Source organism: Actinacidiphila sp. bgisy145, from assembly GCF_057708125.1.
In genome coordinates this window covers 344,547-401,120 of sequence record NZ_JBYIRL010000001.1, presented here as the reverse complement: position 1 = coordinate 401,120, position 56,574 = coordinate 344,547, and the positions used below count along the sequence as shown (strand labels likewise).

Genomic DNA, 56,574 nt, shown 5'->3' with positions numbered 1-56,574 from the left:
CATCTGCACATGGCCGATCCCGCCGTGCGGGTCGTTGAGCGCCCAGCGCAGCTCGCGCCACTCCAGCGCCTGGTGGAGCAGCGAGGCCCGCAGGTCGTGGACGGTCGCGAGCAGCAGCACGTGCTCCAGGCCCTGCCCGGCGCGCAGCCAGTCCGCGGGCTCGTCCTGCCGCGTGGACAGCACGCCGACCACGGGGTGGGGCTCGAAGGGGGCCGGCGGGGGCCGGCGCACCGGCGGCGCCGCGGAGAAGTCCCGTACCGGCATCCGCCCCTGCTCGTCGCGCGGGCCGATCGCCGAGGACGGCACCCCGTCCGCCGCCCCGTCCCGCACCCAGGAGCGGGACTCCTCCCGGCGCCGCGGGTCCGCGGACTCGTACCAGTCGGCGCGGGCGGTCAGTTCCAGCAGCCGGGCGGCCTCCGCCGGGTCGGGCAGGACCAGCCGTACGCCCTCGTCGCCCGCGGTGGTCGCAAGGTCGCGCAGCAGGTCCTCGGGCACCGGCCGGTCGGAGAAGGGGAAGCGGTTGCTGTGGCGGCGCCACAGCGCCTCGTACAGCCGCGCGTTCGCGCGGTCGGCGGCTGTGCGCCCGTCGCCGCGCCGCGGCCCGGCGAGCCGTACGGACGCCAGGTGGCCCGGGTCGGGCGCGTGCGGCAGCAGCCGCACCACCGGCTCCCAGCCGAAGTGGGCCACCGCGACGCGCAGGTTGAACAGGGCGGCGCCGACCGACAGGTGCAGGGCCCGGCCCTCGGGGTCGGCGTGCGGGACGCGCCGCTCGGGGGCGGCGTGCACCTCGACGGTGAGCGTGGCGGGGTCGAGGCGGTAGCGCCAGGGCTGGGAGTTGTGGATCGACGGGGCGGCGACCGCGGCCGAGATCAGCCGGTCCAGTGTCGTGTCGTCCAGCGTCGGCGTGGCCATGGCATCCTCCGTGCGGCTGTGCCCTCCACGCTGCCCGAGCCGCGCCCGTCGCGGCAGGGCCGCCCGGAGCGGGCCGCTGGGCCGTTCGGCCCCGGGTGCGCCCGGTCGGGCGGAATCGCGGGCGGATCGCGGGCCGTGCCCGGCGTCGGTGCGCCGGGCGGCGCGCGGGCGCGGCTAGCGTGCGGTGGTCAGCGGCATGCGTAGGGCGACCGGGTCGGGCGGGATCGGGCAGACAGGATCGGGCGGTATCGGGCGGGTGGAGGATGCGGTGGGCGACAGCCTCGGCGACGACGGCCGCCGGCCCGGGCCGGAACTAGACCGCCTGCTGGACGAGATGCAGGCGCGCGCCGATGCCGAGCACGGCGCGCGGGCCCGCGTGCACGGCCTGCTGGAGGCGCTGCTGTCGGTGGGCAGCGAGCTGGATCTGTCGCATCTGCTGCGCCGGATCGTGGAGTCCGCGGTCGCGCTGGTCGACGCCCGGTACGGGGCGCTGGGCGTGGTCGAGGGCACGCGGCTGTCGGAGTTCCTGACGGTGGGGGTGCCGGCGGAGGTCGCGCGGCGGATCGGAGCGCTGCCCGTCGGGCACGGCATCCTCGGCGAGCTGATCCGGGACCCGCGGCCGCTGCGGCTGTCCGAGCTGTCGGAGCATCCGGCGTCCTACGGCCTGCCGCCCCACCACCCGCCGATGCACACCTTCCTCGGTGTGCCGATCCGGGTGCGCGGGGAGGTCTTCGGCAACCTCTACCTCACCGAGAAGCGCGGCGGCGCGGACTTCGACGCGGACGACGAGACGATGCTGCGGCTGCTCGCGGTGGCGGCGGGGATCGCGATCGACAACGCCCGGCTGTACGAGGCCGCCCGGCGGCGGCAGCGCTGGCTGGCGGCGAACGCGCAGATCGTGCGCGCGCTGCTGTCTGGTGCGCCGCAGTCGCAGGTGCTGGAGCGGATCGTCGGCGACGCCGGCCGCATCCTGGGCGCCGACCTCGGTGTGCTGGCGCTGCCGGTCGCCGGGGGCGCCGATCTGCGGGTGGCGATCGCGCTGGGCGTGGACGCCGAGGCGCACCGCGGCCTGGTGCTGCCGGTGGACGGCTCGTTCATGGGCGCGGCGCTGTCCACCGGGGAGCGGATCTCCACCGCCGACATCCGTCAGGACCCCCGGGCGACCGCGGCCGCGCGGCCGGCCAGGTGGCGCGGCCTGGGGCCGGTGGTGGCGGTGCCCATGGTCACCGACGACGGGGTGCGCGGCGTGCTGCTGCTGGCCCGTACCGAAGGGGCGGCGCCCTTCAGCGACGAGGAGACCGCGCCGCTGCTGGCCTTCGCCGGGCAGGCGGCGCTGGCGCTGGAGCTGGCCGCGCGCCGCAGGGACGCGGAGCAGATCGCCGTGCTGGAGGACCGCGACCGGATCGCCCGGGACCTGCACGACCGGGCGATCCAGCGGCTGTTCGCGACGGGCATGACGTTGCAGAGCACGCTGCGGTTCGTCGACCACCCGCAGGCCACCGAGCGGATCACCCGCGCGGTCGACGACCTCGACGAGACGATCAGGACCATCCGGACCACGATCTTCGGGCTGCGGGACCGGGCGGCCGAGCGGCACGGGCTGCGCGCGCGGGTCGCGGACGGGGTGGAGCGCGCGGCCGCCTCGCTGGGCTTCAACCCGTCGCTGGAGATGGCCGGTCCGATCGACACCGAGGTGCCGCCGGCGGTCGCGGAGGAGGCCGTCGCGGTGCTCGACGAGGCGCTGTCGAACGTGGCCCGGCACGCCGGCGCCCGCGGGGTCCACGTCACGCTGCGGGCCGCGGCCGGCACGCTGGAGCTGACCGTGCGCGACGACGGTGCGGGCATCGCGCCCGGGGCGCCGCGCGGCGGCCTGCGCAACCTCGCCGAGCGGGCCGGGGCCCTGGGCGGGACGTTCGAGGTCGGCCCGGCCGCGGGGGGCGGCACCCGGCTGGAGTGGCGGGTGCCGCTGGCCGGCCCGCAGGACGGCTGAGGGCGGAGCGCCTCAGGCGGGGGGCCTCGAGCCGCGCTCGACCAGGGTGGTGGGGACGACCACGGTGCGGGGGCGGGAGGTGTCGCCGGCGATGCGCTGGAAGAGCAGTTCGGCGCCGATCCGGCCGATGGCGCGGGCGTCGTAGGAGACCACGGTCAGCGGGTGCGCCATCAGCCCGGCGGTCTCGAAGTCGTCGAAGCCGACCACGGCGACGTCCTGGCCGAGCCGGTTCAGGGCGCCGAGCACGCCGAGGGTGAGGCGGTTGTTGAGGGCGAAGAGCGCGGTGGGGGGCTGCGGCCCGGCGAGCATCTCCGCGACGGCCGCCTCGGTGTCGGGCACGGTGTGCAGGCCGAAGCGGATCAGGTCCGGCCGGTAGGGCAGCCCGGCGCGCTCCAGGGCCGCCTCGGCGGCCGACAGCCGCTCGGACATCGGGTGGATGCTCAGCCAGTCCGACACCACGCCGATCCGCTCGTGCCCCCGGGCGGTGAGGTGCTCGATCGCGGACCGCGCGCCGGCCGCGTTGTCGATCAGGACGGTGTCCGCCCGCACATTGGTCGGCGGCCGGTCCAGGAACACCGCGGGGGTGCCCATCTCGATCTCGGAGCGCAGGTAGACGTGGTCGGCGGTGCTGCCGGCGGGCACCACCAGCAGCCCGTCCACGCGCCGTTCGCACATCTGGAGCAGCAGCCGGCGCTCCCGTTCGGCGTCCTCCTCCGAACTCGCGGTGATCAGCAGGGTGTCGTTCTCCAGGGCGCACTGCGCCGCGGCCGCGGCGATCAGCGCGTAGAACGGGTTGGCGAGGTCCTCGATGAGCAGCCCGACGGTGGCGGAGGTGCTGCGGGTGCGCAGGTCGCGGGCCATGCTGTTGCGCCGGAAGCCCAGTCGGGCCACCGCCGCCCGGACCCGGGCGGCCATCTCCGGGTCGACGGTGGACACGCCGTTGACCACCCGTGAGACGGTCTTGAGGCTGACGTCGGCCGCGCGGGCGACGTCGGCCATCGTCGGGCGCCGCGGGGCGGCGCCGCTCGGGCCCGGGCTCGGTGCAGTCACGTGGTGTCCCCCTCGGCGACGTGGCGCCGAGAGGTGGGCCAACGTTGTCTCGCCGGATCATCCTACATCCGGCGGGTTCGGGGGCGCCGCCCCGCGCCGTCACCCTGCACCGCCCCGCACCGTCACCCCGCGCCCTCACCCGCCTCGGGCCCGATCGCGGCGAAGGTGAGGGTGAACCGGGCCGGGAGGGCGGCCAGTTCGTGCCGGGGCTGGAGGGGGTGGCCGCAGGAGGCGCTGCCCAGGCCGTGGTGTTCGAGGTCCAGGTTGAGGTGGGTGCGGCCGTCGGGCCGCAGGTCGCAGGTGTGCGCGGCCTGGGACAGCGCCTCGGTGGACCAGGGCTTGGCGGTCAGGTCGAACCAGGGGGCGCCGGTGATCGCCAGGCCCGGTACGGCTCCCCCGCCGCCTGCGGTGCCACTCGCGTTCGCCGCCGGGTCCGCGGTCAGGCGGGCCCAGCGCACATGCCGCCGGTTGCCGTTCTCCTGCGGGAAGACGTACGGCGTCTGGAGTGCGGCGACCGTGGCGGCGTAGCGGCCGACGCGGACGGCTTCCTCGCTGTCCCGGTACGCCTCGCCCGGGCCGAGCCCGAACCAGCTCACCCGGTCCAGCGCGCCCGGCAGCGTCAGCGCGACGCCCAGGCGCGGCAGCGGCACCGGCCAGGGCGCGGTCGGCGCGGTGTCCAGGGTGAGGACGAGGCCGCCGCCGGGGGCGGTGGACCAGTGGTAGTCGGCGAGCAGCGCCACGTCCAGGCCGGCCGGGACGAGCTTGGTGCGCACGGTGAGGGTGTCCTCGCCGGCGCGGATGTCCAGCACCTTGTGCCGCATCCGGTGCAGCCCGGCGCGCAGCCACTGCTCCAGCAGCGGCGAGCGGCGCTCGTTGTCGATGGGCGCCCGCCAGATGTCCACGCGCGGGCCGGTGAGCGCCAGGCCGCCCAGGCGCACCAGGGTGCCGGTGACGGTGTCGAACGCGGCGTCGCCGAGGGTGACGGTGCTGCCCGAGCGGCGCGGCACCGCGGTGCCCGAGGTCGCGGGCGGCGTGAACCGCGGGGCCGTCTGCGGGAGTCCGCCGCCGGGTCGGGCGGCGTCCGGCGCGCCCTCGACGGCGGGGGCGAACTGCGCCCAGGCGACGGTGTGGCCCGCGCCGGCCCACGGCTCGTCGGCGGCGAGTTGCGCGCCGACCGTCAGCCGGCGCTCGCCCGGTCCGGCCGCGTCCAGCGCCTTGAGCAGCGCCTCGGGCCAGTCGGCGCGGCCGGTCGCGCCGGGCGCGGTGGCCGCCACCGCCCAGTCGCCCTCCCCGGCCTGCTCGCCTTCGACCTCCAGCAGCCAGGTCCACCGCAGGTAGCCGGTGTCGCGGGTGTGGTGGAGGTTGCGCACCTCGATGCCGCCGCCGTCGGCGCGGGCGGTGATCCGGACCGGCTCGATGACCTTCGCGTACTCCAGCAGGCCGGGCGAGGGGGTGCGGTCGGGCAGCAGCAGGCCGTCGGCGACGAAGTTGCCGTCGTGCACCGGCTCGCCGAAGTCCCCGCCGTAGGCGTAGTACAGGGTGCCGTCGGCGGCGCGCTGCGCCACCCCGTGGTCGATCCACTCCCACACGAAGCCGCCGGCCAGCCGGGGGTGCCGCTCGAACAGCTCCTGGTACTGGCGCAGTCCGCCGGGGCCGTTGCCCATCGCGTGGGCGTACTCGCACAGCACGAACGGCATCGCGCGGCGGCGGGCGTCGTGGGCGGGGTCGCCGGTGCGCGGCTCCTGGCCGGCGCCGATCGCGGCGACCGCGGGGTAGTCGGCGTACATCGCGGAGTACAGGTCGGTGTAGGCGCAGTTGTCCCAGTCGCCCTCGTAGTGGATGAGCCGGTCCGGGTCGCGGTCGCGTATCCACTCGGCCATGGCCCGCAGGTTCTCGCCGACGCCCGACTCGTTGCCCAGCGACCAGATGACGACGCTGGGGTGGTTCTTGTCCCGCTCCACCATCCGCTCGGCCCGGTCCAGCAGCGCGGGGCGCCAGGCCGGGTCGTCGCTGGGGTTGCGGCGCCAGCCGTTCTCGGCGAAGCCGTGGGTCTCCAGGTCGCACTCGTCGACGACCCACAGGCCGTACTCGTCGCACAGGTCGAGGAAGGCCGACTCGGGCGGGTAGTGGCTGGTGCGGACGGCGTTGATGTTGTGGCGCTTCATCAGCAGCACGTCGGCGAGCATGGTCTCGCGGGTCAGGGTGCGGCCGGTGACCGGGTCCCACTCGTGCCGGTTGACGCCGCTGAGCAGCAGCGGGGTGCCGTTGGCGGTGAGCACGCCGTCCTCGACGGCGATCCGGCGGAAGCCGATGCGCAGCGGCACCCGCTCGGTGGCGGTGGCGAGTTCGGCGGCGTACAGCCGCGGCCGCTCGGCGCTCCAGGGCTCGATGCCGGCCGCGGTGTGCGGCCCGGCGGGGTCGGCGTCGGCGATGCCGAGTTCGGGCACGCTGAGCCGGGCGTCGCCGCGGACGTCGATGCGCAGGGTGCCGTTGCCGGTGCGGTGGTCGTAGTCGGCGTGCACGAAGAAGTCGTCGATGCCGCCGGCCGGTCGGGACAGCAGCCGCACCGAGCGGAAGACGCCCGACAGCCACCACATGTCCTGGTCCTCCAGGTAGGTCGCGGCGGACCACTGGTGGACGCGCAGCGCCAGGACGTTGCGGCCGGGGCGCAGCACCTCGGTGACGTCGAACTCGGTGGGCAGCCTGCTGCCCTTGCCGTCGCCGAGCAGGTGGCCGTTGAGCCAGACCGCGAAGCAGGAGTCCACGCCCTCGAAGCGCAGGACGGCCGTGCCGGTGCCGAAGCCGTCCTCGACGTCGAAGGTGCGCAGGTACTCGCCGGTGGGGTTCTCGTCGGGCACCAGCGGCGGGTCGACGGGGATCGGGAAGGTGACGTTGGTGTAGGCGGGGGCGCCGAAGCGGCCGGGGCCGGGGATTCCGTCCATCTGCCAGCACGAGGGCACCGCGATGCCGGTCCAGCCGCTGCCGGCGTCGGGTGCGAAGGAGGGCTGTTCGAAGCCGGGGGTGAGGTCGTGCAGTCCCGCGGCGAGCCGGAAGCTCCACCGGCCGTCGAGGGAGTACTCGGGCGCGTCGGAGGCGAACGACGCGCGGGGCCGCCGCCGACCGGTGCCGGGCGAGACGTCCTCGACGTAGCCGCCTTCCGGGCGGTGGCTCGGGTGTGGGGCGTTCTCCATCGGTACGACGGTCCTTTCCGGGTGGTGCGGTGCGCGCGGGGTGCGCTTCGGTACGGGGCCGGTCCGGCGGTTTCGGCGGCGGGTCCGGCAGGTGGCGGCGTGGGGGGCAGGCGGCGGCGTGTGCGGCGGGCTGCTTCAGCCGGCGGTGGGCGGGGCGGTGGACGCGCGGACCTTGAGCGTGCTGGGCATGACGATCTCCCGCTCGGCGGGGGGCCGTCCGTCGATCAGGTCGAGCAGGATCTGCGCGGCCCGGCGGCCGACGTCCACGCTGTGCAGGCTGACGCTGGTCAGCGCGGGGTCGACGAGGTCGGCGGCCTCGGTGTCGTCGAAGCCGGCCAGGGACACCTCGCCGGGCAGGTCCCGGCCCAGTTCGCGCAGCCGGCGCCCGGCGCCCAGCGCCATGCCGTCGTTGAAGGCGAAGATCGCGGTGGGCGGGTCGGCCCGGGCGAGCAGCCGCCCGGCCGCCGCGTGGCCGGAGGCGGCGGTGAAGTCGCCCTGTTCCAGCAGGTCGGCGGGGATCTCGCGATGGGCGTCGGCGAAGGCCCGCCGCACCCCGCGCATCCGCGCGGCCATCGCGAGCCGGCTCTCGGGCGGCCCGTCGACCACCGCGATCCGGCGGTGCCCGAGGGCCAGCAGGTGCTGGGCCACCGCGTAGGCGCCGCCTTCGTCGTCGGGGTGGACGCAGGTGAAGTCCTCGGCGGTGTAGCCGATCACCACCGTCGGGTAGTCGGCGGTGCGCAGCGCGGCGAGCGAGTCGCCGCCGGCGCCCGCCTCCACCAGCAGCCCGTCGACCTGGCGGCGCTGCACGAAGCGGCGGTAGGCCGAGGACGGGTCGTCGGGCACCTCGCGGGTGGACAGCAGCAGGCCGTAGCCGCGGGTGGTCAGTTCCTGGTCGGCGCCCTGGACCAGGCGGATCAGGTGGTCGTTGGAGAAGGCGAAGCCGGGGTTGTGCGGCAGGACGACGCCGACCACCTCGGTGCGGCCGCTCGCCAGGGCGCGCGCGCCCGCGCTGGGCCGGTAGCCGAGCACGCGCATCGCGTGCAGCACCCGGTCGAGCACCGGCTCGGTGACCGTGGGGTCGCCGTTGATCACCCGGGAGACCGTCTGGTGGGAGACGCCCGCCTCCGCCGCGACGGTCCGCAGGGTCGGCCGGTCGGACACGCAGGACCTCGATTCTCAGTGACCGTTCACATGACAATGTGACGCATCCTAATCGCGCGACCGCGACAACGGAAGAGGTCAGATGCATTGACGCCGGGTGCGCGGACCCCTAGCTTGGCGTCGCGTCAAGTGACCGGTCACTCGATGGACGTCCGGCCGGCCTCCCCACGGGGCCGGCCCCACGACGAACCCCACGACGAAGGACCCCTTCCATGAGCGAGCAGGAACCCGCACAGACACCGTCCGCGCCTCGCACCCGCTCCGTCAGCCGCCGCCGACTGCTCAGCTACGGCCGGAACGCCGCGATCGTCGCGGGCGCCGCCCTGGCGGTCCCGGCCACCGCCGCCTCGGCCGGCGCCGCCGCGCCGGCCACCACCGCCAAGGGCAGCCTCGCCAAGGCGCGGTCCGCCGCCTCCCTGGACACCACGCTCACCAACGTCGTCACCTCCTGGACCGGCAACACCTTCTCCGGCGCGACCGAGTGGGTGCAGGACTTCGTCTTCAACATCGCGGTCACCGCCGACGGCGCCGTCTACACCGTCAGCTTCTGGGACGAGGCCGGCGACTACGCGGGCATCTACAAGGACGGCCACCTCATCGGCAACTGCCACGGCGCGAACGGCGACGCGGTGGCCGTCAACAGCACCTACGCCTACCTCAGCGTGGGCAACGGGCTGACCCGGTACACCCTGGACGGCACCGCCACCTCGCTGACGTACGCGGTGGGCAGCCCGCCGGCCGCGGCCGCCGCGACCGACACCCAGGTGGTGGCCACCGACCGCGCCAACAACCGGGTGCTGGTCTTCGACGCGGCCACCGGCGCCGTCCAGCACACCTGGACGGTCAACCAGCCCGGCTCGGTGGCGATCGCGCCCAGCGGGGAGATCTGGGTCGTCTCGAACATCACCCGCGACACCAACGACGGGCACTTCTGGCACGTCGACACCGCGAACCCGGCGAAGATCCTGCACTTCTCGAACTCCGGCGCCGCGCTGGCCGGCACGATCTCCGGGCCGTCCGCGCAGTGGATACCCACCTCGGTGGCCGTCGACGCCAACGGCGACCTGCTGGTCGGCGACAACGGCCCGCTGCGCCAGGTGCACACCTACACCGGCCTGTCCGGCACCCCGGCGCTGGCCCGCAGCCTCGGCCAGGCCGGCGGCATCGGCGCGGGCACGCCCGGCCGGGTCGCGGCGGACAAGTTCTTCGGCATCGTCGGCGTCGGCGGCGACTCGGCGGGCAACGTCTACGTGGCGATGTTCGAGTTCGGCACCTGGCTGCGGAAGTTCTCGCCGGCCGGCGCGGTGGTCTGGCAGCTCCAGGGCAGCGCGTTCGTGGACGCCGCCGACTTCGACCCGGCCTCCGACGGCGTGGAGATCTACACCAAGCAGTGCCACTACAGCATGGCGTACACCAAGGCGCCCGGCAGCGACGCGACCTGGCGCAGCTACACGCTGGACTCCGTCACCTACCCGCAGGACGCCCGGCTGTTCCTCACCGGCCACAGCCACGCGGCCACCTCGCCGTTCCTCAAGCGGCTGGGCGGCCGGCTGTACATGTACGTCACCGGCATGTACTGCGCCCACCTGCTGATCTACCGGATGGACGGCGAGATCGCGAAGCCGTCCGGCGCGATCTTCAAGGCCCGCTGGAACGGCGACGACCCGACCTGGCCGCCCAACCAGCCCGCGACCGGCCAGTGGATCTGGCGCGACCTCAGCGGCAACGGCAACTTCGAGGCGGGCGAGTACGTCCAGCCCGGCGACGGCACCAGCTCCCCCAGCAACTGCTGGGTGTGGTACGTCGACGACAACGGCGACATCTGGGAGGGCGGCGACCGCAACCTGCGCCGCTACCCGCTCCAGGGCTTCGACAGTCAGCAGAACCCGATCTACACCTACGAGTCGATGGAGACCATCGCGCTGCCCGCGCCCTTCAGCGTGGTCCGGCGGCTGCACTACGACGTGGCCGCCGACGTGATGTACATGGTCGGCTACACCCCGGACCAGCCGTTCGACAACGCGCACTGGAAGGAGTGCGGCAAGGTCCTGGTCCGCTACGACAAGTGGAGCACCGGCAACACCACGCCGACCTGGACGCTGCTGCTGCCCTGGGACACCGCCTCGACGATCGTGGTGACCATGGTGAGCCTGGCGTTCGCGGGCGACTACATCTTCGCGGCCGGCATCGAGACCCGCGGCCAGGTGTGGGTGTGGAAGGCCGCCGACGCCAGCCCGGTGGGCACCTGGACGGCCGGCTCGGTCATCGGCACGACCGACCGCTCCGGCTGGGTGGACGTGCCGTACGGCATCTCCGCGACCAAGCGCGCGGACGGCGACTACCTGGTGCAGGTGGAGGACGACCTGTTCAACAAGGTGCTGCTGTACCGCTGGACGCCCTGACGCGGGGGCAACTCCCGGCTCCGGTGCGCTGCCTGGGGGGCGCGCCGGGGCCGGGCCGGGGCCGGGCCGGCGGATCGGCCCGCCGCAGGACGGCGTGGAGGGCACGCCGGGTCGCCGAGTCGGCGAGTCGGCGAGTCGGCGAAGGAGACGAGGGGTTCGTGACGGACGTACAGCGGGTGCGGGTGGCCGCGCCCGACGGGATCGAGCTGGACACCGCGGTGCACCGGCCCGCGCCGGGCGGCGGGGGCCGGCCGCAGGGCACGGTGGTGCTGGCGCACGGCATCGGCGCCGACCTCGACGAGGGCGGCGGCTTCACCCGGCTCGCCGCGCGCCTGGCCGCAGCGGGCCTGACCGCCGTGCGGTTCAGCTTCCGCGGGCACGGCGCCAGCGGCGGCACCCCGCAAGGGGTCACGATCGCCGGGGAGATGCTGGACCTCGAAGCCGTCACGGCCTATGCGGAACGGGAGTTCCCCGGGCCGTCGGCGGTGGTGGCCGCGAGTTTCGGCGCCGTCGCCACCGGGCTGTCGATGCCCTGGCTCGGCCCGCGGCTGGCCCGGCTGGTGCTGTGGAACCCGGTCCTGGACCTGCGGCGGACCTTCCTGGCCCCCGAACTGCCCTGGGGCCTGGCGAACTTCGGGCCGCAGCGGTTCGAGGAGCTGGCCGCGACCGGCGAGTTGGCGCTCGGCGGCCGCTTCCCGCTGGGCCGCGTGCTGTTCGCGGAAATGGCCCGCAGCCACCCGCTTCAGGGGTACGCCGCCGCGTCCCCGCCCGCGCTGGTGGTCCACGGCGACCGGGACCGCTACGTCTCCCACGCCATCGCCCGGCAGGCCGCGGCGGCCCTGCCCGCATGGGAGTTCCACAGCATGCCCGGCGCCGACCACGGCTTCCACACCCCCGGCACCGAGCGGGAGGCGGTCGAGGTGACCACGCGGTGGCTGGCCGCGGGGCTCGCGGCGGACGGCGGCCGGGCATGAGCGCGCCGCGGCCGTACCGCACGGCGGTCATCGGGGCGGGCAGCATCGCCGGGGACGCCCATGTGCCCGCGATCCGGGCCCTGCCGGGGCAGTTGGAGCTGGTGGCCGTCGCGGACGCCGACGCCGCCCGGGCCGAGCGCTTCGCGGCCGAGCACGCGATCCCCCGCGGCTACGGCGACCCGCGGGAGCTGCTCGCCGCCGAACGCCCCGACCTGGTGGTTCTCTGCACGCCGTCGTTCACGCACACCGACCTGACGGTGGCCGCGCTGGAGGCGGGCGCCTGGGTGTACTGCGAGAAGCCGCTGTGCGGCTCGCTCGCCGACCACGACCGCATCCTGGCCGCCGAGCGCGCCACCGGCCGCTACTGCGCGCCGGTCTTCCAGTGGCGGGCCGGCTCCGGCGCCGCCCACCTGCGCGGGCTGCTGCGCGACGGCGTGCTCGGGCCGCCGCTGCTGGCGCTGTGCCAGACCACCTGGTACCGCGGCCCGGACTACTACGCCGCGCCCTGGCGCGGCCGGCGCGCGACCGAACTGGGCGGCGCCACCGTCACGCAGGGCATCCACGCCATGGACCTGCTGCTGTGGCTGATGCCGGACTGGCGCGAGGTCCGCGCGCGGATCGCCACCGTGGACCGGGACATCGAGACCGAGGACGTCTCGCTCGCCCAGGTGTCCTTCGACGGCGGCGCGCTCGCCTCGGTCGTCAACAGCGTCGTCTCCGCCCGCCAGGAGTCCTACCTGCGGCTGGACTGCCGCCGGGCCAGCGTGGAGCTGCGGCACCTGTACGCCTACCGCAACGGGCACTGGACGTTCACCGCCGCCCCCGACGACCCGCCGCCGCCCGGCTGGGACGCCATCGGCGCCGACGTGCCCGCCCACCAGGCGCCCCAACTCGCGGACCTGGTGGCCCGGATGCGGCGCGGCGAGCCGCCGGAGCACACCACCGCCGACGCGCGCCGCACCACCGAGTTCGTCACCGCCCTGTACAAGTCGGCGGCGACCGGGCAGCCGGTGGCCCGCGGGTCGATCACCCCCGACGACCCCTTCCACCGCTCCTGGTGGCCGCCCGCGGCCATGTGAGCGGCTCCGGCACCCCGCTCATTCGGTCACGTGTCGGACCACCCGCCTCGTGAACGCCCGAGCCGCTACGGAGCAGCCCGCGGCCCGTCCGCCAAGGCGTTGTCGAGCGTCAGGGCGAGTTCGGCGATCCGCCACCCGCCCTCGGACCGGCGCAGCCCGAAGGTGTAGACCCCGGTCGCGATCGTCCGGACGCTCTCGCCGGTGTTCCTCGTCTGCAGCAGATAGGCCCGCACCTCGGCGGTGGTGGCGCCCGCCGTCGTGACCACGACGTTGCCGAGATGGTGTCGCACCCTTCCGTCCTGGGCCGCGTGCCCGTCCCGGACGAAGTCGAGGACCGCGGCGCGTCCGGCGACCGGGCCGAGCACCCGCGGTCCGGGCATCGTGAAGGTCCAGGTGGTGTCCTCGGTCAGGACCGCTTCCAGCTCGGGAACGTTCAGCTCGTCCAGGGCGTGGGCGTACCGCGCCACCACCTGCTGGAGTTCGGCGGTCACGAGGCCACCGTCAGCACGATCTTGCCCTGGATGTGGCCCCGCGCGGCTCGCGTGTGCGCGCTGCCCGCTTCGGACAGCGGGTAGGTGCTGTCCACCCCGACCTGGAGTCCGCCCTCGTCGAACAGGCGCCCGATCTCGGCGAGCTGGGGGCCGTTGGAACGTACTTGGATGTTCGAGACCGTGACGTCCAGGCGTGCCGTCTCCTCCGGGTCGTACTGGGCGAAGAACACCGGGAGCATGGTGCCGCCGCGCTTGAGTACGGCCAGGAAGCGGGAGCTGTCCGGGCCGCCGACGGTGTCGATGACCACGTCCGCGCCGCGGACGACGTCGGCGGCCTGCGTGGTGGTGTAGTCGATGAACTCGTCGGCGCCGAGCTTGCGCAGGAACTGCTCGTGGCGGCCGGAGGCCACCGCGATGACGTGTGCCCCCTTCCATTTCGCCAGCTGCACCGCGAAGTGGCCCACCCCGCCGGCGGCCCCGTTGACCAGCACGGTCATCCCCGGCGTGAGCGGCACCGGCCGGTGCACCTGCCCGGTGAAGGGGGACGGCACGTCGTGGCCGAGGTCGATCAGGTACTGCCAGGCCGTGAGCACGGCCATCGGCGCCCCGGCGGCCCGCACGTGGTCGATGCCGGCCGGCTTGGGCGCCAGGTCCGACGCGGGTGCCGCCACGTACTCGGCGTACGTCCGGCCGTCGAACCCGGGGAACCGCAGCATGCCGAAGACCTCGTCACCGACGGCGAACCCGCGGACGTCCGGAGCGACCGCCTCGACGACGCCCGACATGTCCGTTCCAGGGGTCAGGGGGAACTCCAGCGCCGGCCTCATCTCGGCCGGCATGATCTTCATCCCCTCACGCAGGTACCAGTCCGGCGGGTTGACGCCCGCCGCGTGCACCCGGACGAGCACCTCGCCCGGGCCGATCCCGGGAACCGGCACCTCGTCGTACCGCAGAACTTCCGGCCCGCCCGCCTCGTGGAACTGGATCGCCTTCATCGCGCCTGTCGCTTTCTCGGGGAAACGTTGCTCCGTCAGTCAATGCCCGGGGCGGCACGGCCGTCCAAGACCGGTTCGGCAACCTGATCATTCCGAAACGGCATGACGCGTACCCTGAGAGGGTGAACGATCTCGGACAGGACCTGGACCTGCGGCTCGTGCGCTACTTCACCGTGGTGGCAGCGCACCAGCACTTCGGCCGGGCCGCCACCGAGCTGCACGTGGCCCAGCCGGCGCTGAGCCGCCAGATCCAGCGGCTCGAGCGGCATCTCGGCACACGGCTGCTGGACCGCGTGCCCCAAGGCGCCCGGCTCACTGCGGCCGGACAGAGGTTCCTCCCCCGCGCCCACGTCCTGCTGGCGGCCGCCCGTCAGGCCGAGTCGGCCGTGCGCGAAGGAGCCGAAGCCGAACGGATCGTCATCGGCTACGTCGAGGACCTGGTGATCACCCCCGTCGTGGAGGAACTGCGCCGGCGCCGCCCGGACGCCGAGGTCGCCACCCGGTACCTGAGCTGCCGCGACGTCGGATCATTGGCCGACAGGCGCGTGGACGCCCTGATCGCGCGGGCCCCGCTGCCGCTCGCCGCCGACGAGGTGTCCACCACGCCGCTGTACGACGAGCCCCGGATGCTCGCGGTCCCACGCGGCCACCCCCTGGCCGACCGCACGTCGGTGACCGCGGAGGACCTCGCCGGCCTGGAGGAGGCGCCCTGCCGGCTGGAGACGGCCGACTGGACTTCCTACCGCGTCCTCGGGACCGGCCTGCCGCCGATCGAGAGCTACGAAGACAAGCTCGAACTGGTCGCCGGCGGCAGGGCCGTCGCCGTGCTGCCGGTCGGTGACCGGCGCAGCACTCTGCGCCCCGGCCTCGTCACCGTCCCGATCGAGGACGCACCACGCAGTCAGGTCGTGCTGGTCCACCGCAACGGCGACCCGAATCCGCTGATCACGCATCTGCGGCGGGTGGCCCGGGCTTTGGCGACCGCCCCGGCGGCGTGACCGGGCCGGCCGTGAAGGCGCGCCGGGCCGCGGGGACCCGTTGACGAGCGCCCGCAGGTGGTCCCGCTCGGCCGTGGTCAGGCCCCACCGGCTTCCTCGGAGCGGGCGGGCTCAAGATCCACGACGGCGCCCTGGGGGCGAGCAACCGGTTCCCGCCGCGGGCGCCGAGGGGTGCGCGCAAACCCTCAGCGTTTCACTTGGTGAGACGCGCGTCTTGTTCTGCGAGAAGGACGACTAGGGTCGGGCGCGGTCCCGAACCTGCGACACGAGCGGAAGTGCGCCATGCCCAAGACGGTTGTTCACGTGTTCCACGACGACGATGACTCGCTGGCCACCGGGACGCGGGTGGCGCAGCGCATCCAGGAGGTCGCGCCGGAGCGGGGAGTCTTTGTCGAGGTCTTCTGCTTCGGGCCGGCCCAGCGCCGCCTCAGCGGTGCGGGCGGCTCGGAGGCGGTCGCGACCTTCAACCGGCAGATCGACGAGCTGATCGCCGGCGGCGTCCGGGTGGGCGCCTGCGTCAACGCCGCCCGGGCGGACGGCACCGAGGACCAGCTCGCCGCCCGCGGGCTCGAACTTCGCGTGGCCCGCGACGAGTTCGTCCGCTTCACCCTCGAACAGGCCACCGTCATCACCTTCTGACGCACCTCGGACCCCGCGCCCACCTCCTCTAACACACCTCCCACATACAGAATCGTTGTTCTGCTAGTGTTTCCACAAGCAGAATAACGATTCTTTTTGCGAGGAGGTGGAGGTGTGCCTCGGCTCACCGACGCGCGCAAGGAACTCCGGCGCACCCAGATCACGGACGCCGCCGTCCGCTGCTTCAGCCGCTACGGCCTGGAGCGGACCTCGATCGCCGACATCACCGCCGAGTCCGGCCTGTCGACCGGCTCGATCTACACGCACTACCGCAACAAGGCCGACCTGGTCCGCGCCGCCGCCCGCCAGATGCTCCACCAACGCGCCGACACCATCGGCGAGTTCGCCGCGGCCGACGTCCCGCCCGACCCGGACGAACTGCTCTCCCGGCTGACCGCCGCGATCGACCCCGTCCACGCCCGGGTCGGCGTGCAGACCTGGAGCGAGGCGACCACCGACCCGGAGGTCCACGCCATCGTCGTCGACGCGACCGAGCGGATGCGCGCGATGCTGCACGACTGCGTCACGGCCTGGCTCGTCAAGGTCGAGCACCGCGAAACGGCCCCGGCCCGGGAGCAGGCCGCCCCGATCGCCCACCGGATCATGGCGCTCTACCAGGCCGAACTGCTCTACACCGCCCTGCGGACACCGGCTGAGGAGACCGCGTCGTGACCGCCCCGACCGCTCCGACCGCTCCGTCAGGAGCCCGCACCCACGACGTCCCCGTCGGCTGACCGGTACCGCCGCGGCCGGGGCTCGACCAAGCCCCCGCCCCGCCGGGAGCCATGACGAAGCATCAGGCCATGCCGGGCCGCCCACTCCACCAGGCACCAAGGACGGATCATGAAAGCCATCATCTACCGCGACACCGGCACACCCGACGTTCTCCGGTTCGTCGACCGCGACCTCCCCGAGCCCGGCCCGGGCGAGGTCCGGGTCCGGGTCGCCGTATCCGGTGTCAACCCGACCGACTGGCAGGCACGCTCCGGTGCCGGCCACCCCAAGCACTTCCCCGAGGTCACCCCGCACCTCGACGGCGCCGGCACGATCGACGCCGTCGGTGAGGGCGTCGCCCGCAGCCGGGTCGGTCAGCGGGTCTGGCTGTTCATGGCCGCCGCCGGGCGGCCCACCGGCACCGCCGCCGAGTTCACCGTCGTGCCCGCGGAACAGGCCGTACCCCTGCCCGACGAGGCCGGCTTCGACATCGGCGCCTCGCTCGGCGTCCCCGCGCTGACCGCACACCGCGCGCTCACCGTCACCGAGGACGGGCCGCGCCGGCTCGGGCCCGGCACCCTCGACGGGAAGGTGGTGCTGGCCGCGGGTGGGGCCGGAGCGGTGGGACACGCGGTGATCCAGCTCGCCCGATGGTCCGGCGCCACGGTGATCAGCACGGTCAGCAGCCCGGAGAAAGCCCGGCTCGCCACCGCCGCCGGAGCCCACCACGTGGTCAACTACCGCGAGGGCGACCCGGCCGCCGCCATCCGCAAGAGCGCCCCGGACGGCGTCGACGTCGTCGCCGAGGTGGCACTCGGCAGCAATCTCGCCCTGGACCTCGCCGTCCTCCGCACGCGCGGCACGATCTCGACCTACGCCAACGACGGCGGCAGACCGGTCGAACTGGACGTACTGCGGAACATGGTGCTCAACGCACGCCTCCAGTTCCTGGTCCTCTACACGGCCGGTCCGGAAGCACGCGCCGCGGCCGCCCAGGACGTCGCCGCCGCGGTGGGCGACGGAGCGCTACCGGTCGGCGCGGAGCACGGCCTGCCGCTGCTCCGCTTCCCCCTGGCGCGCACTGCCGACGCGCACCGGGCGGTCGAGAGCGGCTCGGTCGGCAAAGTCCTGGTGGACATCGGCTCCTGACGCTCCGTCCCGGCCTGGTGGGAACGGGCGGCGAACGCCCCGGCAGCGAGCCGCATCACGGGAGGCGACGCCGTGCTTCCCCGCGAGCTCCTAGCCGGGGTCCCCCGCCGTTCCGGAACGGTTCAGCGCGAGGCGCAGCCGGAAGCAGGCTCCGGGTGTTCGCGGGGCGAGGGTGAGGGTGCCGCCGTGGCGGTGGGCCAGGTCGCGGGCGATGGCGAGGCCCAGGCCGCTGCCGCCGTGGGCGCGGGAGCGTGCGTCATCGAGCCGGACGAACCGTTCGAAGATGCGCTCGGCATCCTCGACCGGCACGCCCGGCCCGTCATCGACCACGGTGAGGACGGCCCATGTGCCCTCCGTCCAGACCGTGATCTCGATGCGGCGGGCGGCATGGCGGACCGCGTTGTCGATGAGGTTGCGCAGCAGGCGTTCGAGTTCGCCGGGGTTCCCGTCCACGGGTGCTGGTCCGGTGCTGTCGCAGGTGAGGATCAGTGTGCTGCCGCTGAGGGAGTACTGCTCGGCCAGTTTGGCGGCGAGGGCCGACAGGTCGACGGCCTGCAAGGCGGTTTCCGGGGCCTGGGCGTCGGAGCGGGCGAGGAGCAGCAGGTCCTCGGCGAGGGCCTGGAGGCGGCGGGTCTGCCGTGCGGCGGTGGTGACCGCGGTGGGCCAGTCGGTGCGTTCCGGGTAGGCCAGGGCCACTTCCAGGCTTGCCAGCAGGGAGGTGAGGGGGCTGCGCAGTTCGTGGGCGGCGTCGGCGACGAAGCGGCGCTGCCGCGCCGCCGCGGTGTCGAGACGCTGAAGGGTGGTGTTGATGGTGGTGGCCAGGGCGGTGATCTCGTGTCCGGTGGCGGGGACGGTGACGCGTTCGCGGGGGTCGTCGGCGGTCACCGAGGCGGTCAGGGCGCGGATGGCCTCGACCGGCCGCAGGGCGAGACGGACGGTGAAGTAGGCGGCGGCGGCGATCAGTACGAGGCCGGCCAGCCCGGCGCGCAGGAGCAGGTCGTCGGTGGTCGCGGTGATCGCCGCGGCCGTCTCCGGAAGCACCACCACGTAGGTCCGCAGCGTGGCATCGGGGGCGATTCCCAACGCGGCGGCCTTGTCACGGCTCAGGCCGCCGGCCCAGGTATCGACGTACAGCACCGGGTAGGTCCGGCCTGCCAGGTCGAGTGAGCCAGTGGGGGCGTGGCCGCCGCGCGCCGGTATCCGCAGGGGGCGAACGGTGTAGAACCAGCCGTCGTCGCTGTCCGGCGGGGGGGTTGGGGCAAAGAGGGCGGACGGGGCGGGCAGCACGTGGCGGGCGCCGGAGTCGACGGCGTCCAGGCCCCCGCCTGAGGCGACGGCGCCGCGCCGACCGGTGGCGACGATCTCGTACGGGACCGCGCTTGTGCGGTCGGGGACGACCCCTTCGTTCACTTGGCCGACCAGGGCGAAAAGGTTTTCGCGGGCCTGTACTTCGGCGATCCGCGCGCTCTGGCGGTATATCTCGTGGTGCATCCACCCGCCGATGCCGACCAGAACGGCCGCGGCGGTCAGCGCTGCGGCCAGGGCGGCACGGGCCCGTACCGAACGCGGCAGCCATCGGCGCGGCCTCTTACTCGCGTTCACGATCGTCCACCAGTCGGTAGCCGATCCCCCGCACGGTCTGGAGGGACTTCCGGTCGAAGGCGGCGTCCACCTTCTTGCGCAGGACGCTGACGCGCGCCTCCACCAGGTTGGGGTCCTGCGCTTCGTCAGGCCATGCGTGGTGCAGGAGATCCGCTTTCGGGACCGCTTGACCCGCCCGGCGGGCCAGCAGTTCCAGCACGGCGAACTCCCGGGGCGTGAGTTCGACCCTGACCCCGGCCCGGCGGCATATCCGCCCAGCGGTGTCCAGCGAGAGGTCGCCCACGGACAGCACGGGCGGGACGGCCGCGGTGGCTCGTCTGGTGAGGGCCCTCAGCCGCGCGACGAGCACCATGTAGGAGAAGGGTTTGGCCAGGTAGTCGTCGGCTCCCGTGTCGAGGGCCTCCGCCTGGTCCCACTCCCCGTCCTTGGCCGTGAGTACCAGGACGGGCACGGTGTTGCCCTCCCGGCGCAGTTGGGCGCAGACCTTGTAGCCGTTGAGGCCGGGCAGCATCAAGTCCAGTACGACGACGGCGTATTCGCCGGTCCGGGCCATCCACAGACCGTGCCGGCCGTCGTGGGCGAGGTCGACGCTGTAGCCCTCGGCCAGCAGGCCGATGCGCAGCGTCTGGGCAAGGTCCACTTCGTCTTCGACCACCAGGATGCGCATGCGCAACAGCCTCGCACAGCGGGGTTCGGCCTTCCTGATCGGCTGATCAGGTTGGATCAGCAGCCGGTCAAGGAGGTACGGGCACGCTGGCGGCGCTCCTTCCGCCACCGCTGAAAGGTCCCGCCGCCGATGTCCGTGTTCGAGCGCGCCCCCGCCCCCTCCCCCGCCGCTGCCGCTGCCGCCGGAAAGGGCCCCGCTCCCGCGCCTGCCCGTGAGGAACCACCAGGCCCGCCCCCAGCGGTGGTCGTCCTCGCGCCGGCGGCGCTGACCATCGTTCTGGGGCTGTGGGGCATCCGCAGGCAGAACACCATGTGGGGGGACGAGTCCGTCACGTGCCAGCTCGCCCATCGCGACCTCGCGCAGATCTGGCGCACCGCCCGGCATGCCGATCTGGTGCATTCCCTCTACTACACCGTGATGCACGAGCTCTTCCGCCTCTTCGGCGGAGGGCTGCTGACGCTGCGGCTGCCGTCCGTGCTGGCCATGGCCGCGGCGGCGGGCTGGGTCGGACTGCTCGGAAGGCGCCTGACCGGGCCGCGCACCGGGCTGCTGGCCGGGCTGGTGTTCCCCCTCCTTCCCCAGGTGCAGAAGTACGCGCAGGAAGGCCGCTCCTACGCGATGGTCTGCGCGCTGATCGCATGGGCCACGTACCTGCTCGTGGCCGGCGCCTTGCCGCGGGCCCGCCGGCGGTGGGCGGTCTACGGCTGCGTGATGCTGCTGGCCTGCCTGCTCCACGAGTTCGCCGTCCTGGCACTCGTCGCACACGGCGCGACCCTGCTCGTCTCCCGGGTTCCGCGACCGGTGCTCAAAGGGTGGGGGCTGGCCGCCGTGTGCGTGTCCGTCGGGCTGCTGCCGCTGGCGGTCTGCAGCGTCGGCCAGTCGGAGCAGGTCTCCTGGATCAGCGGCCCGGTGCGGCCCGGCTACTTCCTGGTCGCGGCAGCCGTGGGTGGGGCCTGTGCGACGGTGCCCCTGGGAGGCCGGGGGCCGGTACGGCTGTCCGCGCTGGCCGTGCCGGTCCTCGTGCTCCCGGGACTTGTGCTGCTGGCCGTCTCACCGGCCGTGCCGCTCTTCGTCGACCGGTACGTGGTCTACGGCAACATCGGACTCGCCCTGCTCCTGGGAGCGCGGATCGACCGCTTCCTGCGACGGCGGGCCTCCTCCCGCAGCACGTGGACCGTCGTGGTCTCCGCGCTGGCCGCGACGGCCCTTCTGGCCGCGCTCGTCCCGGCGAGCATCGAGCTGCGGACGCCCCGAAGCCGGAGCGACAACGTCACGGCCATCGGCGCCGCCGTACGCGCGGCAGGCCGTCCGGGGGACGGGCTGGTCTACCTTCCCGGCACCGCCCGGGTCCTGACGGCAGCCGACCCGGAGGACACCCGTTTCCTGACCGACCTGGCGCTGGCGCGGGACGCCGTTTCGTCGGACACGCTCGCAGGCGTCGAACTTCCCGCCCGGACCGTCGCGGCACGCATGCCGGCCTTCGACCGCATAGTCGCCGTCCGCGCAGGCTCACCCGCATCGGCCGACCAGCGGGACGAAGCGAAAACAGCTACGCTCCGGCGCTGCTTCGACCCGCACGCGACAACCGAGGCCGGCGGGGCGCACATCACCGTCTACGTCAGAAAACACCACGGCTGTCTTCGTGGGCCGGTACGCCGCGACCAGCAGAGCCCGGTCTTCCAGTCGCGGGCTCCCTGGCCGGCCCGGCCGGCGCCGGCGGCCGGGCGGACGCCTGGCTGAGCCGGCCGCCGGACCCGCCTGCCCCGTCAGGCCGTTCGCCCGGCCGCGGTGTTCTTCGCACGGCGGCCGGGCGCTGGTACGGCGGGGTCCAAGCGGCGGGGCCGAAGCGGCGGGCCGTCAGATCGCCGCGGGGCTGGCCGGCTCGGCCACTGCCGCGGCCTCGGGCTGCTCCGCGGAGCGCAGCAGCAGCACCGTCACCAGGCAGCAGGCGAGCGCGGCGGCCGCGCACACCTCGAACCCGAGCGCGTAGGCGTGCCCGAGGGCCTTGAAGGCGAGGCCGGACGCGGACGGGTCGGCGTGCAGCACCGCCACCGGGCCGTCGGCGGACAGGATGCCGTGCGCCTTCGCCTTGTCGGCGGCGCCCAGTGTGGAGGCGGCGAGCGAACCGCTGAAGTGGTGCACGGCGTTGGCGGTGGCGATCGCGCCGATCACCGCGGGGCCGAGGGTGAAGCCGAAGTCGCGCAGCATGCTGGTGGTGGCGCTGGCCATGCCGGCCAGGTCGTGCGGGACCGTCTCGACCGCGGTCGCGGTGACCGCGGAGACCGCGAAGCTGAACCCGACGCCGACCAGCCCCATCGGCACGATCAGCGAGGGCAGCGCGCTGTCGGAGATCGGCAGCCGTCCGGCGAGGAAGTCGCCGACGGCCATCAGCAGGAAGCCCAGGCCGAGCACCCAGCGCGCCTCCAGGGCGCGCATGAGCTGGTGGGTGAGCGGCAGCAAGAAGATCGTCAGGCCGCTCAGCAGCAGGAACGCCACCGCGGTGCGCATCGAGCTCTGGCCCTGGATCGGGCCCATCCGCAAGCTGATCGCGTAGGCGGTGCCGAGGAAGGCGAACATGCCGACCACGGTGACGGCCGAGGCGAGCGCGAAGTTGCGGGAGCGGAACAGGTCCAGGCGCAGCAGCGGGTTGGCCACCCGCAGTTCGACCGCGACGAAGGCGGCCAGGCACACGCCGGACAGCACGAACGCGCCGACCACGGTGGCGCTGCCCCATCCGTCGGAGGCGCCCTGGATGACGCCGAAGAGCAGGGCGCACAGGCCGAGTCCGACGGTGGTCTGGCCGAGCGGGTCGAGCGAGCGGCCGGCGGGCGAGCGGGAGTCCTGCGCGAAGAAGTGGGTGAGCAGCGCGTCGCCGAGGGCGAGTACGACGACGACGGTGAAGGCCCAGCGCCACTGGAAGTAGGTGGCGGTGATGCCGCCGAGCAGCGGGGCGAGGAAGTTGCCGGTGGACAGCACCGCGGCCCACAGCGCGATCATCCGGGCGCGCCGGGCGGCGGTGCGCTCGCCGGCGACGAGCATGGCGAGGGTGGTGGGGAAGAGCGCCGCGCAACCGATGCCCGCGATGATCTGGCCGGTCCACATCACGCCGATCTGGTGGGCGGCGGCCGACACCGCCTCGCCGACCGCGAGCAGCAGCGCGCCGCCCAGCAGCAGCCGTTTGCGGCCGAAGAGGTCGCCGAGCACCCCGCAGGTCAGTTCGAGGACGGTGATCGGCAGCAGGGAGCAGTCGGATATCCAGGTGAGCTGGGAGCCGCTGGGTTCGAAGACCTCCTGGAAGGTGCCGTTGAGGGTGGCGGGCATGGCCAGGCCGATCTGCGCCAGGCACACGGCGAAGAGCGCCGCGACGACCGTTCCCGTTCGCAGTGCGCCCCCGCCGTCCGCGGAGGGGTGTTGCCCTGTCGCTGTTGTCATCGTGGTCCTTCGCTCGCTTCGCAAGGGGGGCCGGGCGCTCACCCGTGGGGGCGCCGGACCGGCGGGTTGGCCGCGTCAACGGACCGTAAACTGGCGCTGATTTTGGCGCAAGAGTTGTGACTAAGATTGTTGACGATCCTTCGGGGCGCCCCTAGAGTCACGCCGGAAGCTCCTTCGCGAAAGCGAGACGACCATGCAGCCCACCCCCGGCGCCGGACTGCCGTGCATGCTGATGCGCGGCGGCACCTCCAAGGGCGTCTACTTCCTCGCCGACGACCTGCCGGCCGACCCCGGCGAGCGGGACGCGCTGCTGCTGCGGGTGATGGGCAGCCCCGACCCCCGGCAGATCGACGGCGTCGGCGGCGCCCACCCGCTCACCAGCAAGGTCGCGGTGGTCGGCGCCTCGCCCGACCCCGGCGCGGACGTGGACTACCTCTTCCTCCAGGTCGGCGTGGGCGCGGCCACCGTCTCCGCCGCGCAGAACTGCGGCAACATCCTCGCCGGGGTCGGGCCGTTCGCGGTCGAACGCGGCCTGGTCGCCGCGGGCGCGGACCGTACCCGGGTGCGGGTGCGCATGCTCAACTCCGGCAGCCTGGCCACCGCCGACTTCGCCACCCCCGGCGGCGCGGTCCGCTACGACGGCGGGACCGCGATCAGCGGCGTGCCCGGCACCGCCGCCGCGATCCTGCTGGACTTCGCCGGCACCGAGGGCGCCACCTGCGGCGCCCTGCTGCCGACCGGCAACGTCCGCGACCTGGTCGACGGCGTCGAGGCCACCTGCCTGGACAACGGCATGCCCGTGGTGGTCGCCGACGCCCGCGACCTGGGCGCCACCGGCTACGAGACGACCGCGGAACTGGCCGCCGACGCCCGGCTGGCCGCGCGGGTGCAGGCACTGCGGATCGCGGCGGGCCGGCTGATGGGGCTCGGCGACGTACGCGACACGCCCGTGCCCAAGACCACCCTGATCGCGCCACCGCGGCACGGCGGCGCGATCAGCACCCGCACCTTCATCCCGGTCCGCCCGCACGAGTCGATCGGGGTGCTCGGTGCCGTCACGGTGGCGACCGCGCTGCTGCTGCCGGGCGCCGTCGGCCCCGACCTGGCCGAACTGCCCTCCCCCGGCGAGCCGCTCGGCATCGAGCACCCGAGCGGGCGGCTGGAGGTCCAGGTGGAGCTGGCGGGCGGGCAGCTGCCGCCCCGGGTGCGCCGCTCCCGCCTGGTGCGCACCGCGCGCAAGCTCTTCGACGGCCGCGTCTTCCCCCGCCCGGCCGGATGACGACCGGGCCCGGGGGCCGGTTACGATGTGGAGAACAATATTGTCGCCAATGCAGCGATGGGGGTACAGGTCATGGCTGTGACCGCGAGGCCGGCCGCAGCGGCGGACCCGGCCGGGTCGAAGGTCGCCGACACGATCCGCGAGGCCATCACCGCCGGGGACTTCGCCCCCAACCAGCGCCTGGTGGAAGCCGAGTTGTCCGAGCAGTTCGGCGCGAGCCGGGCGAGCGTGCGGAACGCGCTGGCCCAACTCGCCACCGAGGGGCTGGTCGAGCGCATCCAGAACCGCGGCGCCCGGGTGCGCGCCGTCTCGCTCGACGAGGCCGTGGAGATCACCGAGGTCCGGATGGCCCTGGAGGGCCTGTGCGCCGCGAAGGCCGCCGAGCGCGTCACCGACGCCGACCGCGAGGTGCTGCTCGACCTCGGCGCCCGGATGAAGGCGGCGGTGGCGGCGGGCGACGTGCTGGGCTACTCCGACCTCAACCGCCGCCTGCACGGCCGGGTACTGGAGATGAGCGGCCAGCACACCGCCTGCGCGGTGCTGGAGCGCCTGCACGGCCAGAACGTCCGCCGCCAGTTCCGGCTGGCCATGCACCCGGGCCGCCCGCAGGTCTCCCTCCCCCAGCACCTCGCGGTCATCGACGCGGTGTGCGCCGGTGACACGGCCGCCGCCGAGGCCGCCATGCGCGCGCACCTGCACTCCGTCGTCAGCGCCCTGCCCGCCCTGGAAAACCCCCACTGATCCACTCCGCCGCCGCGGCGGCCCGGGCGGAGCGGGGGCGGACCCCATGCGGGCCTTTCACCACTACGGCCGGGCCACCTGCGGCAATGGCGGCGAAGCCGCACGTCGGGCCGCCGCTCCCGGCCGCCCGGCGTGCCCGATGTCACGCTACGGGGCGGTAGGAACACGGCGAACGATGCAGACACCGGGCCCCGGCCTTGCCTAGCATCTGTCCCATGACTGTTCTGCCGGACGACGGCGTCTCCGCACCCGACGCGTTCCCGCCCGCCACCCGCGAGCAGTGGCGCGAGCTGGTGGCGGGCGTACTGCGCAAGTCGGGCCGCGAGCTCTCCGGCGAGGAGGCCGAGCGCGCCCTGTCCACCGACCTCGGCGACGGCATCAGCGTGCGCCCGCTCTACACCGCCGACGACACCGCGCCCGACCCGGGCCTGCCCGGCTTCCCGCCGTACGTACGCGGCAGCCGGCCGCTCGGCGGCTGGGACGTACGCCAGCGGCACCTCACGGCGGACCCCGCGGCCGCCAACGAGGCGATCCTCGCCGACCTGGAGAACGGCGCCACCTCGGTGTGGCTGACGGTGGGCGGCGCGGGCCTGCCGGTCGCCGGCCTCGGGCGGGCCCTGGACGGGGTCTACCTCGACCTCGCGCCGGTCGTCCTGGAGGCGGGGGCCGAAACCGGCGCCGCCGCACAGGAGTTGCTGCGGCTGCTGGACGAGCGGGGCGTGGACCCCGCGCAGGCCGCGGGCAACCTCGGCGCCGACCCGCTGGGCCTGGCCGCCCGCACCGGCGCCCCCGCCGCCTACGACGACGCCCTCGCGCTGGCCGTACGCACCGCCGAGCGCTACCCGCGGCTGCGCGCGCTGACCGTGGACGCGCTGCCCTACCACGAGGCCGGCGCGTCGGCCGCGCAGGAACTGGGTGCCTCCCTCGCCACCGGCGTCGCCTACCTGCGGGCGCTGACCGCCGCCGGACTGGACGTCGCCGCCGCCTGCGGCCGGCTGGAGTTCCGCTACGCCGCCACGGCCGACCAGTTCCTCACCATCGCCAAACTCCGCGCGGCCCGCCGGACCTGGGCCCGCGTCGCGCAGGCGGCCGGCGCCCCCGCGGCAGGCGGGCAGCACCAGCACGCCGTCACCTCGACGGTGATGATGACCCGCCGCGACCCGTACGTGAACATGCTCCGCACCACCCTCGCCTGCCTGGGTGCCGGGGTCGGCGGCGCCGACGCGGTGACCGTGCTCCCCTTCGACGAGGCGCTGGGCCGGCCCGACGCGTTCGCCCGCCGGATCGCCCGAAACACCTCCTCGATCCTGCTGGAGGAGTCGCACCTCGGCCAGGTCGCCGACCCGGCCGGCGGCTCCTGGTACGTCGAGTGCCTCACCGACGAACTCGCCCACCGCGCCTGGGAGTTCTTCCAGGAGCTGGAGGCGGCCGGCGGCCAGGAGCGGGCGCTTTCCGCCGGGCTGGTCGGCGAGCGGATCGCGGCCACCTGGCGGGACCGCGGCCGCCGGCTGGCCACCCGCCGCGAACCGGTCACCGGCGTCAGCGAGTTCCCGGACCTGGCCGAGCGGCCGGTCGAGCGCGCCAGCGCCCCGGCCGCGCCGGCGGGCGGCCTGCCGAAGGTGCGGCGCGACGAGGCGTACGAAGTGCTGCGCGCCCGCTCCGACGCCCACCTGGCCGCCACCGGCGTCCGCCCGCGGGTCTTCCTCGCCGCGCTCGGCCCGCCCGCGGTGCACACCGCGCGGGTCTCCTTCGCCTCGAACCTCTTCCAGGCCGGGGGCGTCCAGCCGGTGCACGACCCGGTGACCGTGGACGCCGCCGGCGTCGCCGAGGCGTTCGCGGCCAGCGGCGCCGAACTGGCCTGCGTGTGCTCCAGCGACGCCGTCTACGCCGAGCAGGCCGAGGCGGTCGTCGCGGCGCTGCGCGCGGCCGGCGCCCGCTGGACCGGGGTGGCGGGCAAGCCTGCCGTGGCGCCCGGGGCCGACGGCCATGTCTTCCTGGGCTGCGACGCCGTCGCCGTCCTGACCACCGTCCTCGACCGCGCGGGAGTGGCGGCGTGATGCAGACCCCCGACCCTTCTTCGACCTCCGAGCCGTCGGCGACCCCCGGCTCCTCCCCGATCCCCGACTTCTCGCAGATCCCGCTCGGCACCGGCGACGGTTCCGGCGCCGAGGGCAGCGCCGACAGCGGCACCCTGGAGCAGTGGCGCGCGGCGGTGAAGGAGTCCGCGGCCGGCGGCGGCGCCTCCGACCTCGTATGGGAGACCCCCGAGGGCATCGGCGTCAAACCGCTGTACACCGCCGCCGATGTGCGGGGCCTGCCCGCGCTGGGCACCTACCCGGGCATCGCGCCCTACCTGCGCGGCCCGTACCCGACCATGTATGTCAACCAGCCGTGGACGATCCGCCAGTACGCGGGCTTCTCCACCGCCGAGGAGTCGAACGCCTTCTACCGGCGCAACCTGGCGGCCGGCCAGAAGGGCCTGTCGGTCGCGTTCGACCTGCCCACCCACCGCGGCTACGACAGCGACCACCCGCGGGTGACCGGCGACGTCGGCATGGCGGGCGTCGCGATCGACTCGATCTACGACATGCGGCAGCTCTTCGACGGCATCCCGCTGGACCGTATGACGGTGTCGATGACCATGAACGGCGCGGTGCTGCCGGTGCTCGCGCTGTACATCGTGGCCGCCGAGGAGCAGGGGGTGCCGCCGGAGAAGCTGGCCGGCACCATCCAGAACGACATCCTCAAGGAGTTCATGGTCCGCAACACCTACATCTACCCGCCGCGGCCCTCGATGCGGATCATCTCCGACATCTTCGCGTACACCTCGCGGAAGATGCCCCGCTACAACTCGATCTCCATCTCCGGCTACCACATCCAGGAGGCCGGTGCGACGGCCGACCTGGAGCTGGCCTACACGCTGGCCGACGGGGTGGAGTACCTGCGGGCGGGCCGGGAGGCGGGGCTGGACGTCGACGCGTTCGCGCCGCGGCTGTCGTTCTTCTGGGCGATCGGGATGAACTTCTTCATGGAGGTCGCCAAGTTGCGGGCGGCCCGGCTGCTGTGGGCCCGGCTGGTGCGGCAGTTCGACCCGAAGAACCCCAAGTCGCTGTCGCTGCGCACCCATTCGCAGACCTCCGGTTGGTCGCTGACCGCGCAGGACGTCTTCAACAACGTCACCCGCACCTGCGTGGAGGCGATGGCCGCCACCCAGGGCCACACCCAGTCCCTGCACACCAACGCGCTGGACGAGGCGCTGGCGCTGCCGACGGACTTCTCCGCGCGGATCGCCCGCAACACCCAGCTGCTGCTCCAGCAGGAGTCCGGCACCACCCGGGTGATCGACCCGTGGGGCGGCAGCGCCTACGTCGAGCGGCTCACCCACGACCTGGCCGAGCGCGCCTGGCGGCATATCCAGGAGGTCGAGGCGGCCGGCGGCATGGCGCAGGCGATCGACGCGGGCATCCCGAAGCTGCGGGTGGAGGAGGCGGCCGCGCGCACCCAGGCGCGGATCGACTCCGGCCGGCAGCCGGTGATCGGCGTCAACAAGTACCGGGTGGACAGCGACGAGCAGATCGAGGTGCTCAAGGTCGACAACTCCTCGGTGCGCGCCCAGCAGATCGCCAAGCTGCGGCGGCTGCGCGAGGAGCGCGACGAGGCCGCCTGCCAGGACGCGCTGCGCGCGCTGAGCCGGGCCGCGGGCCGCGCGCCGGGCCCGGACCTGGAGGGCAACCTGCTGGCGCTGGCGGTGGACGCGGCCCGCGCGAAGGCGACGGTCGGCGAGATCTCCGACGCCCTGGAGCAGGTCTACGGGCGGCACGCCGGCCAGATCCGTACGATCACGGGTGTGTACCGCAACGAGGCCGGCCAGTCCCCCACCGTGCAGGGCACGCGGGACCTGGTCGAACGGTTCGAGAAGGCGGAGGGGCGGCGGCCGCGCATCCTCGTCGCGAAGATGGGCCAGGACGGCCACGACCGGGGGCAGAAGGTGATCGCCACCGCCTTCGCCGACCTCGGCTTCGACGTGGACGTCGGCCCGCTCTTCCAGACCCCGGCGGAGGTGGCGCGGCAGGCGGTGGAGGCCGACGTGCACATCGTCGGCGTGTCGTCGCTGGCCGCCGGGCACCTGACGCTGGTGCCCGCGCTCCGCGAGGAGCTGGCGGCCGAGGGCCGGGAGGACATCATGATCGTGGTGGGCGGGGTGATCCCGCCGCAGGACGTCGCCGCGCTCCACGAGGCGGGCGCCGCGGCGGTCTTCCCGCCGGGCACGGTCATCCCGGAGGCGGCGCGCGACCTGGTGGCCCGGCTCGGTGCCGCCCTCGGACACGAGGAGTTGTAGCCGCGGCATGCTCAGGGACGTCGACGGTTATGCCAAGGGTGTGCTCGACGGGCGGCGCGCCTTCGTGGCGCGGGCGATCACCCTGGTGGAGTCCACCCGGCCCGAGCACCGGGTGCTGGCGCAGCGGCTGCTGACTCAGCTGCTGCCGCACAGCGGCGGGGCCCGGCGGATCGGGGTCAGCGGGGTGCCGGGGGTGGGCAAGTCCACCTTCATCGACGCCTTCGGCACCATGCTCACCGGGCTGGGCCACAAGGTGGCGGTGCTGGCGGTGGACCCGTCCTCGACCCGCACCGGCGGCTCCATCCTCGGCGACAAGACGCGGATGGAGCGGCTGGCGGTGGACCCGTCGGCGTTCGTGCGGCCCTCGCCGAGCGCGGGCACCCTGGGCGGCGTGGCGAAGGCCACCCGGGAGTCGATGGTGGTGATGGAGGCCGCCGGATACGACGTGGTGCTGGTGGAGACCGTCGGCGTCGGCCAGTCCGAGACGGCCGTGGCGGGCATGGTGGACTCCTTCCTGCTGCTCACCCTCGCCCGCACCGGCGACCAGCTCCAGGGCATCAAGAAGGGCGTGCTGGAGCTGGCGGACGTGATCGCGGTCAACAAGGCCGACGGCCCGCACGAGCGCGACGCGCGCGGCGCCGCCCGTGAACTGGCGGGCGCGCTGCGGCTGATGCACCCCGCGGACGCGTCCTGGACGCCGCCGGTGCTCAGTTGCAGCGCCCGCGAGTCGAGCGGCCTGGACACCGTCTGGGAGCGGCTGGAGCAGCACCGGTCGCTGCTGGCGAAGGACGGGCGGCTGGACGCCAAACGGCGTGAGCAGCAGGTCGCGTGGGCGTGGTCGATGGTCGAGGACGAGTTGCTGGGGCGCCTGCGCGGCCACCCGGGGGTGCGGTCGGCGGCGCCGTACCTGGAGGAGCAGGTGCGCGCCGGGAGGATCACCGCGGCCGGCGCCGCCGACCGGCTGCTGGCGGTCTTCGACGGCCGCGATCCGCAGTCCCCGCCCGGGGCGTGAGGTCAGCCGACCGGCAACCCGGACGGGGGCCTCAACGGCCGTACGGGCGGCGGTCCTCCGGGGCGGCGGGCGCGTCGGCGGGCGGTGCTGCGGGCGCGTCGGCGGGGCCGAGGACCTCGACGACGAGCTTGGTGTGCTGGCCGTCCAGCCCTTCCACCATCACCAGGGTGCAGGCCCGCACCCGGGCCCGGTAGACGCGCTTGACGGGGAGGTCGGTGCGCGGGGTCAGCGGGTAGTCGTTCGCCGTGAAGCTGTTGCCGCCGTTGTCGCCGCGGTGGACGTGCATGTGGTTCATGTAGCGGATGTTGGTGGCGACGTCGAGGATCACCGGGTGCCGGAAGGGCTGGTCCCACGCCGGGTGCCAGCTGTTGCGCTTCTTCTCCGGCCGGGTGTCGGCGAACTCGGTCACCTCGATCTCGTGCCCGGCGGGTATGGGGGCCGGGTAGTTGAGCGTCAGCGTCGCTTCCATGGGCCGCAGCGTAGTGCCGCCGGGCGGCCGGCGGGTGGCCCGGAGCCGTCCGCGCGGTCACCGTACGGTCCCGGACCGCACCCTGCGCGGCACCGCGAGGTCCCGGTGCGCCCGCGGTAGCGGCACCGCGGGCGGCGGACCGGCAGCGGAGTCGGTAGGGTGCGCGCGTGAACACTCCCTCTGCCACCCCGCCCGTCCCGTCCTCCTTCCGACTGATCGTCACCGGAGGCGGCACCGGCGGGCACACATATCCCGCGCTCACCGCGATCCGTACCCTCCAGGCCCGGCTGGCGGCCGGCGGCGGCGCGCTCGACGTGCTGTGGATCGGCACCGAGGAGGGGCTGGAGGCGCGGGTCGCCCCGGCCGAGGGCATCGCCTTCGACACCGTCGTCACCGGCAAGATCCGCCGCTCCAGCAACCCGCTGAAGATGGCCTCGCCCGCGAACATGCGGGACATGGCGCGGGTGCCGCTCGGCGTGGCGCAGGCGCGCCGGATCGTCTCCGGGTTCCGGCCGGACGTCGTGCTGGCCACCGGCGGCTATGTCGCGGTGCCCGCGGGCCTGGCCGCCCGCATGTGCAAGCGCCCGCTGGTGCTGCACGAGCAGACGGTGCGGCTGGGGCTGGCCAACCGCAAGCTGGCCGGCTCGGCGGCCCGGATCGCGCTGTCCTCCGACTCCTCGCTCGCCCTGCTGCCCGAGCAGTTGCGGCCCCTCGCGGTGGTGACCGGCAACCCGATCCGCCCGGAGGTGCTGACCGGCCACCCGGACAAGGCGATCAGCGCGCTGAACCTGTACGGCTTCGAGCGCGGCCTGCCCACGGTCTACGTCACCGGCGGCGCGCAGGGCTCGCAGCAGATCAACGACGTGGTGCGCGACGCGCTGCCCTGGCTGCTGGAGCGGGCGAACGTCATCCACCAGTGCGGCCCGGCCAACGTGGACGACCTGCGCCGCCATGTGGCCGGCCTGCACCCGGGGCTGGCCGCCCGCTACCACCTCACCGGCTTCGTGGGCCCCGAGCTGCCGGACGTGCTGGCGCTGGCCGACCTGGTGGTCTCGCGCAGCGGCGCCGGCACCCTCGCCGAGCTGACGGCGCTGGGCAAGCCGGCCGTCTTCATCCCGCTGGCCACCTCCGCGGGCAACGAACAGGCCCACAACGCCCGGCACCTGGAGGAGTCCGGCGCCGCCGTCGCCCTGATCGGCGAGGTCACCGCCGACCGCCTCGTGGCCGCGGCCGGCCCGCTGCTCACCGACCCCGCCCGCCGCGCCGCCATGGCCGCCCAGGCCCGCGCCCACGGCCGCCCCGACGCCGCCGACCGCCTGGTGGACGTCCTGCTGTCGGTGGCCACCCGCTCCTGACCCCTCCCCCTCCCCTCCTCCTTCGACGGGCCCGGCCTTCCCACCGGGCCCGTCAGAGCAGTGAGTGCCCCCCGCACATGTCTTGTCAAAGACACGTCACAGCTTCTACGGTGTGGCCGCGAAAGAAAATGCTCGACTCTGTTTCCTTACGTTGAATTGCCTGCGCACGAGCCGCCGTCGGCCGGACGTCCGACGCATGCGCGCAGGCCGGGCCGGCCGGGAGGGGCCGGCCCTGTTCCGTTCCGTTCGGTTCTCCGAATCACGCGAGCAGAGGAAGCCACATGCCAAGATCCGTCCGCAGGCTGATCGCCTGTGCGACCGCCGGCGTGCTGTGGGCCGGCGGTCTGGGCGCCGCCGCCACCGCCGCGCAGGTGGCCGTCGCCGCGGCGCCCGCCGCCGCTCTCGACAACGGCCTGGCGCTGACCCCGCCGATGGGCTTCAACGACTGGAACGCCTTCGGGTGCGACGTCAGCGAGCAGCTCATCGAGCAGACCGCCGACTACCTGGTCAGCTCCGGGCTGAAGGACGACGGCTACACCTACGTCAACATCGACGACTGCTGGCAGACGCACACCCGCGACGCCGACGGGCGGCTGGTGCCGGACCCGGCGAAGTTCCCCGACGGGATCAAGGGCACCGCCGACTACGTGCACGCCAAGGGCCTCAAGCTCGGCATCTACGAGGACGCGGGCACCGCGACCTGCGCCGGCTACCCCGGCAGCCTCGGCCACGAGGCCACCGACGCGCAGTCGTTCGCGGACTGGGGCGTGGACTACCTCAAGTACGACAACTGCAACAACCAGAGCGACGGCACGCAGGCGGACTACGTGGCGCGCTACACCGCGATGCGCGACGCGCTGAAGGCCACCGGCCGCCCGATCGTCTTCTCGCTGTGCGAGTGGGGCGTCAACGACCCCTGGCAGTGGGCCGGCGACGTCGGCAACTCCTGGCGCACCACCGGCGACATCAACGACTCCTGGTCGAGCATGCTCGGCATCGCCAAGGCGAACATGCCGCTGGGCGCCGACTCCGGACCGGGCCGCTGGAACGACCCGGACATGCTGGAGGTCGGCAACGGCGGCATGACGGACACGGAGTACCGCACCCACTTCTCGCTCTGGTCGGTCATGGACGCGCCGCTGCTGATCGGCACCGACCTGCGCAAGGCCACCCCGCAGACGCTGGCGATCCTCGGCAACAAGGACGTCATCGCCCTGAACCAGGACCCGCTGGGCTCGGCGGCCACCGTCATCTCCTCCGACACCTCCGCGGGCACCTACGTGCTGAGCAAGAAGCTCGCCGACGGCGGCCGGGCGGTGGCGCTGTTCAACTCCGCCGACACCGCGCAGCACATCTCCACCACCGCCGAGGCCGCCGGGCTGCCCCGCCGCGCCAGTTACGCGGTGCGCGACCTGTGGAGCCACACCGACTACGACAGCGCGGGCACGCTGGCGGCGACGGTGCCCGCGCACGGCACGGTGCTGCTGCGGGTCGGCGCGAGCGCGGCGGGCGGCGCGGCCGCGCTGCGCGACCCGGCGCTGCTGGACACCGGCGTCTCGCACGCGCCCGACCACCTCGAGCCCGGCGCCTCCGCGACCGTGGACACCTACGCCACCGACCTCGGCGCGCTGCCGGCCACCGGTCTGCACGTCAGCCTGGACGCCCCGGCGGGCTGGACGGTGAAGGCCGCGGGCGCGACCGGCACCCCGCTGCTGCTCAAGGGCCGTACGTTCGCCACGCCGTGGACCGTCACGGCGCCGACCGGCACCGCGCAGGGCACGTACCCGCTGTCCGGGACGGTCAGCTACGATCCGCCGGGCGGCCGCAAGCAGGTGAGCGTGCCGCTGGCGGGCAGCGTCACCGTGGAGGTGCCGCCGCCGTCCGGCACCAGCTACCTCAGTGACCTGGACTGGGTGACCGCCACGAACGGGTGGGGCCCGGTCGAGCGGGACCAGAGCAACGGCGAGACCGCGGCCGGCGACGGCCACCCGCTGACGATCGGCGGCACCGTCTTCGCCAAGGGCCTGGGCGCCCACGCGCCGAGCACGGTCACCTACTACCTCGGCGGCGGGTGCAGCACGGTCACCGCGACCGTCGGGGTGGACGACGAGAAGGACGGCAAGGGCACCGTGGAGTTCGAGGTGACCGCCGACGGCCGGCAGGTCGCCGACAGCGGGGTACTCACCAATGCCGACGGGCCGACCCCGCTGGCCGCCGACGTCACCGGCGCCCAGCAGGTCCAGCTGATCGTCACCGACGGCGGCGACGGCAACGACAGCGACCACGCGGACTGGGCGGACGCGCAGGTCACCTGCTCCTGACGGGACATCAGCCGGCGGGGCGGGACCGGGCCGGGTCAGCCGGCGGCGGTCAGCGTCAGGGTCTGCTCGGCCGCGCCGCGCCGCCCGCCGACGGCGCTGCCGGTGCGGTCGCTCCAGCTGCGCGCCGGGGTGGTCTCGGTGCCCCGCCCGGCGGTGGCCGGCAGCGCGAGCACCAGCCCGCTGTAGCGGTTGACCAGCTTGAAGGTGCCGGTCCGCGTGCCGTCGGCGGAGGTGCCGGGCAGCACGAACCACTGCTGCCCGACGGTGGGCCCGGCGGCCGGCAGCGCGGTGAGCACCGGCGCCGTGCCCCAGGCCCGGCCGGCGGCGCCGCCGGTGGGCACGCCCAGCGCCCGGCCGGTGGCGGCGCTGGTGATCCGGTACGAGCCGTCGCCGTTCGCGGTGAACTTCCAGCTCTGCGCGGCCGGCCGGCCCGCGGCCGGGGCCGCCGCCGCGGTGCCGGCGCCGCGGGCGGCGAGCACCCGCCCGGCGCCGCTCGCGATCGTGTAGGTGCCGCCCGAGACGACCGGCGCGGCGGCGGACCCGGCCGGGTCGATCGTCACGTTCGCGTACTGCCCGTCGGAGCCGTCGGCGCAGGCGATCGAGCAGTAGGCGCGGAAGGTGCGGCCGACGATGGTGGAGCTGGTCTTGTTCGCGCTGTCCAGCATCCAGCGGTACCACGAGGCGGTGGTGTAGCCGCCGGTGTCGCCGAGCAGGGTCCACTTCTGGGTGGCGAGGTCGGCGGTGGCGTAGAACTGCTGGGGCGCGTTGCCGCTCTGGTCGACCGCCTGCGGCTCGCCGATGTAGAGCCCGAGGTAGGCGTCGTAGGAGATGTCCATCACGAACAGCGGCGAGGTGGGCGGGGCGGTGCCGGCCGCGACCTGCGCGCTGACGGTGCCCGGGGTGGCCGGGTCGTACTCGGCGGCGGGGTCGGTGTAGCCGGTGTCGCCCGCCGAGGCCACCGGCACGATGTTGCTCTCCTTGCCGCCCGTGCCGGGCTGCGACCAGGAGCCGTCGTACCACTTCTGCCAGGAGTCCGGTGCCATCTTCGCGGCGATCGGGGCGCGGGCGACGTGCTCGTAGAACGCCTTCCAGCCGCCGTTCTTGTCCACCGCGCGCGAGCCGTAGTAGACGTAGAAGTACCCCGAGGCGGTGTCGACGAACAGCCGCTGGTCGCCGTCGCCGTAGGAGTAGGTCTGCTGCGGGAAGGCCGCGGTGTCGCCGCGCTCGGTGCTGTACGGCGAGGTCAGCGCGTGGCCCTTGATGGTCCAGGTGCGGCCCTGGTCGGTGGAGACGGCGTAGTCGATGGCGTCGAAGTGGATGCCGTCGCCGAAGGGCTGCGGGGTGAACTCGTTGTGCACCAGCCCGTACCAGTCGCCGGTGTCGGGGTCGACCCAGGTGCCCACCAGGTCGCAGAAGTTGCGCTGGGTGTAGCCGGAGCCGGCCGGGGCGGGGGTAGCGTCCTTGCCGGTGGGGCTGTTGTCGCAGCGCCAGGTCGTGTCGTTGTTGCGGTCGCGCGGCTCGGCCGGGTTCACCGCGTCGCTGATCGCGCCGGAGCGGGTCGCGGTGTCCATGTCGGTGCCGGTGAAGAAGTCCCAGGAGCGCGGCCCGTCGGTGCCGTAGTCGGCGACGGACTGCTGGAAGTAGTAGGTGCCGTCCTTGTCGATGTACGAGCTGGCCGGGGTGTCGGTGGGGTAGGCGTAGCTGCCGGTCGTCCCGACGGAGACCGTGTAGCCGGAGGCGGCCGGGGAGGCGGCGGCCGTGGTGGTCGCCGTGGCGGCGGTCGCGCCGGTCCCGGCGCCGGCGCCGACCACGGCCAGGGCCGCGGCCAGCAGCGCGACGGCCAGTCTTGTTCGAGGGTGTGGCATGCCAGTCCTTCGTCTCGGGGGGTTGGGTCGACGGCGGATCGTCGCCGTCCGAGGCACGGACGGCGGGCGTGGTGAAGTTGCCCGGAACCCTAGCCAGTTGGCATCGATAACACCAGAGCCGGACTGGACGCACCGCCTGGATCTCGTGTTCGTCCAGGCGCTTCGCCGCATCGAGAAGTGGTTTTGGCATCGATAACATCGGGGGCGCGACCGCAGGCTTCCGCGCACCCCGCGAACCGCCGGTGCCCGGCCTGTCGCGTGGCAGCACCGGCACACCCCGGCTTAGCATGCGGCGAACCCCGAGACGTGCCGGGAGGCCGCGCCGCCTGCCTCCCCCGCGACGGCGGAAGGACCCCAGCCATGAGCACCGACGGCGACACCGGCCACCGCGACGGGGACGCGGCGGCGCAGGCCCCGGCCACCGGGGACGCCCTGCCCGGCGCCGCGTCGCAGCCGGCCGCCGCGCCCGACGGCCGCCCCGCCTTCCGCCGCTACCGCCACCCGGCCGCGGGGTGGGGCGCCGCCGCGAGCGTCGGCCGCGCGCTGGCCCGGCAGGGCGAGCTGCTGGACGGCCCGCGGGCGATCATGAAGATGAACCACGAGAACGGCGGCTTCGACTGCCCCGGGTGCGCCTGGCCGGACGACACCAAGGGCCTGCACCTGGACATCTGCGAGAACGGCATCAAGCACGTCACCTGGGAGATGACCCGCAAGCGGGTGGACCGGGACTTCTTCGCCGCGCACTCGGTCACCGAGCTGTCGGGGTGGAGCGACTTCGCCCTGGAGGACCAGGGCCGGCTGACCGAGCCGATGGTCTACGACGCGGCCTCGGACCACTACGTGCCCATCACCTGGGCGGACGCCTTCGCGCTGTTCGGCCGCACCGTGCGGGCGCTGGACGACCCGAACCGGGCCGCCTACTACACCTCGGGCCGGCTCGGCAACGAGGCGACGTTCCTGTACCAGCTGATGGCCCGGGAGCTCGGCACCAACAACCTGCCGGACTGCTCCAACATGTGCCACGAGGCGAGCGGCCGGGCGCTGACCGCGGCGCTGGGCACCGGCAAGGGCACCGTGGACCTGGGGGACTGGGAGGCGACGGACGCGCTGTTCGTCCTGGGCGTCAACGCCGCCTCCAACGCGCCGAGGATGCTCACCGCGCTGGCCGCCGCCTACCGCCGCGGCGCGCAGATCGTGCACGTCAACCCGCTGGTCGAGGCGGCCGCGACCCGGACGATCGTGCCGCACGAGTTCACCGACATGGCGCTGGCGAAGTCCACCCCGACCGGCACCCTCGACCTCCAGGTGCGCATCGGCGGGGACATGGCGCTGCTGCGCGGCATGTCCAAGGCCGTGTTCGAGCTGGCCGCCGTCGACCCGAAGGCGCTGGACGCGGAGTTCGTCGAGCGCCACACCAGCGGCTTCGCGGAGTACCGGGCGCTGTGCGAGCGGACGCCGTGGCCGCGGATCGAGGAGCAGAGCGGTCTGACCCGCGCGGACATCCGTGCCGCCGCGCAGGTCTACCGCGACGCCGACCGCAGCATCTTCAGCTGGTGCCTGGGCATCACCCAGCACGAGCACGGGGTGGACACCGTCCGGGAGATCGTCAACCTCCTGCTGCTGCGCGGGAACCTGGGGCGCGAGGGCGCGGGGCCCTCGCCGGTGCGCGGGCACAGCAACGTGCAGGGCAACCGGACCTGCGGCATCGACCACCGGCCCGGGGCCGCGTTCCTGGACCGGCTGGCCGCGGTGTGCGGCATCGACCCGCCGCGCGCGCCCGGCCTGGACACCGTCCGCACCCTGGAGGCGATGCACCGCGGCGAGGTGAAGGTCTTCGTCGGCATGGGCGGCAACTTCGCGCGGGCCGCGCCCGACACCGCGTACACCTTCGCGGGGCTGCGGGCCTGCGACCTCACCGTGCAGGTGAGCACCAAGCTCAACCGCAGCCATCTGGTGCACGGCCGCCAGGCCCTGATCCTGCCGTGTCTGGGCCGCACCGAGAAGGACGAGCGGCCGGGCGGGGTGCAGAGCACGTCGGTCGAGGACTCGATGAGCATGGTGCACCTGTCCGTGGGGATGAAGCGCCCGGCCTCCCCGCACCTGCTCTCCGAGCCCGCCATCATCGCGGGCCTGGCCCGCGCCGCCCTCCCGGACAGCGCCACCGCCTGGGAGTGGTACGTCGAGGACTACGACCGCGTCCGCGACACCATGGCCAAGGTCCTGGACGGCTTCGAGGACTTCAACCGCCGGGTGCGGCTGCCGCTGGGCTTCCGGATCAGGCAGCCGGCACGGGAGCTCATCTTCCACACCCCGTCGGGGCGGGCGGAGTTCTCCACCGCGGCCCTGCCGGACGTCCGGCCCGCGCCGGGCACCCTGTCGCTGGGCACGATGCGCTCGCACGACCAGTGGAACACCACGATCTACTCCGAGGACGACCGCTACCGCGGGGTGCGCAACCTGCGCACCCTGGTCTTCATGAACCCCGAGGACATGGGCGAGCGCGGACTCGACCCGTTCGACCCGGTCGACATCACCAGCACCGCCGGGGACGGCAGCACCCGCACCCTGGAGGGCTACCTCGCGATCCCGTACGGCATCCCGCGCGGCTGCGCGGCCGGCTACATGCCCGAGATGAACGTGCTGTGCGCGATCGGCGACCGCAGCACGCAGAGCGACCAGCCGATCATGAAGCACCTCAAGGTCACCGTCACCCGCCGGGCGGCGGCCGGCGGCGGGGAGCAGGTGCGATGACCGACCCGGTGTGGAAGAAGGACCCCGAGGAGCACGACTTCCCCGCGGCCGCGGACTACCTCGAACTCCTGCTGCCGCCCGAGCAGGCCCAGGACGCGGTGCGGCGCCTGCGGGCGGTCCCCACCACGTCCAGGAAGGCCAAGGACATCCTGCGCGCCTCGGGCCTGGAGCTGCTGTCCGCCCGCAACCCGCACGTCGCCCACGACATGAAGAAGGCGGTGCTCGGCAAGAAACTCTCCCCGGTGCTGCTGCTGCGCGGCCGGCCGCTGCTGATCGCCGACGGCTACCACCGGGTCTGCGCCATCCACTACCTCTCGGAGGACCTGGAAGTCCCCTGCCGCCTGGCCTGAGCACCGGGCCGGCCGGGCCGCGCGGTGGCCGTCAGCGTCCCGTCAGGAGGGCGCCGCGGGGCGTCAAGCGCGCGTCAGGGGGCGGCGGGCACCCAGGTCCGCGGGCTTAGCGTCGACGAGGCGCCCACGGCACCCCGCCGGACGCCGGTTCCACGCTCTGCACCTGGAGGCACCTGTGGCTGCGACCCGTCACCCGGAGGACCCCGACCCCGACGAACCCGTCCCGGCCGGACCGCTGCTCGTCCCCGTCCGCCCGGGCCCGGGCGGGTGCACCGCGCGCTTCTTCCGCACCCCGCTGGGCACCCGCACCGCGGTCGGCTTCACCAGCGCCGAGCGCCTGGCGGCGGTGCTGGGCGCCGACCAGCCGTGGGTCAGGCTGTCGGCGGCGGCGCTGCGGGCGCTCGCCGAACCACTGGGCGTCACCTGCGTGACGGTGGACCCGCGGTTCTGCGCGCCCGCGCCCGCCCGGGTGCCGGCAGCACCGGCGGCACCGGCGGCACCGGCGTCCGTGCCGACCGGACCGACCGTGCGGCGCCCCGGCGCGCTGCGGGCGATCGGCTGAGGGGCGCGCGACATGTCCGTCTCCGTCGCCTCCCCCGCCCCGGACCTCGCGATCTGGCCCGCCTCGACCCGGCTGCCGGCCGGCGGCGACCAGGACGTCACCGTCGGCGGGGTCTCCCTCGTCGAGGCCGCCGACCGGTTCGGCACCCCTTTGTACGTCCTCGACGAGGGCGAGGTCCGCGACCGCTGCCGCGCCTACCGCGCCGCCTTCCCCGACGCCGAGGTCCTCTACGCGGCCAAGGCGTTCCTGTGCCGTGCCGTCGCCCGGTGGGTGGCCGACGAGGGGCTCGGACTCGACGTCTGCTCGGCCGGGGAACTGGGTGTGGCCGTCGCGGCGGGCGTGCCCGCCGAGCGGATCGTGCTGCACGGCAACGCCAAGAGCCCGGAGGACCTGCACACCGCGGTGCGCCTGGGTGTCGGGCTGATCGTCCTGGACGGCATGTCCGAGATCGCCCGGCTGGCGTCCATCGTGGCCCCCACCGACCGCCAGCAGGTCATGGTGCGGGTCGCGCCGGGCGTGGCGGCCGGCGCGCACGCCGCGGTGCGCACCGGCACCGACGACCAGAAATTCGGCCTGTCCCTCGCCGACGGCTCCGCGCACCACGCCGTCGAGCGGATCATCGGGCAGCCGCGCCTCGAACTCGTCGGCCTGCACTGCCACCTCGGCTCGCAGATCGCCACCACCGGCCCGTACGTCGCCGCGCTGCGCCGGATGGTCGGGCTGATGGCCCGTATCCGCGACCGGCACGGCCTGGTCCTGGGCCGGCTCGACCTCGGCGGCGGGCATGCCATCGCCTACCGCCCCGGCGAGCAGGCGCTCGACCCGCGGCTGCTGGCCCACCGGGTCCGCACCGAGCTGGCGGCCGGCTGCGCCCGGGCCGGACTGCCCGTGCCCCGCCTCACCCTGGAGCCCGGGCGCGCGGTGGTCGGCCCGGCCGGGGTCGCGGTCTACCGCGTGCTGTCGGTCAAGCGCACCCCGGTGCGCACCTTCGTCGCCGTCGACGGCGGCATGGGCGACAACCCCCGGCCCGCGCTGTACGGGGTCCGCTACACCCCGCGCCTCGTCGGCCGCCGCTCCCCCGCCGCCACGGTGCCGGCGAGCGTGGTCGGCCGGCACTGCGAGGCGGGCGACATACTCGCCGAGGGGGTGCCGCTGCCCGCCGACATCCGGCCCGGCGACCTCTTGGCGGTGCCCGCCGCCGGCGCCTACCACCTGTCGATGGCCTCCGACTACAACCTCGTCGGCCGTCCCCCGGTCGTCGCCGTCCGCGACGGCGCGGCCCGCGTCCTGGTGCGGCGCGAGTCGCTGGCCGACATGAGCCGCCGCGACGTCGGCCTGTGAGCCGGCGGGCCGCGCCACGGCGGCGGGGGTCGTTGACCCGGTGGGGCGCGCCGCCCACAGTGGTGCGCATGCCTGCGACCGATCGGCGTACCCGGCGGGCGGCGGGTGCGCTCGCCGCCGTATCCCTCCTGACGGCCGGGTGCGGTGCCGGCGCGCCCCGCGCCGCGCATGTCGCGCCCTCCCCGGCGGGCACCGGCACCGTCCGGGACGCCGACGCGGCTGGGGCGCTGGCCGCGCTGGAGCAGCGGTACCGCGCGCACCTCGGCGTGTACGTCCTGGACACCGGGTCGGGCCGGAGCGTCGCCTACCGGGCGGACCGGCGGTTCGCGCACTGCTCGACGGTGAAGGTGCTCGCCGCGGCCGCGCTCCTGGCCCGGGAGACGGACGCCGGGCTCGACGAGGTCGTCAGGTATCCGGCCGCGGACCTGGTGGCGTACTCGCCGGTGACGTCGCGGCACGCCGGGAGCGGCCCGGGCGGCGGGATGACGCTGCGGGCGGTCATGGCGGCGGCGCTGCGGTACAGCGACAACACCGCCGAGAACCTGATGCTGGACCGGCTCGGCGGACCGGCCGGGCTGCGGCGGGCGGTGCGCGGCATGGGCGACGCCGTCACCGGGGTCGACCGGCCCGAGCCCGCGCTCAACACGGCCGTCCCCGGGGACACCCGCGACACCAGCACCGCCCGCGCGCTCGGCACCGACCTGCGCGCGCTGCTGGTCGGCGGCGCCCTGCCGGCCGGCCGCCGCGCCCTGCTCACCGGCCTGATGGTGCGCAACACCACCGGCAGCCCCTACGTACGGGCCGGGGTGCCGTCGGGGTGGAAGGTCGCCGACAAGACCGGCAGCGGCGGGTACGGGACCCGCAACGACATCGCGGTGGCCTGGCCGCCGCACGGCGCGCCCGTGGTGGTCAGTGTGCTGTCCGACCGCGGGCGCGCGGACGCGGCGTCCGCGGACGGGCTGGTCGCGGACGCCACGAAGGCCGCGCTCGACGCGCTGGGGTACCAGGGCCTGTCGTGAAAGTCCCGCTTTCCTCTCGGTCGAGCGGCGGGATCTTCGCATCAGGCGCCAGGCATACCGAGCAACCCGGTAGGACCTGTCAGATCGTGGTCGGCAGCGCGTTTTCCAGGAGGGTCTCCGCCGCTGTCCGCGCGTGCCGGCCGTAGTTCCACTCGCCCAGCACCATGGCGCGGCTGGCGGCGCCGTCCGCGAGGGTCACGAGTTGCTCGGCGAGGACGGCGGGCTCGCGGCAGCCCATTTCTGCCACCAGGTCGGTCACCAGCCGCACCATCAGCAGTTTCATTTCGCGGGCGTAGGAATGGACCTCGTTCTGGGGGTCGGGGAACTCCGCGGCGGCGTCGATGAACGGGCATCCGCGCACGGGGTCCGTGCCGGTCGGGGGCGGGTCGAACAGTGCGAGGATGCGCTCCTTGGCGGGGATGTCCTCGCGTGCCAGCACGCTCTCCAGGGTGTGCCCCGTCGAGGAGAGGTCCTTGAGATGGGCGAGGACCAGCTCGTCTTTGGTCCTGAAGTGCGCGTAGAGGGTGCGCTTGGACACCGGCGCCCGCTCCGCGATCTGCTCCATGCCGGTCGCGTTGATCCCCTGGGCCGCGAACAGTCCGGCCGCGGCGGCCAGGATGCGCTCCCGCCCTCCGCGCCCCGGCCGTCGAGACGCCGTCGTCATCGTGGTCATGACGTAAGTATACGTTCTCGTTTACTTCGGAGGGGGCGGCTGGCTATAGTGGCCCCTTCAGGTAAACGGTTACGTTTACTTCAGTGATCCTGAGGAGAGTTCCATGAGCGGACCGGCCTTCACCCGGACACACACGAGCCAGGCGCCCACCGGCGGGACACAGCCGGGCGGGACACGAACGTCGCAGTACGCCGAGCAGCTGATCCGCGGGCGCCGCGCGACCCGCGCATTCCGTCCCGACCCGGTACCCGAGGACACTCTGCGCGAGGTCTTCTCCCTGGCCGGCACCGCGCCGTCCAACTCCAACGCGCAGCCGTGGCGGGTCGAGGTGGTCGGTGGCGCACGGCGAGACCGTCTGGCCGACGCCCTGCGAACGGCGCACGCCGAGCGACGCGTCACGGCCGACTACCCGTACGCCGAGGACATGTACGCTCCCGTCCACCAGGAACGGCGGGCCGCCTTCGGTGCCAGCCTGTACGGAGCGCTGGGCATCGGCCCCGACGACCACCCGGCGCGCACGGCCTACGACGCGGAGAGTCTGGGCTTCTACGGGGCGCCCCACGCCGCGTTCCTGTTCGTCACCGGCGACGGCGGGCCGCGACTGGCCGCCGACGCCGGCGCTTACCTGCAGACGCTGCTGCTGGCCATGACCGGCTACGGCGTGGCCAGCTGCCCGCAGGGCCTGCTCAGCTTCTACGCCGACACTGTCCGCGATCAACTCGGAGTGGACGAGGGGAAGCTGCTTGTGGGTATCTCCTTCGGCTACGCCGACGAGAACGCGCCGGTGAACCGGGTCGCGACCGGCCGGGCGGCCCTGGAGGCAACCACCACGTTCCACATCTAGAGTCGGTCCCGAAAGCGCTGGTCACAGCCACTCGTTGCGGGCTGCGACCAGCACGGTCGCCTCGTATCGGACGGCGAGTTTGTCATATGGCCGGCCGCCTCGGGAGCCGAGCTACTTGCGGTAGGGCCTGTCGTCCGGATCTCCGCGGCGCCGCGTCACCGGCGGTCCGCACGACAGGCCCTGAGGACGCCCCCGGCCGCCGTCAGGCGAGGTCCGCCAGGGCCGGGGCCAGCGCGGCCAGGGTGTCGACGGCGGCGGCGTACTCCTCGCCGGGCTGCGGCAGGAGCAGCACATGGTCGGCGCCCGCGGCGAGGTGCCGGCGGGCGGCGGCCGCGATCGCGTCGGGGCCGCCGTGGGCGACGAGGGCGTCCACCAGCGCGTCGTCCGGAGCGGCGGGGTCGGCGCCCGCGCCGGGCAGGCCCAGCTTGGCGGCGACCGCGGCGTAGGAGGGGCGGCTGAGCAGGGCGGTCGCCATCTGGCGGGCGGCGGCGCGGGTCTGCTCGGGGTCGTCGCCGGGCACCACGCTCAGCCCGACGGCCAGCAGCCGGTCCGGCCCGAGCACCTTCCGGGCGTAGGCGGTGTACGCCTCGGGCATCCCGGCGGGCAGGGCGCCGTCGCTCAGCTCGGCGGCCAGCGCCAGCATCCGCGGCCCGTTGGCGGCGACGATCCGGGGGTAGGGCGCCTCCGGCGCGGGCGGCTGGGTCGGGGCGTCCATCCGGCCGAGGTGGTCGCGGAGCGTGGCGAGCGGGCTGCCGTACGCACGGCCGACCGCCGCCGCCTGGTCGGGGTAGCCGACGCCGACGCCGAGCACGAAGCGCCCGGGGTACGCCTCGGCGAGCTGGGCCGCGGCGGCGTGCAGGGTCTGCGGGGAGCGGGCCCAGATGTTGGCGATGCTGGTGCCGAGCACCAGGTGCCGGGTCGCGCCGAGCAGGATCGACGCGTGGACGAGGGCGTCCTTGCCGCCGACCACCTCGTTCGTCCACGCGGTGCGGTAGCCGGCCTGCTCCAGCTGTACGACGGCCGCGCGCTGGGCCGACACCGCGGGCTGGCCGGTGAAGGACACCGGCAGGACCACGCCGACCGGGCCGAGCGCCGCGCGTGCCGCGGCGACCCGGGGGCCGCGCGTGCTGGTCGGGTCGTCCTTGCTGTCCACGGTGACCTGGTCGCCCACGGCGCTCGCCTCTTTCCGCGGCCGTCGGCCGGCGGGTCGCCGGGCCCGCTTCCCGGCCGGTGCGAGCGTATGTCGGCGCGCCCCGGAAAACCGCCGGAATTTCGACACCGTGTGCACACGGCCGGGTACGTCCTGTGCTTGCTGAGGAGGTCCTGTGTGATCCCCTCGATATAGCCCACGTCACAAACTAAGCGCGTTAGTAGGGCCTGCGGGCGGGCGGGCGGCGTGACGCGGCGGGTGTGCGCGGACCCTTTTCCGGCACCCAATTCACCTACGGTTTTGTCCGTAGATGCGACCTTTGACCGTTGAATCCGGGAGCTCTAACAATTCACGAGTCCCCAACGGAAGAGGTAAACCCGCAATGCAGTTCCCCACGGTCACCAAGAAGCTCCCCGGCGTCTCCTCGTTCACCCGGCTGTCGAAGCAGCGCAAGATCACGACTGTCGGCACCACCGCCGCGGCCGCGGCCCTGCTCGCGGTCGTGGGCGTGGAAGCGACCGCAGGAGCCGGTTCGGCGACCGCGGCGAGCGACGCCACCACCGGGTTCAGCGTCTCCGCCGGTCAGCCGGTCCAGCAGTCCGCGCTCGTGGTGCACAGCGCCACGCAGGGCACCACGCACAAGGTCGACCTGGCCGCCGCCGTGCAGACGGCGGACGCGAAGAAGACCGCCGCGCACGAGGCAGCCGTGAAGAAGGCGGCCGCCGAGAAGAAGGCCGCGGCAGCGAAGAAGACCGCCGCCGCGAAGAAGGCGGCTGCCGCGAAGAAGGCCGCCGCTGCCAAGAAGGCCGCCGCCGCGAAGAAGGCCGCGGTGAAGACCTACCCGAACAACCTCGACGGCTGGATACGCCAGTCCCTCGACATCATGCACAAGAAGGGCATCCCCGGCACGTACGAGGGCATCCACCGCAACGTCATGCGCGAGTCGAGCGGCAACCCGAAGGCGATCAACCTGTGGGACATCAACGCCCGCAACGGCATCCCCTCGAAGGGTCTGCTCCAGGTGATCAACCCGACCTTCGACACCTACCACGTGTCCGGCACGTCCTGGAACATCTACAACCCCGTCGCCAACATCACCGCGGCCTGCAACTACGCGGCCCACAAGTACGGCTCGATGGACAACGTGAACTCGGCGTACTGACGCCCCCCGCGCGCACCCCGCACGCACCCACCACCCCCCACGCGAAGGGCGGCGGCCCCACCGGGCCGCCGCCCTTCGCGCTACCCCGGCGCCGGGGCGGCCTACTTGTAGAAGACGGCGACTCCGCCGTGGTGGGAGCAGGTCCCCTGGTGGTGGAGGCTGTAGGAGTAGGTGCCGTCGTTGCACTTGGCGGTGGCCCCGCCCCCGGGCGCGACCGGCGCTTCGGTACGAGCCGTGGTGTGCCGCGTGGTGGGCGCGGCCGTCGGCCGGTGGGTGGCGGCGCGAGTGGTCGGAGCGGCCGGAGGCGCCGTCGCAGTCACCGGCACGGTGGTGGGCGGCGGCGAGGTGGGCCCTGCAGTCGTCCCGGAGGCGGACGCGGAGGCGGACGCGGGCGCGGTCGTGGCGGCCGCAGTGGTGGTGGCGGGCGGCGCCGGGTTCCCCGTCCCGGAAGCGGCCGGCCCGCAGGCGCTCGCGAGCAGCCCGGTGGCGACCGCGGCGCCGGCCGCGGCGGCCCGCAGGCCCCTGCGTCTCCCGTGCCGCGCGGGGCCGTCGGATCTGGTGATACGGGCGTGGCTGCGCATGTTCGTCCCCCTGGGTTCTGTTGCGGAGGGATGAGCGTGCCAGCCCGCTTCGCCGGGCATCGGCGGAGTGGCCGAGTTGTGACGTTACGTAGGAGTAGCGCTCCCGGGGGCGGGTCCGCGGGTGGCCGCGGGCCGCCGGAATCAGGTGGCGGGGATGACGGCTACGGGGAGGGGGGCCTGGTGGAGGACGGTGTGGGTGGTGGGGCCGAGGTGCGGGGAGAGGCGGGTGGGGGGTTCGTGGCGGCCGAGGACGAGGAGGGCGGCGTCGGCGGAGGCGGCGAGGAGGTGGTGGGCGGGGTCGGCGGTGACCGCTTCGCCGGAGACGCGGACCTGCGGGTAGTGCTCGCGCCAGGGGGCGAGGGCGGCGGCGAGCACCTCGGTACCGGCGTCGGGGCCGGCCGGGGGCCCCTGGCTCCAGCCGTGGACGACGCGCAGGGTGCCGCTGCGCCGGGCGGCGGCGTCGAAGGCGAACCGCAGCACCCCCTCGCCGGGCCGGACCAGGTCGAGGCCGAGCACCACGTCACCGCCGCCGCGCGCCTCGGAGGTGCGGGCGGCCCGCACCAGGACGACGGGCACGGGTGCCTGCCCGGCGACGGTCAGGGCGACCGACCCCAGCAGGAACCCGGCCGCGGCGCCCACCCCGCGGGAGCCCAGCACCACCAGCGCCGCCTCGTCGGCGGCGGCGAACAGCACGGGCAGCGCCTGCCCGGCGATCTGGTCGACCGTGATCTCCGCCGCGGGGTGGGCGCGCCGCAGCTCGTCGGCCACGGCGTACGGCGACCAGTTCACGGTGACCGGCGCGGAGTGCGGGTCGGCGGGGCCGGCCAGCCCGGGCGCCGGGGCAGCCGCGTTCACCAGCCGCAGCGGCACCCGCCGCCGTACGGCCTCGCGCGCCGCCCAGTCCGCGGCGGCCAGGCTCTCGGGGGAACCGTCGACTCCGACGGCGACCGTACGGCGCATGGTGTCCGCCTCCTCGTTCGGTGCGACCGCCCCCGCCAGGGCGCCCACCCGGCGGGGGTACGGGTCCGGCGGCTCACAGCACCCCGATCCGCCGCCCGCTGACGTGCCCCGGCCGTATCCGCACCCACAGCGGCAGGTCGCCGCCGGACCACGGCTCCACCACGTGGCTCTCGCTGAGCCGGCGGGCCACCACCGGGTCGTCCACGTGCTCGGCGACGCCGGACAGCAGCACGCTCCAGCCCTGGCTGACGTGGTCGTCCACCCGGTCCACCTCGAAGGACACCGCGGCGCCCGCGCCGGGCGCGGCCACGCTGTCCGGGGCGGTCCGGTAGACGATCGACGGGCCGTCCGCGGCATGAGCGTCCACCGCGTAGTTGACCGGGAAGACACCGGGGCTCGGCTCGAGGGCGAGCGCGACCCGGCCCACGCCCCGACTGCCCAGCCGATCCCAGCACTCGTGCTCGGTCAGGCGCAGCAGCGCGGGGTGCACGGCCGGCTCGCCCTGCCCGGGCGGCAGCCCCGTACGGCCCTCCAGCAGGTCGTCGTAGGACAGGTGCAGCGCGGAGGCGATCCGGACGAAGCCGCCCGGGTCGAAGTCCACGCCCGCGCCGAGCAGGTGCTGGAGATAGCGCGGTGCCATGCCCGCCTGGGTGGCCAGCGCGCCTTCGCTCAGCCCGAGCTGGAGCCGGCGCTCGGCCACCCGGCGGGCGAGGACCCGCGGGTCGGGCCGCGTCACGGGATCGGCGTTGTCATACATGCCAGTCCTCCCTCCGGCCGGGATGGGGCGCGGCGGAACAGGCGACGCGCGTGCGGCGCGACCCGGACCCGGACCCGCCACGCCGGCGCCAGGGCTCACTACCAGCCTGGACCTCCTGCCCGGCTTGCGCCATACGGGGGATACGGCCCGCCCCGCGCTCGGACCCGCGCTCGGACCCGCGCTTGACCCTGACGTGCGGGTCAGGGGTTAGCGTTCCGGCGCGCTCGCAGGGGCCGCACGGACCGGCACGGCGGCGTGCGGACCTGCTGCGAAGGGCCCCACGGCACCTCGCGGGCGTACGGCCCCTGCGGCCCCTGCGGCTCACGGGCCCCGCGACATACGGACGACGGAGAGGAAACGGCGATGGCCACGGCGACGAGCGGCACCGCACACGAGGTGCGGCTGGCGGAACTGCCCGCGGGGCTGCCCGAACGGCGGCACTTCGAGGTGGTGGAGGCGCCGGTCCCGGCGCCCGGACCGGGCGAGGTGCTGGTGCGCAACCGCCACTTCCTGGTCTTCGCCGCGCTGCGCACCCTGCTGGGCGGCGGGGTCCGGGACGCGCCGCTGCCGCCGCTGCGGCCCGGGGACACGCTGCTCGGCCACGCCGTCGGGGAGGTGGTGGCCGCCGGGGAGGGCGCCGGCCTGCCCCCGGGCACCCCGGTGACGCACATGCTCGGCTGGCGCGAGTACGCGGTGCTGCCGGCCGGGCAGGCCGTACGGCTGGACGGTCAGGCCGCGCTGCCCGAGCCGGCCCAGTACCTGAACCAGGGCGCCACCGCCTACGGCGCGCTGACCCGGCTCGGGCAGGTGCGCGAGGGCGACACCGTGCTGGTCACCGGCGCGGCGGGCGGCGTGGGCACGCTCGCCGGCCAGATCGCCCGGCGGCTCGGCGCGGCCCGGGTGATCGGCACCACCGGATCGGCGGCGAAGGGCGAGCGGCTGGTCTCGGAGCTGGGATACGACGCGGCCGTGCTGCGCGGCCAGGGCCCCGGCGCGTTCGCGCGCGGGCTGGCGGAGGCGGCGCCGGACGGGGTGGACGTCCTGCTGGACAACGTCGGCGGGGAGCAGCTGGCCGCGGCGGTGGGCGCCGCCCGGCAGGGTGCGCGGTTCGCGCTGGTCGGGGCGCTGTCGGGGCAACTCGACCCGGCCGGTGACGGCGCCGGTGCGCCGGTGACGGTGGACAGCACCCCGCTGGTCCTCAAGGGGGTGGCGCTGCGCGGCTACAGCGGCCTGACGCACCAGGACGTCATCCCGGAGTGGACGGCCCGCTTCGGGGAGTGGCTGCGGGCGGGCGCGATCCGCTTCCCGCACACCCGGGTCGCGGGCATCGAACGGGCTCCGGAGGCGTTGGAGGAGTTGGTGCGCGGGCGGCACTTCGGCACGGTGATCGTGGACGTGTAGCCGCCTGCCGGTGGACGAAGGAGGCCAGGGATGCGGACCGGGTGGGCGGACCCAGAAACGGACGCGGGCGCGGGCGCGTACGCAGAAACGGGCGCGGGCGCGGACGCGGGCAGCGGCACGGGCTCGGCAGCCACCGTGGCGGCGGCCGCGGGCGGGCCGGAGGGCGGCGGCACCGCACTGCTGCGGATCGGCGACGCGGCGGCCGCGGCCGGCACCACCCCGCGCGCGCTGCGCTTCTACGAGCAGCGCGGCCTGCTGCCCACCCCGGCGCGTACGGCCTCGGGCCAGCGGCAGTACGGGCCCGCGGACGTGGCCCGGGTCCGCATCATCCGCGACCTGCTGGCGGCGGGCTTCACGGTCGCCGACCTGCGCGGGCTCGCGCCCCGGATGCACCTGCTGCTCGACGGGGGGCCGATGCCGGTGTGCGTGCCCGAGCCCGGCGGCGTCGTCGCGCTGCGGCTGGCCGCGCTCGACGCGGAGATCGACCGCCTGACCCGGCTGCGGGCCCGCCTCACCCACCTCCTGGCGGGCGGGCCGCCGCCGGGCGCCCGTGCCTGACCGGTCGGGCGGCCGGCGGTACCCCGTGAACGGCGGCAGGCGTCAGCTCGGCTCGGGGAGAGGGCCGAGGCGGGCGGCGACGCGTTCGCGCAGCAGCAGGTATTCCGGCCAGCGGCGGGGCAGCGGGCCGGGCGGGCGCTCGACGGCGCGGGGGGCGCCGACGGTCTGGCCGCGGCGGAACTGCTCCTGGGTGAGGTCGAGTTCGACGCCGCTGGGCAGCCGGTTCCACCAGTGGTAGCCGTGCTGGGTGCCGGCTATGTGGACCTCGCCGACGAGGAGGCTGCCGCCGAAGAGGTCGTGCACGAGCAGCGTCGTGATGTCGCAGTGGCCGCAGGAGGGGTTGTCCGGCCGCCAGTCGGCGAGGTCGTCGGGCGAGCAGGTGTCGTCGGCCCAGCTCGCACGCAGGGCGCGATCGAGGTCCAGCAGGCTCCAGGAGGTCATGCCGCCAGCATCGCAGCACCCTCTGACAATCGGCTCAGGTGCCGCGGAGCCGCCCCGGCCGACGCTTCGCTCGTGCGGGTGGTTTGAACTCCGGCCTCATTGACGGGTGGTGAAACGCCCCCGCACCATGTCGGAAACCCATGACCTCCGGAGGCGGACCGCCAGGCGCGAACTGTAAACGTTTACCGGCCGGTTGGGCGCCGTCCCGGCCCGTCCGCCGGACCAGCGAAGGGACCGCCATGACGACTTCCGCCGGACCGCCGACCGTCGAGACGATCGCCACGCGGGCGGGGGTGTCCGTCGCGTCGGTGTCCAGAGTGCTCAACGGGCACGGCGCGCGCCCGAACACCGTCCGCCGGGTCCGGCAGGCCGCCTCCGAACTGGGGTACGTCCCCAACGGCGTGGCCAGATCGCTCAAGGGCGGCCGTACCCGGCAGCTCACCTTCGCGCTGCCGGACGTGGGCAACCCGGTGTACGCCGCGATGGTCCGCCGGATACAGGCGGCCGCGAAGCCGGCGGGTTACCGGCTGCTGCTGCACGCCACCGACGCGGTGGCGGCGGACGAGCTGGACGTGGTGCGCGCCCTGGCCGACCGGACCAGCGACGGCCTGATCCTGGTGCCGATCCGGGTCACGGCCGAGCATCTGCGGGTGCTGGCCGACGCGGCGGGCCCGGTCGTCGTCATCGGGTCGCTGCCCGACGGGGCGCCGGTGGACAGCGTGCGAGCGGACTCGGTGACGGGCGCGGTCCTCGCCGTCCGGCACCTGCTGGCCTCGGGGCGGCGGCGGATCGCGTTCGTGGGCGGCCCGGCGGACACCGTCCCCGGCCGCAACCGCGCGCTGGGCTACCGCATCGCGCTGGAGGAGGCCGGGCTCGCCCTCGACCCGGCGCTCACCGCCACCACCGAGTTCGGCATCGCGGCCGGCGCCGCCGCCACCCGCCGCCTGCTGGACGCCGACCCGGACATCGACAGCGTCCTGTGCGCCAACGACCAGCTCGCGCTGGGCGCGGTGCACGCCGCCCTCGACCGGGGCCTGCGCGTCCCCGACGAGCTGGCCGTGGCCGGGATGGACGACAGCGAGCTGGCCCGCGCCGGCCGCCCCGCGCTGACCAGCGTGGACCTCGGCGCGGCCGAACGCGGCCGGATCGCGGCCGAGATGCTGCTGGCCCGGCTCGGCGGCGGCCGGCACCCGGTGCGGTGCGCGACGGTGGCGCCGCGGCTGGTCGTCCGCGGCTCGACCGCCGCCTCGGCGGGGCGCGCGTCGTGAGCGCCGAGGCGATACCGCGGCGCGGGGCCGGCCGGAGCGCCGGCACTCCCCCGCCGCGTACCCGGGCCGCGCGCCGTCGCGTGCTCGGCCTGGACCGCGACGCCTGGTTCCTGCTGCTGCCCGCGCTGGTCCCGGTGCTGGTGCTGAGCGTCGGCCCGCTGCTGTACGGGATCGCGCTGGCCTTCACCGACGCCCAGTCCGGCGTCACCCACGCCACCGCGTTCACCGGCGTCGACAACTTCCGGGAGCTGCGGCTGGACTCGCTGTTCTGGCAGTCGTTCCGGATCGGGCTGCTGTGGGCGGTGTGCGTGACCGCCGTGCAGTTCCTGCTGTCGCTGGGCCTGGCGGTGCTGCTCGACCAGGACCTGCGGCTGCGCTGGCTGGCCCGGACCCTGGCGCTGGTGCCGTGGGCGATGCCGGAGGTGGTCGTCGGCATCATGTGGCGGCTGGTCTACCACCCGGACGCGGGCATCCTCAACACCACGCTGCGCGGCCTGCACCTGACCGACGGCACCACCGACTGGCTGGCGAGCCTGTCGCTGGCGCTGCCCGCGGTGGTCGTGGTGGGCGTGTGGGCGGGCATGCCGCAGACCACGGTGGTGCTGCTGGCCGGCCTCCAGAACGTACCGCCGGAGCTGCGCGAGGCGGCCGCCCTGGACGGGGCCGGGGCCTGGCGGCGGTTCACCGCGGTGACGTGGCCGGCGCTGCGGCCGGTGGCGCTGTCGGTCACCGCGCTGAACTTCATCTGGAACTTCAACTCCTTCGGCCTGGTCTACGTGCTGACCGGCGGCGGGCCCGGCGGCAAGACGGAGCTGCCGATGCTCTTCGCCTACGACGAGGCGTTCCGCTACGGCCAGTTCGGCTACGCGGCCGCCATGGGGCTGGTGATGGTCGCGGTGATCGCCGTGCTGCTGGCCGTCTTCCTGCGCAACCGCCTGACCGAGGAGGACTCATGAGCGCGACCGACACGGCCGGTCCGGCCGCCGTACCGCCGCGGGCCGCCGCCCCGCGCGCTCCTTCGCGCGCCGGGCGGCGCACCGCACGCCGCCGGGCGGGGCGCGCCGGGCAGTACCTGGCGCTGCTGTGCTACCTGGTCTTCCTCGCCTTCCCGCTGCTCTGGCTGGTCTCCACCGCGTTCAAGTCGCCGCGGGAGCTGGGCTCGGTGCACCCGACGTGGCTGCCGCGGCACCCCACGCTCGGCAACTTCCGCGCCGCCTTCGACCAGCAGCCGCTGCTGCACGCCGCGCTCAACAGCCTGCTGGTGGCCGGGGGCGCCGCGCTGGTGTCGGTGGCCGTCGCGGTGCCGGCCGCCTACGCGATGGTGCGGTTCCGCTCGGCGGTCAGCCGGGCCGGCACCGCCTGGGTGCTGGTCAGCCAGATGTTCCCGCTGGTGCTGGTGGTCATCCCGCTGTTCATGGTGCTGAAGAACCTGCACCTGGTCGACTCCCGGCTCGGCCTGGGCCTGGTCTACGTGGTGTGGACGCTGCCGTTCGCGCTGTGGATGCTCCAGGGCTACGTCAGGGCGGTGCCGGTCTCCCTGGAGGAGGCCGCCGCGATCGACGGGTGCGGCCGGGCCCGCACCCTGCGCAGCGTGGTGCTGCCGCTGCTGGCCCCGGGCCTGGTGGCCACGCTGATGTTCTCCTTCGTCACTGCCTGGAACGAGTTCTTCTTCGGTCTGGTCCTGCTCAAGTCCCCGGAGAAGCAGACGATGTCGGTGATCCTGACGCACTTCCTGGGCGCCGAGGGCGCCGCCGACCTCGGCCCGCTCGCCGCCGCGTCGGTGCTCGCCACGCTGCCGAGCCTGCTGTTCTTCGCCCTGCTGCAAAGGCGCCTGGCCGGTGCCGTGACGGCCGGGGCGGTGAAGGGCTGATGCGCCGCCGTACTCTCCTGGCCGCCACCGCCGCGACCTCCGCCACGGCCGGCGCGGGGCCGCTGCTGTCGGGCTGCGGGGCGGACGCCGGCTCCGGTGTGCCGCGGCTGGACTTCCTGTCGCTGGCCTGGCAGGCGGAGTCGGTCGCGGCGAACAAGGCGCTCGTCGCGCAGTGGAACGCGCGGCGCCCGCAGGTGCGGGTCCGCTACGTGCAGGGCAGTTGGGACGACGTCCACGACCAGCTGCTGACGTCCTTCGAGGGCGGCGCGGCGCCGGATGTCATCCATGACGAGGGCGTCGACCTGACCGACTTCGGCTCCGGCGGCTACCTCGCCGACCTGACCGGCCTGCTGCCCGCGGGCCTGAAGAGCCGTATCCCGCAGCGCAGCTGGGACACCGCGCGGTTCGGCGGCGCGCTGTACGGGGTGCCCTTCCTCCAGGAGCCGAAGGTGCTCCTGGCCAACCGGACGCTGCTGGCCGCGGCGGGCATCCGGCTGCCGGCCGCCGACCGGCCGTGGACCTGGCAGGAGTTCGAGGACATCTGCCGGGAGCTGTCCCACCACGGCGGCGGCGCCGAGCGCTACGGCACCGCCTGGCCGATGCGCTCGCCGGTCAGCCTGACGCTGAACCTGGCGCTGACCGACGGCGGCCGCGTCCTCTACAAGGACCAGGGCAGCGGGCGCACCGAGGTACGGTTCGGCGCGGCGGACTCCGCGTTCGCCGAACTGGTGCGCCGCCAGGTCGGGACCGACCGCTCCGCGCCCGCGAGCGCGCTGGCGCTCGGCGGCGGCGACCTGCTGCCCGGGTTCTTCGCCGGGCGGTACGCCATGCTGCCGCTGGGCTTCTCCTACCGGCAGCAGGTCCAGCAGCAGGCGCCCGCGCACTTCGACTGGGTCACCCTGCCGCTGCCGGCCGGCCGCGGCGCGCCCGACGGCGGGCGGGCCCAGGGGGTCAGCCCGCAGACGCTGTCGGTGGCGAAGTCCTGCAAGCACCAGCAGGCGGCGGTGGAGTTCATCGACTTCCTGACGCAGACCCCGCACCTGGTGCGGCTCGCCCAGGGCGACTGGATGCCGCCCACCGGCACCGCGGCGCTGCGCGACCCGTCGCTGACCACCGCGGAACTCGGGTGGGCCACCGGCATGGCGGTCGCGCGGCACCTCACCGCGTCCCCCGCGCTGAGCATGCGCGGCTACCCCGAGTGGTCCGACAAGATCGCCACGCCCGCGCTCCAGCAGTACTACAACGGCGCGATATCGCTGGACACGCTGCGCCGCAAGCTCGTCCGGGACGGCAACCGGGTGTTCGAGCGGTACCGGAGTTGACGGGGCGGCGCGCCCCGTCCGCGGGGCGCGCCGCACCCACCCGCACCGCCCCGTGCCACCCACCGCCGCCCACCGCCGCACCGTTGCCGTGTCCCCCGCCTCTCCACTCCCTCACTCCCCCACCACCCGCACCACCGGCAGGACCTCACCAGGAAGCGGCACCCATGAGCACAACTCCCGCCCCCTCCAGCGGTTCCGACGCCCCCCACGCCCCCGACCCCCGCCCCGCGCCCCTCAGCCCCCGTGACCACGCGCGCGGCGCGCTGACCGGGCTGGCCGTCGGCGACGCCCTCGGGGCGCCCGCCGAGAACATGAAGCCGTCGCAGATCCGGCGCCGCTGGGGCCGGATCGAGGACTTCGTCCGCGACGACCCGGCCGGCACCGACGACACCGAGTACGCGATCCTGTCCGCCCTGCTCCTCGTCCACTACGGCGCCGCGCTCACCGCCCGCGACGTGGAGGCGGCCTGGCACGTGTGGATCGCCGACCGCGACGAGGGCCCCTTCCGCGGCGCCGGGTTCAGCGAGCGCGGCACCCTGGAGAACCTGCGCCGCGGCCTGGCCTCGCCCATCACCGCGCAGCACCGCCACGCCTGGAGCGACGGCCTGGCGATGCGCGCGACCCCGTACGGCGTCCACGCGGCGGGGCGGCCCGCCGAGGCCGCGCGGCTGGTCGCGATCGACGGCACCGTCAGCCACGAGGGCGAGGGGATCTACGGCGGCCAGGCCGTCGCCGCC

Annotated in this window: 47 protein-coding genes (2 of these 47 running past the window's edge); 30 read left to right on the top strand and 17 right to left on the bottom strand. The window is 74.5% G+C overall.

What is annotated here, in order from left to right; all coding sequences use genetic code 11:
- Positions 1-912, bottom strand: the 5' portion of a protein-coding gene (locus AC3ERT_RS01570) for an Acg family FMN-binding oxidoreductase (RefSeq protein ID WP_435172304.1). Its footprint begins 93 nt before the window's first position; the window shows 912 of its 1,005 coding nt (coding positions 1-912); the start codon lies at positions 910-912; its stop codon lies beyond the left edge, outside the window.
- 334 nt (positions 913-1,246) lie between these two features.
- On the opposite strand from AC3ERT_RS01570, the gene AC3ERT_RS01565 reads away from it, so the two are divergent.
- The gene (locus AC3ERT_RS01565; RefSeq protein ID WP_435172339.1) at positions 1,247-2,902 is read left to right on the top strand and encodes a GAF domain-containing sensor histidine kinase; all 1,656 of its coding nucleotides are present in this window, start codon (positions 1,247-1,249) and stop codon (positions 2,900-2,902) included.
- A 12-nt stretch (positions 2,903-2,914) separates the two neighbouring features.
- Here AC3ERT_RS01565 and AC3ERT_RS01560 read toward each other — a convergent pair whose 3' ends face one another.
- From AC3ERT_RS01560 to AC3ERT_RS01550, 3 genes are all read right to left on the bottom strand, one after another.
- Positions 2,915-3,952 (bottom strand): LacI family DNA-binding transcriptional regulator, encoded by a 1,038-nt coding sequence (locus tag AC3ERT_RS01560; RefSeq protein ID WP_335972806.1) that lies wholly within the window; start codon positions 3,950-3,952, stop codon positions 2,915-2,917.
- Between the two features lie 122 nt (positions 3,953-4,074).
- Positions 4,075-7,143, bottom strand: coding sequence for a glycoside hydrolase family 2 TIM barrel-domain containing protein (locus AC3ERT_RS01555; protein WP_435172303.1), 3,069 nt, complete (start codon positions 7,141-7,143; stop codon positions 4,075-4,077).
- A 135-nt stretch (positions 7,144-7,278) separates the two neighbouring features.
- Positions 7,279-8,304: a LacI family DNA-binding transcriptional regulator gene (locus AC3ERT_RS01550; protein WP_335972810.1), complete on the bottom strand. Its 1,026-nt coding sequence runs from the start codon at positions 8,302-8,304 to the stop codon at positions 7,279-7,281.
- Between the two features lie 212 nt (positions 8,305-8,516).
- Here AC3ERT_RS01550 and AC3ERT_RS01545 point away from each other — a divergent pair, with 212 nt between their 5' ends.
- The 3 genes from AC3ERT_RS01545 (at position 8,517) to AC3ERT_RS01535 (ending at position 12,759) form a co-directional block, all read left to right on the top strand.
- Positions 8,517-10,706 (top strand): NHL repeat-containing protein, encoded by a 2,190-nt coding sequence (locus AC3ERT_RS01545; RefSeq protein ID WP_435172302.1) that lies wholly within the window; start codon positions 8,517-8,519, stop codon positions 10,704-10,706.
- Positions 10,707-10,864: 158 nt separating this feature from the next.
- The gene (locus tag AC3ERT_RS01540; protein WP_335972816.1) at positions 10,865-11,680 is read left to right on the top strand and encodes an alpha/beta hydrolase; all 816 of its coding nucleotides are present in this window, start codon (positions 10,865-10,867) and stop codon (positions 11,678-11,680) included.
- A complete protein-coding gene (locus AC3ERT_RS01535) occupies positions 11,677-12,759 on the top strand; it encodes a Gfo/Idh/MocA family protein (protein WP_335972818.1) in 1,083 nt (360 codons plus the stop codon). The genes AC3ERT_RS01540 and AC3ERT_RS01535 overlap by 4 nt, the downstream gene beginning before the upstream one ends.
- Positions 12,760-12,824: 65 nt before the next feature.
- Here AC3ERT_RS01535 and AC3ERT_RS01530 read toward each other — a convergent pair whose 3' ends face one another.
- Positions 12,825-13,250 (bottom strand): nuclear transport factor 2 family protein, encoded by a 426-nt coding sequence (locus AC3ERT_RS01530; protein WP_435172301.1) that lies wholly within the window; start codon positions 13,248-13,250, stop codon positions 12,825-12,827.
- The gene (locus AC3ERT_RS01525) at positions 13,247-14,245 is read right to left on the bottom strand and encodes an NADP-dependent oxidoreductase (RefSeq protein WP_435172300.1); all 999 of its coding nucleotides are present in this window, start codon (positions 14,243-14,245) and stop codon (positions 13,247-13,249) included. The genes AC3ERT_RS01530 and AC3ERT_RS01525 overlap by 4 nt, the downstream gene beginning before the upstream one ends.
- A gap of 122 nt (positions 14,246-14,367) precedes the next feature.
- Between AC3ERT_RS01525 and AC3ERT_RS01520 the strand changes: the two genes are divergently transcribed.
- The 4 genes from AC3ERT_RS01520 to AC3ERT_RS01505 all read left to right on the top strand — a co-directional run bounded on the left by AC3ERT_RS01520 (position 14,368) and on the right by AC3ERT_RS01505 (position 17,745).
- On the top strand, positions 14,368-15,243 hold the full coding sequence (locus AC3ERT_RS01520; RefSeq protein ID WP_435172299.1) for a LysR family transcriptional regulator: 876 nt from the start codon (positions 14,368-14,370) through the stop codon (positions 15,241-15,243).
- Between the two features lie 303 nt (positions 15,244-15,546).
- The gene (locus tag AC3ERT_RS01515; protein ID WP_435172298.1) at positions 15,547-15,882 is read left to right on the top strand and encodes a hypothetical protein; all 336 of its coding nucleotides are present in this window, start codon (positions 15,547-15,549) and stop codon (positions 15,880-15,882) included.
- 114 nt (positions 15,883-15,996) lie between these two features.
- Positions 15,997-16,554: a TetR/AcrR family transcriptional regulator gene (locus AC3ERT_RS01510; protein WP_435172297.1), complete on the top strand. Its 558-nt coding sequence runs from the start codon at positions 15,997-15,999 to the stop codon at positions 16,552-16,554.
- Positions 16,555-16,725: 171 nt separating this feature from the next.
- Positions 16,726-17,745: an NADPH:quinone reductase gene (locus AC3ERT_RS01505; protein WP_435133409.1), complete on the top strand. Its 1,020-nt coding sequence runs from the start codon at positions 16,726-16,728 to the stop codon at positions 17,743-17,745.
- Positions 17,746-17,835: 90 nt separating this feature from the next.
- Here the strand turns inward: AC3ERT_RS01505 and AC3ERT_RS01500 are convergent, their stop codons facing one another.
- On the bottom strand, positions 17,836-19,347 hold the full coding sequence (locus AC3ERT_RS01500; protein ID WP_435172296.1) for a sensor histidine kinase: 1,512 nt from the start codon (positions 19,345-19,347) through the stop codon (positions 17,836-17,838).
- On the bottom strand, positions 19,334-20,014 hold the full coding sequence (locus AC3ERT_RS01495; protein WP_435172295.1) for a response regulator transcription factor: 681 nt from the start codon (positions 20,012-20,014) through the stop codon (positions 19,334-19,336). The genes AC3ERT_RS01500 and AC3ERT_RS01495 overlap by 14 nt, the downstream gene beginning before the upstream one ends.
- 129 nt (positions 20,015-20,143) lie before the next feature.
- Between AC3ERT_RS01495 and AC3ERT_RS01490 the strand changes: the two genes are divergently transcribed.
- Positions 20,144-21,754 carry a glycosyltransferase family 39 protein gene (locus AC3ERT_RS01490; protein WP_435172294.1) on the top strand — a complete coding sequence of 537 codons (1,611 nt, stop codon included), beginning with the start codon at positions 20,144-20,146 and terminating at the stop codon, positions 21,752-21,754.
- A 117-nt stretch (positions 21,755-21,871) separates the two neighbouring features.
- On the opposite strand, the gene AC3ERT_RS01485 is transcribed toward AC3ERT_RS01490, so the two are convergent.
- Entirely contained in the window at positions 21,872-23,446 is a 1,575-nt protein-coding gene (locus tag AC3ERT_RS01485; protein ID WP_435172293.1) for an MFS transporter, read from the bottom strand.
- Positions 23,447-23,639: 193 nt separating this feature from the next.
- Here AC3ERT_RS01485 and AC3ERT_RS01480 point away from each other — a divergent pair, with 193 nt between their 5' ends.
- The 5 genes from AC3ERT_RS01480 (at position 23,640) to meaB (ending at position 30,817) form a co-directional block, all read left to right on the top strand.
- Entirely contained in the window at positions 23,640-24,725 is a 1,086-nt protein-coding gene (locus tag AC3ERT_RS01480; protein WP_435172292.1) for a 4-oxalomesaconate tautomerase, read from the top strand.
- Between the two features lie 72 nt (positions 24,726-24,797).
- Positions 24,798-25,466, top strand: coding sequence for a GntR family transcriptional regulator (locus AC3ERT_RS01475; protein WP_435172291.1), 669 nt, complete (start codon positions 24,798-24,800; stop codon positions 25,464-25,466).
- A 215-nt stretch (positions 25,467-25,681) separates the two neighbouring features.
- Positions 25,682-27,523: a methylmalonyl-CoA mutase family protein gene (locus AC3ERT_RS01470; RefSeq protein ID WP_435172290.1), complete on the top strand. Its 1,842-nt coding sequence runs from the start codon at positions 25,682-25,684 to the stop codon at positions 27,521-27,523.
- Entirely contained in the window at positions 27,523-29,805 is a 2,283-nt protein-coding gene (scpA, locus tag AC3ERT_RS01465; protein ID WP_435172338.1) for a methylmalonyl-CoA mutase, read from the top strand. The genes AC3ERT_RS01470 and scpA overlap by 1 nt, the downstream gene beginning before the upstream one ends.
- Before the next feature lie 7 nt (positions 29,806-29,812).
- Positions 29,813-30,817 (top strand): methylmalonyl Co-A mutase-associated GTPase MeaB, encoded by a 1,005-nt coding sequence (gene meaB / locus AC3ERT_RS01460; protein ID WP_335972849.1) that lies wholly within the window; start codon positions 29,813-29,815, stop codon positions 30,815-30,817.
- A 31-nt stretch (positions 30,818-30,848) separates the two neighbouring features.
- On the opposite strand, the gene AC3ERT_RS01455 is transcribed toward meaB, so the two are convergent.
- Complete coding sequence (locus tag AC3ERT_RS01455) at positions 30,849-31,286, bottom strand: hypothetical protein (protein WP_435172289.1); 438 nt, start codon at positions 31,284-31,286, stop codon at positions 30,849-30,851.
- Positions 31,287-31,453: 167 nt separating this feature from the next.
- On the opposite strand from AC3ERT_RS01455, the gene AC3ERT_RS01450 reads away from it, so the two are divergent.
- Both AC3ERT_RS01450 and AC3ERT_RS01445 read left to right on the top strand, forming a co-directional pair.
- On the top strand, positions 31,454-32,641 hold the full coding sequence (locus AC3ERT_RS01450; RefSeq protein ID WP_335972855.1) for a UDP-N-acetylglucosamine--N-acetylmuramyl-(pentapeptide) pyrophosphoryl-undecaprenol N-acetylglucosamine transferase: 1,188 nt from the start codon (positions 31,454-31,456) through the stop codon (positions 32,639-32,641).
- A 281-nt stretch (positions 32,642-32,922) separates the two neighbouring features.
- Positions 32,923-34,962, top strand: a complete 2,040-nt coding sequence (locus AC3ERT_RS01445; protein WP_435133385.1) for an NPCBM/NEW2 domain-containing protein — start codon at positions 32,923-32,925, stop codon at positions 34,960-34,962.
- Positions 34,963-34,997: 35 nt separating this feature from the next.
- Here AC3ERT_RS01445 and AC3ERT_RS01440 read toward each other — a convergent pair whose 3' ends face one another.
- Positions 34,998-36,827, bottom strand: coding sequence for an RICIN domain-containing protein (locus tag AC3ERT_RS01440; protein WP_435172288.1), 1,830 nt, complete (start codon positions 36,825-36,827; stop codon positions 34,998-35,000).
- Positions 36,828-37,187: 360 nt separating this feature from the next.
- On the opposite strand from AC3ERT_RS01440, the gene AC3ERT_RS01435 reads away from it, so the two are divergent.
- From AC3ERT_RS01435 to bla, 5 genes are all read left to right on the top strand, one after another.
- Entirely contained in the window at positions 37,188-39,578 is a 2,391-nt protein-coding gene (locus tag AC3ERT_RS01435) for an FdhF/YdeP family oxidoreductase (RefSeq protein WP_435172287.1), read from the top strand.
- Complete coding sequence (locus AC3ERT_RS01430; RefSeq protein WP_335972866.1) at positions 39,575-39,928, top strand: hypothetical protein; 354 nt, start codon at positions 39,575-39,577, stop codon at positions 39,926-39,928. Before AC3ERT_RS01435 ends, AC3ERT_RS01430 begins: the two co-directional genes overlap by 4 nt.
- A gap of 175 nt (positions 39,929-40,103) precedes the next feature.
- A complete protein-coding gene (locus AC3ERT_RS01425) occupies positions 40,104-40,490 on the top strand; it encodes an SAV_915 family protein (protein WP_435172286.1) in 387 nt (128 codons plus the stop codon).
- Between the two features lie 12 nt (positions 40,491-40,502).
- Positions 40,503-41,831, top strand: coding sequence for a diaminopimelate decarboxylase (gene lysA, locus AC3ERT_RS01420; protein ID WP_435172285.1), 1,329 nt, complete (start codon positions 40,503-40,505; stop codon positions 41,829-41,831).
- Positions 41,832-41,899: 68 nt separating this feature from the next.
- Complete coding sequence (gene bla / locus AC3ERT_RS01415) at positions 41,900-42,850, top strand: class A beta-lactamase (RefSeq protein ID WP_435172284.1); 951 nt, start codon at positions 41,900-41,902, stop codon at positions 42,848-42,850.
- 79 nt (positions 42,851-42,929) lie between these two features.
- On the opposite strand, the gene AC3ERT_RS01410 is transcribed toward bla, so the two are convergent.
- Positions 42,930-43,523 (bottom strand): TetR/AcrR family transcriptional regulator, encoded by a 594-nt coding sequence (locus AC3ERT_RS01410; RefSeq protein ID WP_335972876.1) that lies wholly within the window; start codon positions 43,521-43,523, stop codon positions 42,930-42,932.
- 103 nt (positions 43,524-43,626) lie between these two features.
- Between AC3ERT_RS01410 and AC3ERT_RS01405 the strand changes: the two genes are divergently transcribed.
- Complete coding sequence (locus AC3ERT_RS01405) at positions 43,627-44,367, top strand: nitroreductase (RefSeq protein WP_435172283.1); 741 nt, start codon at positions 43,627-43,629, stop codon at positions 44,365-44,367.
- 202 nt (positions 44,368-44,569) lie between these two features.
- On the opposite strand, the gene AC3ERT_RS01400 is transcribed toward AC3ERT_RS01405, so the two are convergent.
- Positions 44,570-45,538 (bottom strand): LLM class flavin-dependent oxidoreductase, encoded by a 969-nt coding sequence (locus tag AC3ERT_RS01400; protein WP_435172282.1) that lies wholly within the window; start codon positions 45,536-45,538, stop codon positions 44,570-44,572.
- A 361-nt stretch (positions 45,539-45,899) separates the two neighbouring features.
- On the opposite strand from AC3ERT_RS01400, the gene AC3ERT_RS01395 reads away from it, so the two are divergent.
- Positions 45,900-46,679: a transglycosylase SLT domain-containing protein gene (locus tag AC3ERT_RS01395; RefSeq protein WP_335972885.1), complete on the top strand. Its 780-nt coding sequence runs from the start codon at positions 45,900-45,902 to the stop codon at positions 46,677-46,679.
- A 101-nt stretch (positions 46,680-46,780) separates the two neighbouring features.
- Here the strand turns inward: AC3ERT_RS01395 and AC3ERT_RS01390 are convergent, their stop codons facing one another.
- The 3 genes from AC3ERT_RS01390 to AC3ERT_RS01380 form a co-directional block, all read right to left on the bottom strand.
- The gene (locus AC3ERT_RS01390) at positions 46,781-47,260 is read right to left on the bottom strand and encodes a DUF3761 domain-containing protein (protein ID WP_435172281.1); all 480 of its coding nucleotides are present in this window, start codon (positions 47,258-47,260) and stop codon (positions 46,781-46,783) included.
- A gap of 141 nt (positions 47,261-47,401) precedes the next feature.
- Entirely contained in the window at positions 47,402-48,268 is an 867-nt protein-coding gene (locus AC3ERT_RS01385) for a universal stress protein (RefSeq protein WP_435172280.1), read from the bottom strand.
- 25 nt (positions 48,269-48,293) lie between these two features.
- On the bottom strand, positions 48,294-48,977 hold the full coding sequence (locus tag AC3ERT_RS01380; protein ID WP_335972892.1) for a helix-turn-helix domain-containing protein: 684 nt from the start codon (positions 48,975-48,977) through the stop codon (positions 48,294-48,296).
- Positions 48,978-49,340: 363 nt separating this feature from the next.
- Here AC3ERT_RS01380 and AC3ERT_RS01375 point away from each other — a divergent pair, with 363 nt between their 5' ends.
- Together AC3ERT_RS01375 and AC3ERT_RS01370 are read left to right on the top strand one after the other, a co-directional pair.
- The gene (locus tag AC3ERT_RS01375) at positions 49,341-50,378 is read left to right on the top strand and encodes an MDR family NADP-dependent oxidoreductase (protein WP_435172279.1); all 1,038 of its coding nucleotides are present in this window, start codon (positions 49,341-49,343) and stop codon (positions 50,376-50,378) included.
- A 30-nt stretch (positions 50,379-50,408) separates the two neighbouring features.
- Positions 50,409-50,936 carry a MerR family transcriptional regulator gene (locus AC3ERT_RS01370; RefSeq protein ID WP_435172278.1) on the top strand — a complete coding sequence of 176 codons (528 nt, stop codon included), beginning with the start codon at positions 50,409-50,411 and terminating at the stop codon, positions 50,934-50,936.
- A 42-nt stretch (positions 50,937-50,978) separates the two neighbouring features.
- Here AC3ERT_RS01370 and AC3ERT_RS01365 read toward each other — a convergent pair whose 3' ends face one another.
- Positions 50,979-51,377, bottom strand: coding sequence for a YunG family protein (locus tag AC3ERT_RS01365; protein WP_335972905.1), 399 nt, complete (start codon positions 51,375-51,377; stop codon positions 50,979-50,981).
- 239 nt (positions 51,378-51,616) lie between these two features.
- Between AC3ERT_RS01365 and AC3ERT_RS01360 the strand changes: the two genes are divergently transcribed.
- The 5 genes from AC3ERT_RS01360 to AC3ERT_RS01340 all read left to right on the top strand — a co-directional run.
- Complete coding sequence (locus AC3ERT_RS01360) at positions 51,617-52,645, top strand: LacI family DNA-binding transcriptional regulator (protein WP_435172277.1); 1,029 nt, start codon at positions 51,617-51,619, stop codon at positions 52,643-52,645.
- Entirely contained in the window at positions 52,642-53,601 is a 960-nt protein-coding gene (locus AC3ERT_RS01355; RefSeq protein WP_435172276.1) for a carbohydrate ABC transporter permease, read from the top strand. The genes AC3ERT_RS01360 and AC3ERT_RS01355 overlap by 4 nt, the downstream gene beginning before the upstream one ends.
- Complete coding sequence (locus AC3ERT_RS01350; protein WP_435172275.1) at positions 53,598-54,515, top strand: carbohydrate ABC transporter permease; 918 nt, start codon at positions 53,598-53,600, stop codon at positions 54,513-54,515. Before AC3ERT_RS01355 ends, AC3ERT_RS01350 begins: the two co-directional genes overlap by 4 nt.
- On the top strand, positions 54,515-55,837 hold the full coding sequence (locus AC3ERT_RS01345) for an ABC transporter substrate-binding protein (protein WP_435133340.1): 1,323 nt from the start codon (positions 54,515-54,517) through the stop codon (positions 55,835-55,837). The genes AC3ERT_RS01350 and AC3ERT_RS01345 overlap by 1 nt, the downstream gene beginning before the upstream one ends.
- Positions 55,838-56,001: 164 nt before the next feature.
- Positions 56,002-56,574, top strand: partial view of an ADP-ribosylglycohydrolase family protein gene (locus AC3ERT_RS01340; RefSeq protein ID WP_435133337.1) — the 5' portion only. 525 nt of this gene lie beyond the right edge of the window; 573 of the gene's 1,098 nt are visible here — the first part of the coding sequence; its start codon is at positions 56,002-56,004; its stop codon lies beyond the right edge, outside the window.

Excerpts from the sequence above, each read along its gene's own strand:
- AC3ERT_RS01565 (WP_435172339.1), top strand. The coding sequence starts at position 1,247 with ATGCAGGCGCGCGCCGATGCCGAGCACGGCGCGCGGGCCCGCGTGCAC.
- AC3ERT_RS01555 (WP_435172303.1), bottom strand. The coding sequence starts at position 7,143 with ATGGAGAACGCCCCACACCCGAGCCACCGCCCGGAAGGCGGCTACGTC.
- AC3ERT_RS01545 (WP_435172302.1), top strand. The coding sequence starts at position 8,517 with ATGAGCGAGCAGGAACCCGCACAGACACCGTCCGCGCCTCGCACCCGC.
- AC3ERT_RS01535 (WP_335972818.1), top strand. The coding sequence starts at position 11,677 with ATGAGCGCGCCGCGGCCGTACCGCACGGCGGTCATCGGGGCGGGCAGC.
- AC3ERT_RS01525 (WP_435172300.1), bottom strand. The coding sequence starts at position 14,245 with ATGAAGGCGATCCAGTTCCACGAGGCGGGCGGGCCGGAAGTTCTGCGG.
- AC3ERT_RS01505 (WP_435133409.1), top strand. The coding sequence starts at position 16,726 with ATGAAAGCCATCATCTACCGCGACACCGGCACACCCGACGTTCTCCGG.
- AC3ERT_RS01495 (WP_435172295.1), bottom strand. The coding sequence starts at position 20,014 with ATGCGCATCCTGGTGGTCGAAGACGAAGTGGACCTTGCCCAGACGCTG.
- AC3ERT_RS01490 (WP_435172294.1), top strand. The coding sequence starts at position 20,144 with ATGTCCGTGTTCGAGCGCGCCCCCGCCCCCTCCCCCGCCGCTGCCGCT.
- AC3ERT_RS01485 (WP_435172293.1), bottom strand. The coding sequence starts at position 23,446 with ATGACAACAGCGACAGGGCAACACCCCTCCGCGGACGGCGGGGGCGCA.
- AC3ERT_RS01480 (WP_435172292.1), top strand. The coding sequence starts at position 23,640 with ATGCAGCCCACCCCCGGCGCCGGACTGCCGTGCATGCTGATGCGCGGC.
- AC3ERT_RS01475 (WP_435172291.1), top strand. The coding sequence starts at position 24,798 with ATGGCTGTGACCGCGAGGCCGGCCGCAGCGGCGGACCCGGCCGGGTCG.
- AC3ERT_RS01470 (WP_435172290.1), top strand. The coding sequence starts at position 25,682 with ATGACTGTTCTGCCGGACGACGGCGTCTCCGCACCCGACGCGTTCCCG.
- scpA (WP_435172338.1), top strand. The coding sequence starts at position 27,523 with ATGCAGACCCCCGACCCTTCTTCGACCTCCGAGCCGTCGGCGACCCCC.
- meaB (WP_335972849.1), top strand. The coding sequence starts at position 29,813 with ATGCTCAGGGACGTCGACGGTTATGCCAAGGGTGTGCTCGACGGGCGG.
- AC3ERT_RS01455 (WP_435172289.1), bottom strand. The coding sequence starts at position 31,286 with ATGGAAGCGACGCTGACGCTCAACTACCCGGCCCCCATACCCGCCGGG.
- AC3ERT_RS01445 (WP_435133385.1), top strand. The coding sequence starts at position 32,923 with ATGCCAAGATCCGTCCGCAGGCTGATCGCCTGTGCGACCGCCGGCGTG.
- AC3ERT_RS01440 (WP_435172288.1), bottom strand. The coding sequence starts at position 36,827 with ATGCCACACCCTCGAACAAGACTGGCCGTCGCGCTGCTGGCCGCGGCC.
- AC3ERT_RS01435 (WP_435172287.1), top strand. The coding sequence starts at position 37,188 with ATGAGCACCGACGGCGACACCGGCCACCGCGACGGGGACGCGGCGGCG.
- AC3ERT_RS01430 (WP_335972866.1), top strand. The coding sequence starts at position 39,575 with ATGACCGACCCGGTGTGGAAGAAGGACCCCGAGGAGCACGACTTCCCC.
- lysA (WP_435172285.1), top strand. The coding sequence starts at position 40,503 with ATGTCCGTCTCCGTCGCCTCCCCCGCCCCGGACCTCGCGATCTGGCCC.
- bla (WP_435172284.1), top strand. The coding sequence starts at position 41,900 with ATGCCTGCGACCGATCGGCGTACCCGGCGGGCGGCGGGTGCGCTCGCC.
- AC3ERT_RS01410 (WP_335972876.1), bottom strand. The coding sequence starts at position 43,523 with ATGACCACGATGACGACGGCGTCTCGACGGCCGGGGCGCGGAGGGCGG.
- AC3ERT_RS01405 (WP_435172283.1), top strand. The coding sequence starts at position 43,627 with ATGAGCGGACCGGCCTTCACCCGGACACACACGAGCCAGGCGCCCACC.
- AC3ERT_RS01395 (WP_335972885.1), top strand. The coding sequence starts at position 45,900 with ATGCAGTTCCCCACGGTCACCAAGAAGCTCCCCGGCGTCTCCTCGTTC.
- AC3ERT_RS01390 (WP_435172281.1), bottom strand. The coding sequence starts at position 47,260 with ATGCGCAGCCACGCCCGTATCACCAGATCCGACGGCCCCGCGCGGCAC.
- AC3ERT_RS01380 (WP_335972892.1), bottom strand. The coding sequence starts at position 48,977 with ATGTATGACAACGCCGATCCCGTGACGCGGCCCGACCCGCGGGTCCTC.
- AC3ERT_RS01375 (WP_435172279.1), top strand. The coding sequence starts at position 49,341 with ATGGCCACGGCGACGAGCGGCACCGCACACGAGGTGCGGCTGGCGGAA.
- AC3ERT_RS01370 (WP_435172278.1), top strand. The coding sequence starts at position 50,409 with ATGCGGACCGGGTGGGCGGACCCAGAAACGGACGCGGGCGCGGGCGCG.
- AC3ERT_RS01365 (WP_335972905.1), bottom strand. The coding sequence starts at position 51,377 with ATGACCTCCTGGAGCCTGCTGGACCTCGATCGCGCCCTGCGTGCGAGC.
- AC3ERT_RS01360 (WP_435172277.1), top strand. The coding sequence starts at position 51,617 with ATGACGACTTCCGCCGGACCGCCGACCGTCGAGACGATCGCCACGCGG.
- AC3ERT_RS01350 (WP_435172275.1), top strand. The coding sequence starts at position 53,598 with ATGAGCGCGACCGACACGGCCGGTCCGGCCGCCGTACCGCCGCGGGCC.
- AC3ERT_RS01345 (WP_435133340.1), top strand. The coding sequence starts at position 54,515 with ATGCGCCGCCGTACTCTCCTGGCCGCCACCGCCGCGACCTCCGCCACG.